Genomic DNA, 57,671 nt, shown 5'->3' with positions numbered 1-57,671 from the left:
TTGCCTGATTCGTTACCTGAAAGATAGACGGCAACAGTTTGCTTGCCATTCGCTTGCAAGCGGTAACCATTGGCTAGCCTGCTTTTCGAACCGAGCCCTGCAAAGGCGTCATCAATCAATCTTTCGATAGTTGAACTCATTTTTCTCTCCTGAATTCACGCAATCGCTTTTGAAAACTTGCCCCAGGTATCCAATGACACCTCGGTTCCTCTCACAAATTTCACGGCATGGCCGAATGGGTCACTATCGTCCCGAGGGAAGAGTGCCAGATTCACGCTACCCGGGGATATCGCGCTGGGGTACACGATGCCGTCTAATTGCTCACCGTCAGTAGTCTTGAAAACCTGCGCAAAAAACTCCGAGACGACCTGCGAAGGGACGTAACTGACGTGTTCCCGGCCATCCTTCTGAACTGGCTGGCAAATATCCGCCACAAAATCATCGAGGAAGAGAATCGCTTCCCGGTTCCGTCGTTGCGACTCATCGAACACCGATGGTGGTGGCGGCAGACGAGTCAAATCGAGTACCGTCAGCGGGCGCACCGTATCAAAATCCCCCACCACGGCGTGGCACGGCGGTCCGCGAAGCACCTCCGCTAGCGCACCTTTCTCCGTTTTAGCCAAATACAGGTAGGAAATGCCCGCAGGATTCATTCGCCCGGCATTTGCCATATGATTGGGCGGTGCGCCCAGTTGTTCTCCGCAAACAGGCCAATCCGAGTTGCCAACCCGCTCCCGGACTCTGTGCAGCTTGGTCCGTTCAGGAATTGAGACCAATAGGCCCAACTGACCAGCCATCTCGCCAACAAGTCCCAAAACATCGAGCGGTGCATACGGGTAGGGTGCATTCGTATCTCTCGTTGAGGACATGAAGAAGTAACGACTTTGGTGTCTGACCTTTTGAACGAAATCTTGCCATGCCCAGGACCATTCCTCATTGCGATGAGAGGCCATCCAATAGCCTTCAGCTGCCGAAACCCATCCTGAATTCGAAAATGCGTTCACCACATCCTCGAAAAGGTCATCGTTTGCATCAAAGGGTATCCCCATCAACGCATCGGATGTGTATATCGGGTCAATCACAAGGCCTTCGTCGTAAGGCACCCCCGCCTGATTTGGCTCGGCATAAAAATAATTCAGTGCCGATGCCACCGCTGGCATGATGGCCTCGACTGGCGCAGCGTGAGGGTTGTCCGCAGCTGTGCCACAGTAATCACATTGGCATACGCTAGCACTCTGCCAAATGAGGTCCTTGAGGAAATCATCCTCCACGCAGTCCGGGCAAACCATCTTGTCGGGAGGCGACCAGCCCCTTTCGGTGTACTCCTCCCACTCACGCTTGCTTTGTCCCATTCAGCTTCTCTGCTTACCTTAAGATTCCAGCGCTAGCCGCAGCTGGGAAAAAATTACCAAACTCGTATGTGACGCAGTTTCGAGTACCTTGAAGGTAATCACGCGCCCCCCGTCCCAGTCAGTTTTTCATACCCCTGACGAATCACCTTCGCAATCAACGGACGCCGTGCAACCAGAAATTCCTGGTAGCTCATTTCTTGCCAGCCTTCCAGCAGCCCATGCCAATGCATCATTTCCTTGAGCTCCACATCCGAAAAACGACTGGCGTACTTAGGCCAGTAGTCCTTCGGCGGGATGTCGGAGATGGCAATGTTGTCGTCCCACTCGACCAGGGCGTAGTTTGCAATCTGGTTGGTGTCCCGCAACTGGGTGGTGCCGATTTTGTGTAAATAGCGCTTCGGAAACAGGTGATGGCGCTCCAGCGGCTTCTTGTTGCCGATAGCGGGCGGGTCGAGCAGGTCGGCGACCTTGCCCTTGGAGAACAGCGCCTTGGCGTCGCATAACACTAAGGCCGCGTAGTAGGCAAACAGGCTGGGGCCGCGGCTGGCTGACGTTGAAAGCTCCAGCGGTAGCGTCTTGGCCCAGTAATCATCAGTCAATGTTGCCAGCTCGACGCCCTGCAACGCTTTGACGAAAGCCACGGGGTCATTGCCATCGGGCAGCAGCTTGAGGTCGGTCTCATAACGTGATTCAGGCGAGCTGGTGTAGCGCCCAGTCAGCAGTGACATGAACAACCATCTTGCGACCGTCTGCTTGAGGGCAAACGGCTCGACACCAAACTCGGTACGGCCAATAAGGTAAAGCTGGTAAGCGAAAATGAGCGCCCCCTCTGAACTCACGTACCGTAAGTGGCGGTAGCCAGCCGCCCGGACCACGTTCAGAAAATCGGCCCAGTGGGTCAGGTTCAGGACTCGGCCCTGGGCTTCCTTGAGCTCGGCAAATTGGGCTTCGCGGCGTGCCGAGCTAAACTCCCCTGTGCGGAGGTCCTTGCCGCGGAGGATGGAATAGACATGCTCCAGACGCCCTCGACGGAAGGCGACGCCCACGTTGACCCGCAACAACTGGTCAGGCTCGGGCTGGAAGATTGGATTGAACGGGCTGGCACCGTTGCCCTGTATCGGCTTACGCGTGCCAATGCTGAAATGCTCCAGGTCAGTTCGCCCCTGGTCCCAAAAGACCGACATCAGGGTCAGAATGAAGTCTGATTGGTTGAGTTTCTTCCCCTCGCTGTTGATGCGGACAAAGACATCGGCCACCTGTTCTTCATTTGCGCTCTGGGTCAACTCTAGCGCCACGAACGGATAGTTGGTCAGCCCCGCCAGCCGGCCGATGGCCTTGGCGATGAGGTGCTCTTCGTCCTTCGACACATCACGGGCCAGACGAAGCCGGCTCAGATAATCTGAAATCGTCTCGTATGTATCCTTGAGGAACACCTCTGAAATATCGGGAATGAATTCCGCTTGCTTGTCGGTAGCCGCGTCCGGAACAACAAATTCGCCCTTCAATGGATTGAAGGAGATGCGGATGAACTCGTGCTCGACGTTGTCCCGCAATACCGCCACCTTGTGCACGACGGCGTAGAGCGAGGTGAGTCGTTGCTGGCCATCCACGATTAACAAGGACGCTGCTTTTTGCTTGGTTTCGGCGCCAATTACCTTGCTGCCGATACCATCGGCTCCAGTTTCCCAGAACAGGAAATAGCCGACCGGGTAGCCTTTGTACATCGAGTCAAACAAGTCACGTACTTTGGCGTTGGGCCAAACGAAAGGTCGCTGGATGTCGGGCAGCCCAAGGCTTCCTATGGCAATGTCCTGTATTAACTTGCCAAGGCTGTAATCGACCTTTTTGAAAAGTGTGCTGCTCATCTTTGTTATCCCCCTGAAATCATCGGTACTAAATGCCGGTCAGTCTTGTTGCAAGCCGTCTCTTGAACAAGGAGTCCTCTTCATTACCTGGGCGTAATTCAAGGACGAGATATGGCTCTTTGCTCAGCGAGTCTGGCGGCGGGGAAGTCGTTGTCACGATATATTGGAAAGGAACTTCGTCTCCCGTGCGCAGCTGTGCCTCAGCCTCGCCAACCAGCAACAGGAATTCTCGATAGAGACGTTCGCTCATATCTGCCTCTCGAGGACAGTCGTGCACTATCAAGCCCGGGTGTAGGCCGACATCCGACAAAGCTGAATCCAGCAAGGTCGTGATGTCCCCAAGGAGAACTTCGAGAACTTGGTAGGCCTCTCCTCCGACACTGAGCTCGAACGGTTGCGTGTCCGATTCGGGTTTGAACACGCCGAACCCATCCTCGCCCAACATCCGATAAGCCACGGTCTTGGTCAGCACCTTCAGGAATTCACTGCGCGAAGAACTCTGCTGCCGTGCGATAAAGAGCTCAGCTTGCTTCTTTTCCAAGTCTTTTTCGACCCACTCCTTACGGTTCTTCGCCGTTTCCAGCTCCGTTGAACAGACCCCGCTCTGCAAGCGTTTCCAAAGTTTGACGAATTCGTCCCACTGGCTGCGTATGGACTCAGCATCGCTCTGGTTTGTAGCCAGCTGCATTTGAAATTTGCGTGCTGCCTGACGACACCTGGTCACTTCCACCCCTTGGGCGACGACGTCACTTCTGGCCGAGGCTGCTATCGACCTTGCTTTGCGAAGCTCTTCCGAATGCTTCGCCAAATTTGCCGCTGCCGCCTGCTTTCTAAGGTGCCAGGAGAGACTCTGCGTGGACCGTCGCTGAATAACATGCGTACAACTCGAGAAGTCGATGTCTCCATGCCGGCAGTGCCCCGCCAGGCGCTCGAGCTCATCTACTTCCTGGGAAAGTCGATTGAATACGGCCTCGTTGTTATCCAGAACCGACTGCGCAATCCCCGCTTCGAGTTCGAGAAAACGGGCTGCCTGGTCCAGTTCGTTGTAGCTTGCCAATGCCCGCCCAAGTGTCAGTTCAGCTTCTTCTGCTTCGGACTCGGCTTGCCGACACTGCCGTTCCAACTGAGCAATCCGAAGCTCCAGCAATTGCTCCAATGAGGCGTCGACCAAATCCTTGAAGACAGCGACATCGTCCGTTGCCCCCAGCCGCATCCTCAACCGACGTTCAGCCAGCGTCAGTTCCAGTGCCGGCAGGCGCTCCAACTCTGGAAGCTCCTCCTCAAGCTTGGACAGGCCGGATTGCAGCACGTCCACCTCGCGCATCAAACGGTCCACTTGGGCGTCGTGTAGGCCGAGCACAGAGCGAACGAATAACGGTGGGTCCTGACGTGACCGCCGAAAACCCAAGCCATCACCATCCCGCCAGTGGAAAAAAGCATCGAACCGCGTCTTCTGGTCCCTGATGCACCAGGCAAGCAGATGGCGCCATTCAAGCGGTTGGGCACTACCGGGCAAAGTCGAGTTGGGGAGCTTTCCAAGGAACGCAGCCTGGAGCTCGTCCTGGTACTCCGCAAAACCACCTGCCAACTGCCCGGAAAATAACGCCTCCAAGCTTTCACCTACCCCGGCAAGCGAGCGGCCAAAACGAGCATAGGGCCGGAATACCACCCATGTTGTGCCATCAAGGTGCACCTTGGCCGCCACGCCACCTTTTGGGAAGGCTCCCGATGCCATATCGCAAAGGACCGTAATCGAAGGGGCCTCGTCACCCAGACAATGCCTTAGCAGGTAGCACAGCGATGTCTTCCCTACGCCATGCCCTGCACTGGCCAATCCGGAAGCATCGTCCGTTTCTGGCTCACGCGCCCAAACAACATTCAAACCTTGGCGAAACTTCAGGTTGCGAGTAACCAGCAATGGTTCAACCGACTCAAGCAGCCAAACATCTTCAACCCACAGCCTTGGCGACCGCCGAGTCGCCTGATACCCAGACAGCCAGCTCGCCATGACGCCTCCTTAAGCAGCACCTCGTTGTACGGTGGGGTTTTTTATCTGCGCCAGGTCTGCTCGAGCGATAGCCTTACGCTTCGCATCTAGCGCCAAGAGCAGCCCCCCCAGTTCGGCATGCTCCTGGGTACAACGCACATCGGCAGGAAGGATGTCCGTGCTGCCCACATACACATCTACGTCGCCACGCTTAGTCAAGCGGCAGACACCATTCGTCTGAAGCCGATGCAGGACGCTGGGTATCAGTTGAATGGCCGTACCGACGTCAATCCGGCATACCCAATTCATAAGCGTAGTCAGCCTTGCCGCAGATGGCTGGTCGACTAATTGCGTCACCATCTGGGGCTGCATCGCGTAGGCAACCAGGGTCTGGAGGTCTCCGGCAGAAACTCCCTCCGAATGCTGCCTGATAAGCTCGACGACGATGCCCGCAAAATCAGCCTCTTCAGCACTGCGAATCAACCCTTGCTCGCTAAGCACGGACACACTGGGCTGGCAGCTCTCGGCTTCAAGCCTGTCCCATGCCTCCAACACCAGCCGTCGAGTACGGTATTCACCGAACTCGCGCATCTCGTTGTTCTTGAGCACGCGGAAGGTTTCGGAAGGATAGTCCTCGCCCATCACATCGGCGGGGTCGAGGATGTAGCGGAGTTCGTCGCGGGTCAGGCCGTAGAGGCGGGCATAGTAGGCGTCAAGTTCCGCACGCAATTGGGCGCGGCGCTCTGGGTTCCAGGAGAATGGTTCGCCTGTGTAGCCAAGGTCAGCCGCCCAAGGAGCGAGGTCGTGGGCGGTGTAGGTCAGCTCGAGAACGCGAGGGACGATGAAGGCGAGGTTGGCACTGTCATAATTTGCGTTGGGAAGAATCGCTAGAGAACGAATATCGGAGTTTGAAACCGAGAAACAGTCCTTCTGCCGCAACTGATAGTCAGTGACAAGAGTATTAAAATTTGCCAACACCAAAGCTGTACAAACGGCCCCACAGCCCCCCCCCAGTGAAACAAGGACTCCGTTCTCGTTTACTGCGCGAGTAGGCACGATTGCAGCAATCAGCGTCCGCTCATCCGTGTTGCGAGAAACTCTGCGGTAAGTAAGCGAATAGGTATCCGTAGCACCTCCTGAACGCATTGCCAGTTGAGGAAGTGGAACTCTGTACCTCGAGGCCACAGTGAAATCCGGAGAGCGTTTACTTTCATCGGTCACAGAGTTCCATTGCGTCCCATTGAACTCTGCGTACCTATGGTCATATTGATGAAACATCCTGGGCTCGTACAACCTCGTAACCCCGCCTGTGCCTGAGCTGCCAAATCCCTCAAACAATCCACTATCGCCGCTACTGTGAAAGGTTCCTTGCATCAAGAAGGAGGCCCAACTCTGGACAAACGGAGCAGAGACCTGAGCAATACGCAGGCTTAACTCCTTGTCCTGACCACTTCGGAATACCGGAGCAGTCCCCGAAACTGGGCTTAGTAACTGCACCTCTCTACTATTAAGGGTGAAGCGGCGGCGCGGGTCGGCCAACTGGTTAGTCTGGGTGGCGAAGCAGACGAACTCGGCGGCCTCGGCGCGGCCCAGGGTCAGCAGGCAGAATTTGTAGCTGCGATGTACCGAAGGAAACACCGCTTCCCGGTTCTCGATGTCGTACAGGCTGGCGAGCCTTCCCGTCTGCGTCAGCCATGCAAAGAAGGCCTTGGTGCTGTCATCAGTGGCAATGCCGGTCGGCACAATGAAGCCCGCCCGGCCATGAGCACCTACAAGTTGGGCGAAGGTTTCAGCAAATAAAGCGTAAGTGTTGACATCTCCGACGCCTGTCAGAGGATAACGTCCGGCATCATGTGCGAACAGGCTAGCGGCTTCTGCGCTGCGCTTAGCCGACAAAAAATCGGCAAATAGCGCTTGTTCGGCTCCATTAGGCGGCACCAGCCCTTGAGCTGCCTCGACCTCCGGGTAAAGCGTGTGCAGCAACGTGCCCTCAGCCAGCAACTGGATGCGCCTGCCGCGCTCAGCTTTGTGCGGCGCTTCGGCCACCAGCGGGCTACGGCTGGCAAAAAATTCTTCCTCCTGCAACTTAATGCGCTCCCAAGGCGGATTGCCGAGCAGCACATTAAAGCTGCCTTTGGCCCGCACTTGCGGAAAGGCCTGCCACCAATGAAAGGCCTGCGCCGTCTCGGCGGCATGCCGCGCAACATCGGCCACACCGGGGCGCGGCGCGCTGCCGTTCTGCACCAGCCAAAGGTCCTGACTGGTCGGCACTTTGGCTTCGTTGTCTGCCGTCTTGGGCAGCACGAAGGCGGCAACGAAAAGGTCAGCCGCCAGCCGGGCGCGGGAATCGGCAAGCGTTTCCTGCAAGGCTGCGAAGGCGGCGCGCTTGGTCTCAATCGCCGCAAGCGTGTCATCGGGCAGATGCTCGAAGGCGTCGGCGTCCTGTTCGGCTTCCAGCCCGAGGCTGAACTGACCACCGGGTGCCTTCGACTTTTCGATGGCTTTCAGGGCATCTCGGTTGGCTTTCTTGAGACGCTTCACCACCTCTTTGTCATCCCCAGAAAGCGCATTAAAAGCTCTGTCGGGAATGCCGGCATCGAGTATTGCCGGGTCGAGCACACCCAGCAGGGCATCTCCGCAACGCAGGTGAGCATCAAGGAAGGTAAGAGGGCGTTCCGGGGTATAGGCTTCGAGCCACAGCGCAGTTTTGGCCAGTTCCACCGCCATCGGGTTTTTATCCACCCCGTAGATGCAGTGTGCTACCACCTCACGCAAGGCAAAGCGGTAGTCGCCAGGCTGCGGGTTACCGTCACTAGCGTTGAGTCGCGCTACTTCTTCCGCAATACGCCGCGCAGCAGCGAGCAGGAAATGACCTGAACCGCAGGCTGGGTCGCAGATGCTTAGCGCCAGCAGGGCCTTTACAGGCTCCTGCGGATTTTCTGCGAGGGTACGTTCAATGACTGGCTCCAGCGCGCTCTTAACGAGTTCCTGTACGAGACTGTCCGGGGTGTAGTAGGAACCGGTCAGCTTGCGCGCATTGCCCTTGGTGGAACCCTCTTCCTCGTCTCCTATGAAGCCAAAGTGGCGGGCACCTGCGGTCAACGCGACCTGAGGCACCAATTCCAGCAGACTTTCATAGACGCTACCCAGTTCTTCGGAATCCATGTCGCGGTAATTGACGCGGGAAAGCGCTGAACCATCTCGGAAGAAGCAGAGGCTGAACAAGGCCGACAGCAGCGCGGCATTGTCTAGCTGGGCAGCATCCAGGTCTGGGCACTGGCCGGCAGCAAACAACCCTCCAAGCGCAGGCAGCCCGAGGGCAGGCTGGCCTTTGCTGAGGCCGGAAAAGGTGATGGTCAATACCTGCCAAAGGTCAGCGTGACGGTCGTAGCTGCGGCGCCGAGCCGCGAGTTGGCGTAGACGGGAGAGGCTGTAGCCGGCAAGGTAGCGGGCCTTGGCTTCGGCACAGGCCTCCGGCGCAAAGACCACTTCCCGGTCCTCAATGGTGGCCAAGAAGATGAAACGATAGATAAGACGCAATAGTTGCTCGAAGTAGGCCTGGGCGGAGAGTTCGCCTGCTTCAATGCGATGGCGCAGTTCGGCGTTGGCTGGATGGGCAAGGAAACCCGTGCCGAGCGAACGCAGTGCTTCGGTGACACCGACACGTAGGCGGTCGCGGGCGCGGATACCGTCTTCTTGGGCGGTATTCCGCCAACGCTCCAGCGGGCAACCGCCCGGCTCGCTGGCCCCCTTGCCGAAACGGGAGGCATGGGCCAGCAGCCAGAGTGCCGTGAAATCCGGGTAGAGTCCTTCGCCGAAAATGGCTTCAAGGTCTGCCTCGATGTACGCCGGGCGGGTCAAGCTAGCGTTGTCCCGCAGGATGCGCAGCTTGAGGCCATTGCCGACCACGGCCCAGAGGGCCCCCTCACTGGCGTTCAGATATTCCTGTGCAAGCAAAAAGGGGGAGCGGCGGCGCACCCCATCGCCAAAGCGGGCATCCGGCTTGTCAAGGCTCTGGTCATGAGCGGCTAGGACCACGGGTACCCGGCCCTCGCCGGCGGCAAAACCAATGGGAAATAGTCGCTCATCCAGCGTAACCTGACTGACGGCCTTGAGGTCACCAAAACACAGCCCATGGCGTAGCAGGGGTTCAAGAAAGTCCTTGACGGTGACCGCGTGCGCGTTGACGTCCGTTCGCGCACGCTTGGCTGCGAAGTCCTGCCAGAGGTTCTGGGCAATCTTCCAGTAGCGGCCAATTTCATCGCGCAGCTTGAGGCCGCGGGGGATGTCGTAATCAGCTTCAGTCTGCTCGGCGGCTTCGAGGTGAGCGACCTTGTTGAGAAAATCCGGCGCGAGCAGGCCACCTTCGATGCTCAGGGCGGGAAAAGCGAGTTCCTGGTTGTTGCGGCGAGCCATGTTGTTCTGAACTCCTGTTTTAGGCCGGGATAAGGACGAAGACACCCATTACATCTACTGGCAGACTGGGTGTAACACGGTATTCACCACGGCCCTGGGCGGCCTCTCGGACTCGCCGGTGGTCATCCAACAGCAGTTGCGCACGCTTGCGGGCCAAGGCTTCAAGCATTGGCTGGTGCGAATCCAGTTGGTCTAGTATGCGCTGGATGTGTTGGTCACGCAGGGGTGTTGGCATGTTACGGGTGGGTTCGGCTGCCATCAGGGCGCGCGCTGCCTCATCCTCCAGCAGCGGCCGACCTTCCTCGGCTGGCAAGCCAACCGTCAGCGTTTCCTCGCACAGCAACAAGCGGGACTGACCTTGGTGCGTGACAGTCAATTGATGGCGCAGGCGAACCAGGAGAACGGTAGTCTTGACCTGGACCGCTTCAGTGAAGATGGCGCCAGCCCGGGCAACGGCATCCAGCACTTTGTCGCTGGCTGCCTCGCCCTCAAGGACTGATTCCAACAGGTGGTCGGCAAGCACCGAGACCAGCGGGTGGGTACGGTGGATGAACTGAGCCCCTGGAGCCGCCGGCTGATGGAAGTCGATGCGCAGGGTGCCGGCCAAACCTTCGCCTTCGAGCCGTTCACGCACCGCGGCAGGGAAACTGTCTACATGGAGTTTCCAGTGATTGGCGCCCGCCTTGCTGGTGGCTTCCAGTGGCGCAGAAAGCTGAATGGCAGCGCGCTTAAGAAAGCGTTCGACGTCTTCCTCCCCACCCAGCACGGCCAGGGTCTTCTGCCATTCCGGCAGGACATCTTCGGGTTTCAGCCGGCGTTGGGCGAACAAGGTACGGTTCTTCGCGGCTTTGTCCCTGGCCGACTGCCAAGCGGTATCGATGGCGATTTCGGGTTCGCCGAAATCGAGCCCCATCTGCGGCATCTTGCTTGCCGGGGTGCCTTTGCGCAGCAGAACGGCCCCCACCAGCGCCTGCGTGAGTTTGCCTTCGTCGTCGGGCATGGGGACGAGCACGCCGAGTTCCTTGCGGATACTCTCCGCCTTCCTAAGAATGACCTGCAGTACAGCGCCATCGACCGGATTGTCCTGGCCGAAGAGCATGGTCGTGCGCACTTCGCGGGCCTTCTGGCCAAAGCGGTCGACTCGGCCTTCTCGCTGTTCGTGACGGGTGGGGTTCCAGGACAGGTCATAGTGAACGACAGCGGTAAAGAGATGCTGCAGATTGACACCTTCGGAGAGGCAGTCGGTGGCCACCAGGATACGCTGCTCGGCCTCGCCCATCGCCTCCACCGTGGCCTCGCGCTCCGCGGCGGCAAATTCGCCGGTGACCGCGGTGACTTGATGGTTACGGAAGGCAGAACGCAGTTGCTCGGTAACGTAGTGGGCGGTGGCGATGTAGCGACAGAACACGACCGGCTGAAAGCCGGCGGCAGTCAGTTCTTTCAAATGCTCGATGAGGCGCTTGAGTTTGGGGTCCTTGGTGCTGCCCATCAGCCCTTCGGCCCGAGCAACAAGGTCCGTCAGCCACTCGCTGTCCTCGGTACGAGCGCCCGGCTCGATGTCCTGGGTAGAGAGGTTATCCTCCAAACCGTCGAGAACGCGTTCGCGGCCCTGTTCGTCGGCTTCTTCCAGGGTCAAGACACCGACCTCTCCAGCTTCCTCGGACAAGGCACTACCATTCAGGCGCGTGCGCAGCGCGTTGACTGCAGCAGCCGGTGACGATGAGATGCAACGCAGCAGAGCCAGCGCGGCCCACCAGCTCATGCGCTGCTGCAAGAGGTCCTGGCCTTCGGCGCGCACAACGAGTTCGCGGGCGTATTCGAGCACATCATCGAAGAGCCGCCCCCAGTCGCCCGTGAGCTTGTAGGTGATTTCGGCCGAGAATCGCTCCGGGAAAATGCTGCTGTCTTGCCACTCCCCGATGTCAGGGCGGCGGCGCTGGACGAAATGATTGGCCAGTTGTTCGCGTAGAGGGCGACGGCTATCTGGAGGGATGTCCTTCAATTCCTTGAACTCTGGTTTGAGCAGACCGAGTAGGTTGTAGAAGGCCTCATCGTCGCCTGAGTGTGGAGTAGCGGTGAGCAGCACCATGTGGCGTTCGGGGTTTTCAGCGAGCCCCTTGAGCAGGGTGTATCGCTGCTGTTTGCCCTGGCCGCTAAAGGTGCAGGTATGCGCCTCATCGACAATGACACACTCCGGGCAGGCGCGCTGAAATTCGTCCCGACGGCGGTCGGACTTGATGTAATCCAGACTCACGACGGTGAATGGATAGGCCTCGAAAACAGACTGGTTGGCTGGCAACCCCCTTTCCAGCCGGTTGGCGGTGGTGCTGCGCACGACCACAGCATTGATGTGAAAGCGCTCTTTGAGTTCGCGCTGCCATTGTTCGCAGAGATGTGGTGGGCAGAGCACGGCCAGGCGGGTTATCTCGCCCCGGTCGAGTAACTCCCGAACGATAAGTGCTGCCTCGATTGTCTTGCCGATACCCACGTCATCAGCAATGAGCAGGCGTACCACTTCATGCTTCAAAGCCATCAGTAGTGGGACGAGCTGGTAGGCGCGAGGCTCGACGGCGATGTTGCCAAAACTACGGAACGGACCGGCACCGGTGCGCAGCTTCAGTTGCAGGGCGTCGCGTAATAGTTGGCCTGCTGCAAAATTGGAGGCCTGCTGTACGGTCGGTTTCGGGAAGGTCGCCGGACCGACGGGGCCAGGCTCGATGGGAAGATATATGAGCGTCGCATCATCTTCGGCGGCGCCCAGTGGTCGTAGATGCAGTGTGTCATCGGAGGATTGCGGCAGGACAATCCATTCCCGACCACGTGCCGAGACCAGACTGCCTGGTTGAAACGTAGTTTGCTGCGTCATTAGTTCGTTCCTGAATTGTTCCCTGCACCAAAGAGGTCTGCATGCGCCTTGAAGATGTCAGGCCATGCGTCAATTTCCTTTGGAAAACGAACAACGTAGTAGCCCGCTGCTTCCAGACAGGCATTGATGGCTTGGTCTTTGCCAGACTGCACAGCCGCGTCATGATGGGGGCCGTCAATGAAGATGGCGGCCTTCCAGTCAGCGTAGAAGAAATCGGCAGAAGTCTGGCAGCGCTCGATAGTGTGCTGACCTCCATCGGGCATACGATAGCCATGGGCCTTGACCTGCGCCAGCCAGGCCTGCTCCAAAGAGCTACCAGCGATGCGTTCCAGTTCACCCTGTTGTTGTGCCGGACTGCGGCCAAAGTTGCCAACCTCACCACGAGAACGGGTGAGCTGACAGAGGATGTCCAGCACCTTGCCTTCGTTGTCGGCGTCTTGACGGTCGATATGAATGTGGTCCGGCTGGTTGTAATACGACAGGAGGCACTTGTAGCAGCCCGCTTCGCAAATGGGCTGGCCTTGAGGGTCAGTGTCCTCCGTGAGCGAAGTGTTTTCCCAACGTCCGTTTGCCGGGTGTCGATAGTGCATCAAAATCAGCGCTTCGGCGGCCACCTGGGCAAGCGCATCAGGTTCTGTGGCGATGCGCGTAAGGACGCCGGCCCCACCCTCCGCCGACTCGTAAAACAGGATGGAACGGCGTAGGTCAGCCTTGGGCAGCGGTTCAGCCATCAGCTCGCTCTCTTCGAGCTGGTAGACGGCCTCCATGCCGCGCTTCAGGGCGTACTGCAACGTGGCCATGGTCTTGATGTCCAGCTCTTCGAGCGGACGGACGATGAGCACATTGCGCCGGTCTTCTACGTAGGGAACGATTCGCTGTGGCAGCGTCTTATCTGGCGGAGTGTCCGGGTCAGGGTCGCCAGCCTCGTCGGCACCTCCCATCCAATGCCCGGTCACCGGGTTAATCATGAAGCCGAGTAGGCTCTTTTCCTTGCGGCGGCGCCAACCAAGGTTCATACGCCAGACAGTAGCCGCTGAGCCGTATTGCAACTCCAGCACCGGCGTGTCGCCATCCTTCAGGACGGCATGCATGACCTGAAGCTTTCCGTCTTGTTGGCCGAACTGGATGGTCGTCTGCATCTCGTAGCCCTGACGCACCCGCTCTTCTTCATTGGCTGTGATGCGCTCAGCCCGCTTGGTGGACACGTTCTCGATGCGATAGAGATTTTGCACGGCCACGGCATCGGCCAATGGTGCGTTGCAGGAGACACAACGGTCCGCATCACGCTGGTTACGGAAATGGCCATAGCCGCACGCTGGGCAGATGCGGGCAACGTCGGTGGTCAGCTTGGCGCCCACCGATACCTGGTCATCAGCGCTCACCGAAAGCATGGCGCGAGTTACCCGATATTGGCTGCCTTCGTGATAGATGAGGCTATAGGGTCCAAACTCCGAAAGCGCGAGGAAACGCGGGCGAGAAAGGAAGTTCTCGCGGCCAATCTTGCCCTTGCGTGCCGGGATGTAAGCCATGAGCGGCAGGCGCGGGAAATTGTAGCCGGGCAGGAAGCCTTGGCTTGCGAGATAGCGATAGGTATAAAAGTCCGAGTTTGCTGAACCGGACTCCTGAAGCAGGAGCGACTGCTGGCGGAAGGCCTCGTCGTGACGCTGCTTGGCATCGCGCCGGTCCCGCTCACTTGCCGCCGGGTTGTTCATAACCTTCTGGTTGATTTCCATCTGACGCTTGGTAGCGGCGAAGAGGTCGCGCCAGCGGTCGAGCGCCTTGTCGAAGGACGCAAAGGCTTGTCGGAAGACCTGGTCGGCGAAGTGTTCGGTATACCAAGGTGCCTTATCTGCAGTGAGCTCACCCGCCAGCATGGACAGAATACGCAGCCCACGAGCATGAGCACGCTTCTGTGGGGCGTCTGCGTCCATCTGCTGTTTGTACTCGTCAGTCAGCGTCGCCTCTGGGTCGTTCATGTCAAGCAGCCCACGCACACTGTTGTCGAGCTTCTTGCCGGTCTCGGCCAGCCAGACTGCATGCAGGTGGCTCTGGATGAGTTCGCGGTTTGCGAGGTCAAGGGTCGGAGGGTTCACTTGTCCATGGACCATGCGCACCGGGTCGCGGAAAAAATACTGGTCGTGGGGCGACTGAGCGGCGCAGTAGGTAATAACGAGCGCCGGTTGCCCCGCCCGGCCTGCTCGACCACTGCGCTGCGCGTAGTTGGCGGGAGTCGGCGGGACGTTGCGCAGATAGACGGTGTTAAGCGAGGAGATGTCGACGCCCAACTCCATCGTTGGTGAGCAGAACAGCACCGGTAGCCATTCCAGCTGTTTGCCCTTGATGGTCAGCCAGTCGTCTTTGTCCTTGTCGGTAAAACGGAAGCGGGCCTCGCGCTCCATGCGGTCATCTTGCTCGACCTGGGCAGTGTGCTCCCGGGCTTCGAAGTCATAGAGGCGATGCACGGGGTTAGACAAAAGGCCGGCGATATTGCCGTAGAGACTGCGGAAGAACGCGTTGTCGTCCGAGCCCCGCTTGCTCTGGCCATCACCTAGCGTCCAGAGCAGACTGGTGCCATTAAGCTGGTAGCCCGTCATGCCGAACTCGGTTTCTTCAGATACGACTAAGCCGTAGGATTTAGCTGCCTTCAGCAGTGCCCGAACGATTTCCTCGTAATGCACATCTTTGATTTTACCGGCATGGGGGTTTTCGCTGCCATCTGCTTCCAACCAGGTGCTGGCCTTCTTGAATTCCTTGCCCAGCTTGGAGCGGGCGCTGCCCGACACAAGATAGTCAACGTTGCGCCGGTCCTCGTCCCGAGGCTTACCAGTGGTGATAAACCAGTTCGATGCAATGGGGGTTTCATCTTCCGTAAATCCCCAGGGCTCGCGCAGATTGGCGTAACTGGATGTCTTGAGGCGGTCGAGTTCGGCGCGGTCAAGGTAGCGCGAGGCCAAGCACAATCCAAGACGCATGGCATCAAAAAGCTTGATGAGCAGGCGCTTGCGGACCTCATGCGAGGCGGCAAGAAGGATTAGCGGCGCTTCGGCCCAGGACTCCTTGTCTGCCACTAGGTCATCGAGGTCCTGATATTCGATATGAACAAGTCCGAGTTGCTCGAGATTCGGATTATTGAAACGCCACCCCCGCCGCAGGTCGAAGTAAACCCGGTAGCCAAGTATGGCCCGCATGATGTCCTGGACCTGACGCCGGGCATTTCCCTTTATATCCGGGTCCTGCATATATTCGGCGCGCACCCCTGGGTCATCCCGGTCAAAACCCAGGGCCTTAAAGACGGCATCGGAAACCTCGGCTTCGGTCAGATTGCCGCCAGCTTTTTGTACTGCGGTGAGCAAGGCAGCCCGTTGCAGCAGCACCTGGAGGAAATCGTTGAAATGTCCGACCTGGAGTGCTGCATCCTGGCGGTTATCGGTGAAACCCAGGACCTTCTTGGCTTCCGCCTTGAGTTGGTCATCCTCCTCATAGAGGTAGCGCAAGGCTGACAAGGTCAGCATGGTTGTTGCCGAGCTCCGACCTTCGCCAGAGAGTCCAGTTAGGCGCAGCGACTCCTTACCAGCGGTATTGTGAACAATTCCGCAGCGAAGACAGAAGCCAAAACTACCTGGAATGTACCAACCCGGCGTGCCATCGGCAGCATGGCCCCCTTCGGCATTCACCCTGACATGATATGGCTGGCGTTTCTTGTAATTCGACTTGAGCTTCAGGTCACCATTCTGGCGTTGTTCCAGCCAAGTCTCAGGATAGCGGTCGAGTATGTCCTCCCAAATGCTAGAGGTGTCCGGCATAAAATAACCGCTCTTGATGTCTTCGTCGTCGTGATTACGCTCTTCGATACTGCGTGGGCTGAAGGTACGACCTCCAGAGGAATTCTCGTCCCAAACGGGAACATACTCCTGCCCGCACTCACGGCAGAAATGCAGGGCGTACAGTCGGCGTGCCCGGTCACCCGGCACGTATTGGCTGCCTTCCAACGTCAGGTAGCGCTTGGACTCCGGCTCTAGGGTGCCGTAAACTTTGCTCCCCCCGGAGATGAACTGGTGCAGCTTGAAGGCAAAGAGGCTCCGGCCTCCAGCTTCGGCGGGTTTGTCGGTCGTGCGATAGGCAAGCAATAGGAAATCAGCCAGCGCCTGCCTTGCCAGCCCAACGTCGACATTACCATCCGCCGCTAGGCGCTCCGCTGCTGCCTCCAGCGTAATGGGTTGCGCGCGCCGCCATTTCCCCTCGTCGCGAGTCAAGCCAAGGGTCAACTCCACCCAAATCGCAAGGGGGTGACGGGCCAACGCCTGGAATGTTGCACCAGTCGGCAAGCCCGCATGTATTGCCTCGCCCAGTTGAGGCTGGACATGGTCAACCAATAGCTCCTCTGGCGTGACCCGCTGCAATGTTTCGGTGATGACGTTAGCTGCGGCCAGAGGGACGCCGAACAAGCGGCTGGCGACTTCGGCAACCTTAGAATTCTTTTCCTGTTCGCTCCCTTCAGTCGCCATCGTAGCCGAGGTGCCAATGCACTGAAGCTTGTCAGCTAGGGATTCGCGCACGCGTCGGACGAGCAGTGCCACATCGGCACCCTGACGGCCCCGGTATGTATGCAACTCGTCGAGCACCAGAAAGCGCAAACCCTTGGCATTGCGAATGACCGCTTTGTCTTTGTCGTCCTGACGTGTCATCAGGAGTTCGAGCATCATGAAGTTAGTCAGCAAGATGTCCGGCGGATTGGCCGCGAGACGTTGACGCTCTTCTTCGCTCTCCTGGCCAGTGTAGCGGCCATAGGTAACCGGTGACTGGTCGCCGTAATCAGCCAGGAATTTTCCCAATTCTTCCAGCTGGCTATTGGCCAGTGCATTCATGGGGTAGATAACGATGGCTCGTGTACGCGGCGTCGGGTCAGCGTCCTTCGCCTTGAGGATGGCATCGATTACTGGGATGAAATAGGCCAGCGACTTGCCGGAGCCGGTACCTGTAGTCAGTACATAGCTTTCCCCACTCTGGGCAAAGCTTATGGCTTCTTCCTGATGCTTGAAGAGAGTGAGCGAAACGCCGGTACTAGCGGCATTTTTGCCAGCACGAAAGATGTGTGCACATTCGGCATGCAGAGCACCTTGCCCTACCAAAGCTTCTACAGTGCCTCCCGTCTTGAAATTGGGATTGACTTGTATGAGCGGCGCTGGCCAGTAGCGTCCAGAGTCATAGGCCTCGTTGACGAAAGCCTGTATGTCTTGCGCATGAATGCGAGTGAAGCTACGAGTGAACGCAGCGTAGTCGGAAACCAACTTTCCACGAAATTCAAAAACATCCATTGGAATCCCTGAATTCTGACATTTACTAGACCATCTGGATTATCACAGAGGACGCGAAAAGCTTCGAGATAAAACTCCGCACCTATCTACGATTTTTGCTTTCCGCTAGGTAGCAAATGGCGCCAAACCGTTCGGCTCAGACTGACCGAGGACAACTCGGTCCAATGCTTGAAGCTTATCCAACCTGACAGGGGATGCCCCCATGTATTGGGCCAAGAGTTTATTTCAGTCGCGAAGCAGTTACGCTCAACCAACAGGGCCGGCGAACTGCTCCCATGAACTGTAGCTTGGTGGCCTTTGGGCTATGGATTTGCCGAAGTTAAGTGTCGTCGTCATCAGACGTGCGGATAGGTGCATCTACTGATAATTTTGTAACCTTTACGAGTAGCCTGGCACGACTATCCTTGAATGTCACGAATACTGACTCTTCGCTCGCGACAAGCTCAACTTTGTCGATAAGCCTCCGCAGCACTAGATTTGCCTTCGCTCGTTGCTCCTTTGCAATTTCGCTCCGTTCGTAAAGTACTGGGAGCAGAGTCTCAGCGAAGCTCGAGTCAAACATACTCCCTGAGTGTTCGGCGATTAGTTTGCGTAGCCGCTCGATTTCGCTTGTTATCTTTGCACGCTGAATAGATAAAGCTGAAGCTTTTTCTACTAGCGCCGGCAGATTGACACCTTTGGCAATGACTTCGGCCAAGTTCGCAGCTGCAGCATCCACTTCTGCGAGCCTGGATGAGTCAGCATCGAGCTTGGCGAGGTTCGTATCCATGTCACTTAACTGTGCACTGGCAAACTGCGCAATATGGAATAACAACGGTGCGTCAACCTGCTTAATAGAAATACTCGGCTCGTCGCAAAGGCTGGCTGCCGAATTGCGGCAGCGCAGTTGTCCGAGCGTTTTGGTCGCGAAGTCTGTCTTACGCCAAACTCCTCCGCCACATTTCCCGCAGCAAATTAGGCCACTCCATATATTGAAGTACCACTGGTCGCGCCCTTCCGGCTTGTGACGGCGGTCTATTGCAGCTTGTACCTTGTAAAAAAGCTCTTCGTCGACCACTGCTGGGTAATAGTTTTTAACCACAACGCCCCGACTCTCGCCATGCCAGTTTTTTTTGTTTGCTTCGCGTGTTCGATTACGGTGTTCGTGCTCTCCAATTGCAGAACGACTACGAACTATTTTGCTCGCCATCGATGCTGTCCAGCCTTTTGCCCGCTTTTCGCCTAAGCGGGTTGGCACAATCCAGCCTTCCGCATTCGCTTTTTTTGCGATTTCTACTGAGCCCCATCCTTCCGCCATTAGTTCAAAAGCTTTGCGTACCACCTTTGATTTTTCGGGATGAAGCCTCCAAGGCGAAAATTTATCGTCGCGTATTAACCAACCCGGTGCTGAGCCAAAAATTTGAGCCGAACCACGTTTTCGGTGTGACTCGTAGGCGTCACGCACTCTTTCGGACTTGATTTCGGACTCTCGATTGCCACCAGATAGCAAGATGATGGCAGTGATGAATTTTGCTAAATCTTTTAGAGATTCCTTGGTGTAGTGCTGGTTGTCCTGCAAGGTGACCAGTTCGATGCCACTCTTAAGCAGGTCGATAAATAGGGGAATTGAATCCTCCAGGCACTGACGAGTTAAACGGTCCATGGCCTCGATGACGAGTATCGTGCCAGGTTCAATTTCTCTCTCCTTTGCCATCTTGAGCAGGACAGCCAGAGCACCAGTTTCTACATTTGCCCCAGACCAAGCCGAAACCCCAAGGTCTCGCAACCGCAGACTCTCATCAAGCTTTAGGCCTCGTGCTACTGCCCAAGTCTCGGCTTTCTCTTCCTGACGACGTAGCGACTGGCCCTTGGCCTGAGCAAGCGTGGAAAAGCGCGTGTACGATATGACTTTGGCCTGCATGCTGCCCCCGCAATGATGGATATTTGGCAGGCTATCAAAATCCGCAACTAATTTCTACTTATCTAGATCAGCGGCAATTCGAGGATGCTGCGCTCGACGAAAACCGGCATCGCCTTCTTCGTGCCGAACGGACTGGTGCCGCCGACCAGGAAACCGGTGTGGCGATTGGCGACTTCCGGTTTGCACGGCTCGACCTTCTTGCACGGAATCTGCCGCGCCAGTTCCTTGGTCGATACCTTGCAATCGCCGTGCATCAGCACGATCAGCGGCTTGGCGTTCTCGTCTTCGAAGACCAGTGTCTTGACCACGGCATGTTCGTCGACGCCGAGTTCGCGCGCCGAGACGCGGGTGCCGCCGTGTTCCTCGTAGGCGTAGAGATGCGGGGTGAAACTGACCTTGTTCGCTTTCAGGAACTTGGTCGCCGGGGTTTCGGGGGCGTGTTCTGGCTTGCTCATGGAGGCATTTTAACCGCGCGGATGATGCATCGCATGCAGCGACTTCAGCCGTTCGCGGGCAACGTGGGTGTAGATCTGCGTGGTCGAGATGTCGGCGTGGCCGAGCAGTAACTGGACGACGCGCAGGTCGGCGCCGTGGTTGAGCAGATGCGTGGCGAAGGCGTGGCGCAGCACGTGTGGCGACAGTTTCGCCGGGTCGATCCCGGCCACCAGCGCGTAGCGCTTGACCAGATGCCAGAAGGCATGACGAGTCATGGCGCCGCCGCGGGCGGTGACGAACAGGGCGTCGCTGACCTGGTCGTGCAGGATGGCGGCGCGCGCTGTCTTCAGGTAGTCGGCAATCCAGTCGATGGCCTGCTCACCGAGCGGCACCAGCCTTTCCTTGCTGCCCTTGCCAAAGGCGCGCAGCACGCCATCGGCCAGGCTGACCTCGTGCAATTTCAGATTGACCAGCTCGGAAACACGTAGCCCGGTCGCGTACAGGGTCTCGAGCATGGCCCGGTCGCGCCGACCGAGTGGCGTGTCGAGGTCGGGCGCGGCGAGCAGGTTGGCGACCTGCTGTTCCGACATGACCTTGGGCAGGCGCGACGGCAGGCTGGGGTTGGAGAGTTTCAGCGTCGGATCGCTGACGATGCGACCGCGCCCGACCTGCCAGCGGAAGAAGCGGCGCAATGTGGACAGATAGCGCGCCTGCGAGCTGGCGCGCGTGCTACGCGACAGGTGGGCGACGAAGGCGGTCAGCGTCGTTTCGCGCAGGTCGAGCAGCGGCTCATGAGCGTGTTCGGCGAGCCAGCCGGCCAGCCGGCCGAGGTCGGAACGGTAGCTGTCGAGCGTTGCCTTGGCCAGGCCGTCTTCCAGCCAGAGTGCGTCGCAGAACTGGTCGATCTCGGCGAGGTCAGTGGGTCTTGATGGCAAGTTCGGCGTTTTCATGCTGCAGCAGCCAGCGCTTGACCTCAAGCAGGAAGCCGCCGCGTTCGCGGGCGAAACCGCCCAGCCCGCCGTGGCTGGCGACCACCCGGTGGCAGGGAACGACCACCGGGTAGGGATTGGCGCCGCAGGCCTGGCCGATAGCACGCGGCGCGTTGTGCAGGGCTTTGGCCAGTTGGCCGTAGGTTTCGGTCCGGCCGCCGGGAATGGCTGCAATCTGTTCCCAGACGCGGCGCTGGAAGCTTGTCCCGGCGGGTTTGAGCGGCAGGCTGAACGGACTGGCCGGGTCGCGCAGGTAGGCCTGCAACTGGCGGGCGGCTTCGGCAGCGAGCGGGGTGGTCGGTGCCAGGGCGGGACGGGGCTCAAGGAAGTCGATGCCGGTGATTTCATCGGCGTCGCAGCAGATGCCGAGGCAGAAACCCGGGGCGACGACGATGGCCTGGTAGTCCGTCATGGTCGTTCAGAAAGCGGAAATGCCGGTTTGTGCCCGGCCGAGGATCAGCGCATGGATGTCGTGCGTGCCCTCGTAGGTATTGACCACTTCCAGATTGACGACATGGCGGATGACGCTGTATTCGTCGGAAATGCCGTTGCCGCCGAGCATGTCGCGTGCCGTACGGGCGATGTCGAGCGCCTTGCCGCAGGAGTTGCGCTTCATCAGCGAAACGATTTCCGGCGTCGCGCTGCCGTCGTCCATCATCCGGCCCAGGCGCAGCGCGCCCTGGATGCCGAGGGTGATTTCGGTCTGCATGTCGGCGAGTTTCTTCTGCACCAATTGGTTCGCTGCCAGCGGCCGGTCGAACTGCTTCCTGTCCAGCGTGTATTGCCGCGCCGTATGCCAGCAGGCTTCGGCGGCACCCAGCGCGCCCCAGGCGATGCCGTAACGGGCGGCATTCAGGCAGGTGAACGGACCTTTCAGGCCGGCGACGTCGAGGCGGTTTTCCGTCGGGACGAAGACCTCGTCCATGACGATCTCGCCGGTGATCGAGGCGCGCAGGCCGACCTTGCCGTGGATCGCCGGCGCACTCAGGCCGGGCATGCCTTTGTCGAGGATGAAGCCGCGAATGACATTTTCGTCGTCCTTGGCCCAGACGACGAAAACGTCGGCCAGCGGTGCATTGGTGATCCACATCTTGCTGCCGGACAATTTCCAGCCGCCGGGCACGGCGCGGGCGCGGGTGGCCAGGCTGCCGGGGTCGGAGCCGGAATCCGGCTCGGTCAGCCCGAAGCAGCCGATCAGCTCGCCGCGACCGAGGCCGGGCAGGTATTTCTGTTTCTGCGCCTCGCTGCCGAAGGCGAAGATCGGCAGCATGACCAGCGAGGACTGCACGCTGAGCATCGAGCGGTAGCCGGAATCGACGTATTCCACCTCGCGGGCAATCAGCCCGTAGGAAACGTAATTCAGCCCGGCGCCGCCGTACTGTGGCGGCAGCGTGGCGCCGAGCAACCCCATTTCGCCCATCTCGCGGAAGATCGCCGGGTCGGTGTGCTCGTTGCGAAAGGCGTCGCGTACCCGAGGTGCCAGCGCCTTCTGCGCGAAGGTCCGCGCCGCGTTGCGCACCTGGCGTTCGTCCGCCGCCAACTGTGAATCCAGTAGCAGCGGGTCTTCCCAGTTGAAGCTGGGCTTAGCCACGGACGTGCCCGTCGCCGAGGACGATCCATTTCTGGCTGGTCAGGCCTTCCAGACCCACCGGGCCACGGGCGTGGATCTTGTCGGTCGAGATGCCGATTTCGGCGCCCAGGCCGTATTCGAAGCCGTCGGCGAAGCGCGTCGAGGCATTGATCATGACCGAGGCCGAATCGACTTCGCGCAGGAAGCGCATGGCCTTCGGGTGGTTGTCGGTGACGATGCTTTCGGTGTGCTTGGACGAATACTGGTTGATGTGGGCGATGGCCTCATCAATGTCGGCCACGACCTTGACCGAGATGATCGGCGCCAGGAATTCGGTGTAGTAGTCCTCTTCCGTGGCCGCGACGGCGTTCGGGACGATGGCGCAGGTCTCCGCACAGCCACGGATCTCGACGCCCTTGGCGGTCAGCATGTGGGCGATCGGCGGCAGCAGCATGGTGGCCACCGCGCGGTCGACGAGCAGCGATTCGGCGGTGTTGCAGGTGCCGTAGCGCTGGGTCTTGGCGTTCTCGACGATCTTCAGCGCCTTGTTCGGGTCGGCTTCCTCTTCGAGGTAGACGTGGCAGTTGCCGTCCAGGTGCTGGATCATCGGCACCCGGGATTCGGCCAGGAGCCGCGCGATCAGGCCCTTGCCGCCGCGCGGCACGATGACGTCGACGAACTCGCGCATGGTGATCAGTTCGCCGACGGCAGCACGGTCGGTGGTGTCGACGACCTGGACGCAGTCGGCCGGTAGGCCGGCGGTGCGCAGGCCTTCCTGGACCAGGGCGGCGATGGCGCGGTTGCAGCGGATCGCTTCCGAGCCGCCGCGCAGTATGGCGGCGTTGCCGGATTTCAGGCACAGGGCGGCGGCGTCGGCGGTGACGTTCGGGCGGGCTTCATAGATGATGCCGATGACACCGAGCGGCACGCGCATCTTGCCGACCTGGATGCCGGACGGGCGGAACTTGAATTCGCCCATTTCGCCGATCGGATCGGGCAGTTTGGCGACTTGTTCGACGCCTTCGGCCATGTTGTCCACGCCCTTGTCGGTCAGCGTCAGGCGGTCGAGCATGGCCGGCTCCAGACCGGCGGCGCGGGCGGCGGCGACATCCTCGGCGTTGGCGGCGAGCAGCGCCGCTTTTTCACGGCGGATGGCGTCGGCAATCGCCTGCAGGGCGGCGTTCTTTTCGGCGGTCGTGGCCGTGGCTAGGCGGCGCGACGCGGCGCGGGCCTGGCGGCCGATCGTCTGCATGTAGTCCTTGATGTCCATGGTGTTCTTTGTTTTGGGCAAAAGAACATTATAGCCAGACAAATTACAGGGAACTTCCGGAAGCAGGTAAACTCTTATCCGCAACGACAACAGGGCTTTCCGTCGAGGACAAGATGGCCGAAAAACTGATATTGCCGACCGAGGTCAAGGTCTGCGCAACCTGCAGCTACTGGGATGGCGACCGCCAGGTGGATGCTGAAATGAAACTGGTCGTGGTTTCCGAGGAGTGCCAAGGCGAGTGCCTGGTGCAGGAAACCAGCAAACCCGGGCTGCACGACGTGCGCCGGGAGTGCGACTGCATCTGGGAAGATCTCGATCCGGACGAACCGTCCGCGCCGCCGGCCGCTTAAGCCGGCCGCGAACTCCTGCACAGCGAGATGCCCAGTTGCAGGAACTCATCCCACAGATTGCCGCGGCCGATCCCCTTGATCAAGGCATCGATCCGCCCCGCATGCTTGAGTGCCGCTTCCAGTCGGGGCTGGCTGAGACGCTGCAAGGCCCGTTTGACCTGAACCTGACGAGGCCCCCAGACTTTGGCATCCTTCAACAGCAGGTCGAGCGGGCGACCGCTGTCCAGCCCGCCGCGGATCGTTGCCAGGGCACGGATTTCCTCGCACATGGCCCACAGTACCAGCGGCGGCGCTTCGCCTTCCTGCATCAATCCATCGAGCGTGCGGGCCAGGCGGGCAACGTCGCCGACCAGCAGGGCTTCGCGTAACCCCTCGATATCGTAGCGGGCGACATTGAGCACGGCGTCGCGGATCTGCTCGTGCGACAGCTTGCCGGCTGGGTAAAGCAGGGCCAGTTTCTGGATTTCCTGATGGGCGGCGAGCAGATTGCCTTCAACGCGCTCGGCGATGAACTTCAGGCTTTCCGGATCGGCGCTTTGCTGCTGGCGGCGCAGACGGCCGGCGATCCAGCCGGGCAGTTCGGCCAGTGGCGGTGCATTCAGCTTGATGACGACGCCGGCATTGGCCAGCGTGGTGAACCAGGCTGCCTTTTCCTCGCGCCAGTCGAGTTCGGGCAGGGTGATCAGCAGCAGATTGTCGGACGACAGGTTCTGGCACCACTGCTGCAAGGCTGCGCTGCCTTCCTTGCCCGGTTTGCCGCCGGGAATGCGCAGGTCGATCAGCTTGCGGTCGCCGAACAGCGACAGGTTGCCGCCGGCGGCGAGTAATTGTCCCCAGTCGAATTGCGCCAGCACGGTCAGCACTTCGCGTTCGTTGTAACCGGCGCTACGCGCGCGGGCACGGATCGCATCGGCCGCTTCCAGCACCAGCAACGGCTCGTCGCCGTAGAGTACGTAGAGCGGGCGCAGCTCGCGTTCGAGGTGCGTCGCCAGTTGCTCGGCCTTGAGCAGCATCAGTCTTCGGCCGCCGTCGAGGGATCCTTGGGTTTGATCAGGCTCAGGCGGCGCATGATCTGGTTGACCAGGTCATTGTTCATGTCGCGCCAGAGCAGATTTTCCTCGATGTCCTTGGCCAGTACCTGTGAGTCATTGAAGCTGATGTCACGGGTCATGACGATATCGACTGGACTGACGATTTCCCGGCCTTCGGCATTGACCAGGCGGAAACTGTAGTTCAACTGCAGGCGATATTCACGAACGCGGCCCTGAGCATTGACGCTGAGGATGCTCTTTTGCCTGTTGTCGTCCAGCTGAACGAAAACCGCCTCGGCCGCTTTCGGGTCGGTGAGCAGGCGCGTACTGGCGCTGCTGCCCTGAATGTAGCGTTCCAGCCAGATGCGCACCTCGGATGTCTCAGGCAGAGCGATATGCAGGGTCCGGTAGGGTAGTGTGCTGCTGCCGTTCGCTCCGCGCAACTGGAAGCCGCAGCCGGCGACCAGAAGGGCGAGCAGCAGGGCGAACAGGGCGCGGAGCGGGTAGGGCATGCGAGTTTCCTCAGACGACGATATTGACCAGGCGGCCCGGAACGACGATGACCTTCTTCGCCGGCTTGCCTTCCATGAATTTCTGGGCGTCGGGATTGGCCAGTGCGGCGGCTTCGATGCTCGCCTTGTCGGCTTCGGCGGCGACGCGGATGGCACCGCGCAGTTTGCCGTTGACCTGGACGACCAGCTCGATTTCATCCTGCTTCAAGGCAGCCGGGTCGGCCTTCGGGAAGGCGGCGAGGCCGGCATCCGAGCCCGGCTTCAGCTCGGCGTAGAGCGCCTGGCCGATGTGCGGGACGATGGGGAAGAGCAGCAGCGCGGCGCTTTCCAGAACTTCCTGGGCGAGCGCGCGGCCGGCGGCATCGGCGAGGTCGCACTTGTCGTAGGCGTTGAGCAGCTCCATGACGGCGGCGATGGCGGTGTTGAACTGCTTGCGCCGGCCGTAGTCGTCGGCGACTTTGCCCATGGTCTGGTGCAGCTTGCGGCGCAGGTCGGCCTGGGCCGAGCTCAAACCGTCGTTGCTCGCGCAGGCGGCGACCAGGCCACCCTGAACGTGGTCGTAAGTCGTTTTCCACAGGCGGCGCAGGAAACGGAAAGCGCCTTCGACGCCGGCATCCGACCATTCCAGCGACTGGTCCGGCGGCGAGGCGAACATGATGAACAGACGGGCGGTGTCGGCGCCGTACTGGTCGATCAAGGCTTGCGGGTCGACGCCGTTGTTTTTCGACTTCGACATCTTCTCGGTACCGCCGATGACCACCGGCAGGCCGTCGGCACGCAAGGTGGCGCCGGTCGGGCGACCGCGCTCGTCGGTGACGACGTCCACGTCGGCCGGGTTGATCCACTGCTTCTTGCCGCCGTCGAGTTCGCGGTAGAAAGTCGGCGCAACGACCATGCCCTGGGTCAGCAGGTTGGCGAAGGGCTCGCCCAAATCGCCGATCAGGCCGACATCGCGCATCAGCTTGGTGAAGAAGCGCGAATATAGGAGGTGAAGGATGGCGTGCTCGATGCCGCCGATGTACTGGTCGATGCCGCCTTTACACCAGTACTGGACGCGCTCGTCGACCATGGCCGTGGTGTTGTCCGGGCAGGCGTAGCGCAGGAAGTACCAGGACGACTCGAAGAAGGTGTCCATGGTGTCGGTTTCACGGCGTGCGTCGCCACCGCACTTCGGACACTTGCACTCATAGAACTCGGGCATTTTCGCCAGCGGCGAACCGGCGCCGGTGATCTCGACGTTTTCCGGCAGGACGACCGGCAACTGCTCGTCCGGCACCGGCACGTCGCCGCAGCTGGGGCAGTGGATGATCGGGATCGGGCAGCCCCAGTAACGCTGGCGGCTGATACCCCAGTCGCGCAGGCGGAACTGGGTTTTCTTCTCGCCCAGGCCCTTGGCGGCGAGGTCGGCGGCGATGGCGTCGACGGCGGCTTCATAACCGAGGCCGTCGTACTTGCCGGAATTGACCAGCTTGCCCTTGACCTTGTCAGCGTAGGACTCGGCCCAGGCCTGGTCGCTGAAGGATTCACCGTCGACGGCGACGACCTGCTTGATCGGCAAGTTGTACTTCAGCGCAAAGGCGAAATCGCGTTCGTCGTGCGCCGGCACGGCCATCACGGCGCCGTCGCCGTAGCTCATCAGCACGTAGTTGCCGACCCAGACTTCAACTTTTTCTCCGGTCAGCGGGTGGCTGACGTAGATGCCGGTCGGCATGCCCTTCTTTTCCATCGTCGCAATGTCGGCTTCGGCAACGCCGCCCTTCTTGCATTCCTCGATGAAGGCGGCAAGTTCCGGATTGTTGGCGGCCGCGCGGGTGGCCAGCGGGTGTTCGGCGGCGACAGCGACGAAGGTGACGCCCATGATGGTGTCGGCGCGGGTGGTGAATACCCACAGCTTTTCATCGGCGTTGTCGGCCAGCGGGAAGGCGAAGCGCACGCCGGTGCTCTTGCCGATCCAGTTCTTCTGCATCAGGCGGACCTGCTCGGGCCAGCCCGGCAGGTTGTCGAGCTCGCTCAGCAGTTCCTCGGCGTAAGCGGTGATCTTCATGTAGTACATGGGGATCTCGCGCTTTTCGATCAGCGCGCCGGAACGCCAGCCGCGACCGTCGATGACCTGCTCGTTGGCGAGCACGGTATGGTCGACCGGGTCCCAGTTCACGGTGCCGAGCTTCTTGTACACCAGGCCCTTTTCGTAGAGGCGGGTGAACAGCCACTGCTCCCAGCGGTAGTACTCGGGCGTGCAGGTGGCGAATTCGCGCTGCCAGTCGATGGCGAAACCGAGCGACTTGAGCTGTTGCTTCATGTACTCGATGTTCGAGTAGGTCCAGCCGGCCGGCGCCACGTTGTTGGCCAATGCAGCGTTTTCGGCCGGCATGCCGAAGGCGTCCCAGCCCATCGGCTGCAGCACGTTGTAGCCCTGCATCTTGTGGAAGCGCGAGAGCACGTCGCCGATGGTGTAGTTGCGCACGTGGCCCATGTGCAGCTTGCCCGACGGATACGGGAACATCGACAGGCAGTAGTACTTGGGTTTGCTGGCGTCTTCGACGGCGCGGGCGGCACCGGTTTCGTCCCAGTGTTGCTGGGCGGCGCGTTCGAGGTCGGCCGGGGTGTATTTTTCCTGCATGGGCATGGGGAGCGTTCTTGCTGAAAGGCGTCGATCAAACCGCGAATTATAGCGGTTGCGCGGCCCGGTTTCTCCCCGGTTTTCAGCGCGTCCTGCGCTCGCCGGCAGGAAGGGGGTGTTTGCCCCGGATTTTCATCACGGTTCCCCGGGGCGGCGTCGGTACGCGGCGCCCCGGGCCGGACATCAATGACGCCCGGTCAGGCGGCTTTTTTTTGGCCGACCATGTCGTTCCAGGTGCTCTGCCAGCAACGGTAGGCGTTCTGAGCCGCCATCAGCGACAGCAGCGACATGCGGGTCTGGTGACGCCACATCCAGGTCAATTGCGGGGCCGGGTTGAGCTTGCTGGTGGACAGCGTGCCGGCTTCGTCTTCGACGATGGACAGGAAACGCTCGATGGCCAGGCCGAAGAATTCGGAACCGTCCGATTTTCCGGTCAGGTACTCGGCTTCGCCGACGGCGCGACGCCACAGCTTGAGCGCCAGTTCTTCACTGATGCCGGCCTTCTTGGCGATCCAAGGGAGGATTTTCGGTGACTTCATGCTGTTCATGGTGCTGCTCCTTCTACGATCGTGGCGGTGACCACTTCTGTATCGACTGCCTTGTGGGCAAAAAGTTTTGTGCACTGCAATATTTATTTGTTGCCAGTATACGTTCGCGTGCCCTAAGGGTCATTAGTGGATAACCCTTAAATGATTGCTGCGTTGCACAAATGCAACAAATTGGTCCGACCATTTGTCCTTTATTGGCGGCGGGCATTGTACACTGGCGGACTGTTTATGTGACCAGTCCAAACCATGTCCGACCTGCTCGCCAACCTCAATCCTCCCCAACTGCAGGCCGTGACGCTGCCGCCTGTGCATGCGCTGATCCTCGCCGGCGCCGGCAGCGGCAAGACGCGGGTCCTGACGACACGGATCGCCTGGCTGATCTCGACCGGCCAGGTCGGGCCGCATGGTGTGATGGCGGTGACTTTCACCAATAAGGCGGCCAAGGAGATGACCGCGCGCTTGTCGGCGCTGGTGCCGATCAACGTGCGCGGGATGTGGATCGGTACTTTCCACGGCCTGTGCAACCGGCTGCTGCGCGCGCACTACCGCGAGGCCGGCCTGCCGCAGACCTTCCAGATCCTCGATTCGGCCGACCAGCTGGCGATGGTCAAGCGCCTGCTGAAGAACCTCAACATCGACGACGAGAAGTACCCGCCGCGCGAGCTGTGCCATTTCATCAACGCGCACAAGGAGCAGGGCGTGCGTGCCGGCCAGGCCGAGGTGTACGACCACTACACGCAGAAACGTGTCGAGATTTACGCCGAGTACGAGGCCCAGTGCAACCGCGAGGGCGTCTGCGATTTCGCCGAGCTGCTGTTGCGCTGCTTCGAGCTGCTGCAGCGCAACGAGCCGCTGCGCACGCATTACCAGCAGCGTTTCCGGCACATCCTGGTCGACGAGTTCCAGGATACCAACAAGCTGCAGTACGCCTGGCTGCAACTGCTCGCCGGCGGCGGCGCCAGGCTCTTTGCGGTCGGCGACGACGACCAGTCGATCTACCGCTTCCGCGGCGCCGAGGTCGGCAACATGCGCGACTTCGAGCGCGACTACTGCGCCGACAACATCATCCGCCTCGAGCAGAACTACCGCTCGCACGGCAACATCCTGGCCGCCGCCAACGCCATCATCAAGTACAACCGCGAGCGCCTGGGCAAGAACCTGTGGACCGACGCCGGCGACGGCGAGCCGATCCGCGCTTTCGAAGCCTATTCGGACATCGACGAGGCGCGCTTCATCGTCGACGAGATCCGCGAACTGGTCCGTGACGGCGTGCCGGCGACGCAATGCGCCATCCTCTACCGCTCGAATGCGCAGTCGCGCGTGCTCGAACACGAGCTGTTCACCAAGGGCGTGCCCTACAAGGTCTATGGTGGCCTGCGCTTCTTCGAGCGCCAGGAGGTCAAGCACGCGCTCGCCTACCTGCGCCTGCTGGGCAATCCGGATGACGACACCGCGTTTCTGCGCGTGGTCAATTTCCCGACGCGCGGGATCGGCGCCCGTTCGCTGGAAAACCTGCAGGCCGCCGCGCACCAGATGAATTCCAGCCTCTACAACGCCGCCGCCTCGCTGACCGGCAAGGCTGGCCAGACCGTCGGCGCCTTCATCCGGCTGGTCGAGACGCTGCGTCAGGAGACCGAAAAGCTGCCGCTGCCCGAGATCATCGAGCATGTCGTCGAGAAGTCCGGCCTCGCCCAGCATTACCGGCTGGAAAAGGAAGGTCAGGAACGCCTGGAGAACCTTGACGAACTGATCAACGCCGCCGCCACCTTTGTCGACGACGAAGGCGCGATCGGCGAAGGCGGTGCACTGGCGTCCTTCCTCGCTCACGCCTCGCTCGAATCCGGCGAGCACCAGGCCGGCGAAGGCCAGGAAGCGGTCCAGCTGATGTCGGTGCACGCGGCGAAGGGCCTGGAATTTGACATCGTCTTCATCAGCGGCCTGGAGCAGGGGCTGTTCCCGCACGAGAACGCGGTCAGCGAGGGGCGCGACGGCCTGGAGGAAGAGCGCCGGCTGATGTACGTCGCGGTCACCCGTGCCCGCCAGCGGCTCTACCTGTCCTGCGCGCAGACGCGGATGCTGCACGGGCAGACGCGTTATTGCACGGCCTCGTCCTTCTTCGACGAGATACCGGAGGAGCTGTTGCTCAAGCTCAACAAGAAGGCTGCGGCCCCGGCGCCGACCTGGGGCGGTTACGCCGCCGCCAGCAGCGAGCCGGTGGCTGGCGGGCTGCGCGTCGGTCAGAGCGTTGAGCACGCCAAGTTCGGTCTCGGCGTCATCGTCGCCACCGAGGGGCGCGGCGCCGATGCGCGGGTGCAGGTCAATTTCGGCGGCGGTGCCGGCATGAAATGGCTGGCGCTGGAGTACGCCAAGCTGACGCCGGTGTGATTTCCCGCCGGCTGCGGTAGATTGGCAGGCGGCTCGGTGATACCCTCGGCATTTTGAAGCTGACCGGAACGTTTTCCGCGACCAAGGCATGATGGCGAAAATCAAGGCTGGACTCGTTTCCCTGCGCGACCTCGTGGCGACGGCGTGGTGGATATTCCTGATCGCCGGGCTCGGTTTCGTCGTTGCCTACCAGTTCGTCGAGCCGGCGCCACCGAAGCATGTGGTCATGACTGCCGGCGGCGAGAGTGGCGCGTATTACCAGTTCGCCAAACGCTACGCGGCGATCCTGGCGCGCGACGGGATCACCCTGGAGGTTCTGCCTTCGGAAGGTTCCCTGCAGAACCTGGAACGCCTGAAGAATGGCGAAGCGCAGATCGGCTTCGTCCAGGGGGGCGTCATCGAACCGTCGCCGGAGGCCGAGATCGACCAGGAGCCCGAGAGTCACGGCCTGCTTTCGCTGGGCAGCATGTTCTACGAGCCGGTCTGGGTCTTCTACCGCGGCAAGACCATCGACCGCCTGACCGATCTGCAGGGCAAGCGCATCGCCATCGGTCAGGAAGGTTCCGGCATCCGCCATCTGGCGCAACGTCTGCTCGACGACAACGAGGTCGATTTCCGCAGCAACACGGTACCGATTTCCGGCCTGGATGCCGCCGAGGAATTACAGCAGGGGCGTATCGACGCCGCCTTCATCATCGCCGCCGAGCATGCGCCGGTGGTCCAGGTGCTGCTGCGCTCGCCCGACGTCAAGCTGATGAGTTTCTCGCAGTCCTTTGCCTACGAGCGCCGCTATCCCTTCCTGACCCGGTTGACCATGCCCAAGGGCGTCGCCGACCTGGTCCGCGATTTCCCGCCCGAGGATACGCGAGTGCTGGCGCCGACGGCCAGTCTGGTGGTCAGCGAGGACCTGCATCCGGCACTGCAGAACCTGCTGTTGCAGGCAGCGCGTCAGGTCCATGGCAAACCCGGCTTCTTCCAGACCGCCAACGAGTTTCCGGCCTACATGGACGGCATGCTGCCGCTGTCGTCGGAAGCCGAGCGTTTCTTCAAGTCGGGCCCGCCCTTCCTGCAGCGCTACCTGCCGTTCTGGCTGGCGGTGCTGGTCGATCGCCTGTTCGTCCTGCTATTACCGGTGATCGCCCTGCTGATTCCGCTGATGCGGGTGGCGCCGGCACTGTATAGCTGGCGGGTGCGTTCCAAGGTGTTCCGTTGCTACGGCGAGCTGAAATTTCTCGAGGACGACCTGAAAAACCATTTCGACCGCGAGCGCCTGCCGGAATACCGCAGCCGGCTCGATGCGCTCGACGAAGAGGCGGCCGAGTTGCATGTGCCGCTGGGCTTCACCGATCTGGTCTACACCTTGCGCGAGCACGTCAATCTGGTGCGGCGCATTCTCGACAAGAAGGAGCGCGGTGCATGAAGGGCTTTCTCGTTGCCAATCCCAAGGGCGGTTCCGGCAAGAGCACGCTGGCGACCAATCTGGCCGGTTACTTTGCCAGTCGCGGCCACGAGGTGATGCTGGGCGACATCGACCGCCAGCTTTCGTCGCGCGAATGGCTGGCGACCCGGCCCTTTGAGTTGCCGACCATCGATACCTGGGCGATCGGGCCGGACAACATCGCCCGCCCGCCCAAGGGCACCTCGCACGTCGTGCTCGATACGCCGGCCGGACTGAACGGCAAGCTGCTCGACAAGGTGCTCAAGCTGTCGACCCGGGTCATCGTTCCGGTGCAGCCGTCGATGTTCGACATGCGCGCAACCCGCCATTTCCTCGAGGCCCTGCTCGACGAGAAGGCCGTGCGCAAAGGCCGCGCCGACGTCGCCGTGATCGGCATGCGGGTCGATGCGCGGACGCGTGCGGCAGCCGAACTGGAACGTTTCTTTGCCGGCTTCGATCTGCCGGTGCTCGCCTACCTGCGCGACACCCAGGTCTATGTCCAGGCCGCAGCGGCCGGCATGACCCTGTTCGACCTGCCGCGCTCGCGCGCCGAGCGGGACATCGAGCAGTGGCAGGCGATCATCGAATGGGTCGAGCGCCCACTGTGACGAGACGCACATGCTGAAATATCTCCTCTTGCTGGTCCTGCTGCTGATCGTCTGGTGGGCGTGGAAAAAGCGCACCGGGGATGACAGCGGCGGCAATGACGCGCCACCGCGGACACCGGAACGGATGGTGCGTTGCGCCCATTGCGGCGTGCATCTGCCGGAGAGCGACGCTGTCGTCGACGGTGATGTGCACTTCTGCAACGAGGCGCACCGCCGGGCCGGGCGCCACAGCGGCGACTGATCGTGCAGGGCTGGCTGACCACCACCTGGGAGCCCAACTGGCGCTCCTTCCGCTACTTCGTGCTGTATCGCCTGTTGCTCGGCGGCCTGTGCCTGCTCGGCCTGGTGTTTCCGGGCGAATGGAACGTCCGTCTCAACCTGTTGCCTTCGGTCTTGCTGTATACGCTGGTCGGGGCCTATTTCGCCGCCATGGTTTCCGGGTATTTCCTGGCCCGCTTCTGGCAGCAGCATTTCAATTTCCAGCTATCGTTCCAGGTCCTCGCCGACGTCCTGGTGATCAGCGTCCTGATGTTCATCGCCGGCGGCGTCAGCAGCGGGCTTGGACTGGTCCTGCTGATCTCGCTGGCGGCGGCCAGCCTGGTCGGCCAGGGGCGGCTGGTGCTCTTCTACGCGGCGTTGGCGACCTTGGCGGCGCTGATGTCGCAGAGTTTCGGCATCCTCTATCGCGGCTTCGACCCGGGTAGCATCGTCCAGGCCGGCTTCCTGTCGGCGGGGTACTTCGCGACCGCCATCCTGGCCCGCCTGCTCGGCCAGCGCATCATGATCAACGAGGATCTGGCGCGTCGCCGCGGCATCGCGCTGGACAACCAGATCCGCATCAATCAGCGGGTGGTCGAACGCATGCAGGATGGGGTGCTGATCGTCGCACCCGATGGCCAGGTCGTTCGCTACAACCCGATGGCTGCGCGCCTGCTCGGCTTGCCGTCGGTGGCCGGGCAACTGGTCGACAATGCGCCGACGCTGGCCGCCGGGCTAGCGCACTGGCTGGCCGGCGGTGATGATAGCGTGCTGTTTTTCGGCGCCGGCAACAGCGAGCTGGGGGCGCGCTTCGAGTCCACCGCCAGTTCCGACGGCGATGTCCTGATCTTTGTCGAGGATGTCGGCCGGATCAAGGAGCAGGCCAAACAATTGAAGCTAGCCGCGCTCGGGCGATTGACGGCGAGCATTGCGCACGAAATCCGTAATCCGCTGTCGGCCATCAGCCATGCCTCGGAATTGTTGCAGGAAGAGCGGCGCGGCGAGATTTTCGAGCGGCTGCTGCGCATCATTGGCGACAACACGGCCCGGTTGGACCGGATCGTCAGCGACGTGCTCGAACTTGGCCGGCAGAATCAAGCCCAGGTGGAAATCATCGCCCTGCGCGAGTTTCTCGGCAATTTTGCCGTCGAACTGCTGGCCAACGAGAACCTGCCGGCATCCACCATAGCGCTGGATGTTCCGCCGGGCAAGATGATCTGCTTTGACCGCTCGCATCTGCACCAGGTGCTCTGGAACCTGGTCGGCAATGCCTTGCGGCATGCCTCGCGCGGGCCGGGGTCGGTCCGGATCGTGTTTGCCGGGGAAGACGTGCCGGGGCGGGTAGAATTGCATGTGATCGACGACGGCCCCGGGGTCCCCGAAGCCTTGCGCGACCAGATTTTTGAGCCGTTCTTCACCACCCATACGCTCGGTACCGGGCTCGGCCTGTTCATCGCGCGCGAATTGTGCGTGGCCAACGGCGGTGCGCTGGTCCTCAGGGCGGGGGGCGGGGGTGGCCATTTCATTGTTTCCGGGAGAAGCGATACGTGTCAGTCAGCCGTAGCGAACGACGCCCTCGCGGCGAGTTGAACCGTGTCCTCGTCATTGACGACGAGGCCGACATCCGCGAATTGATCGACCTGACCCTGGCCCGCATGGGGCTGGCGGCGGAATGCGCCGGCTCGGTTGCCGAGGCCAAGGCATTGCTGGCAGCGTCCTCCTTCCAGTTGTGCCTGACCGACATGCGCCTGCCGGACGGCGAGGGGCTGGAGATTGTCCGTTACATCGGCGAGCATCATCCCAGCCTGCCGGTGGCGGTGATCACCGCCTGGGGCAGCGCCGAAAATGCCGTCGCCGCACTCAAGGCCGGTGCCTTCGATTACCTGGCCAAGCCGGTCGGCCTGGAGCAGTTGCGGGCCCTGGTCCGCTCGGCTTTGCGGCTGCCCAGCGAAAGCGGTCAGAGCGACGAATTGCGGGCGCTGACCGGCGATTCGCCGAGCATGCAGCAGGTCCGCGAGATGATCGAGAAAATGGCGCGTAGCCAGGCGCCGATCTATATTTCTGGCGAGTCCGGCTCCGGCAAGGAACTGGCGGCGCGCCTGATCCACGCCCGCAGTGCGCGCAGCAGCGGGCCTTTCGTCCCGGTCAACTGCGGGGCGATTCCCGAAAACCTGATGGAGAGCGAGTTCTTCGGTTACCGCAAGGGTGCCTTTACCGGTGCCGACGGCGATCGCGACGGCTTTTTCCAGGCGGCCAACGGCGGCACCCTGTTCCTCGACGAAGTCGCCGACCTGCCGCTGGCGATGCAGGTCAAGCTGCTGCGTGCCATTCAGGAGAAGCGTGTGCGCAAGGTCGGCAACGTCACCGAAGAGCCGGTCGATCTGCGCATCATCTGCGCCACCCATCGCAATCTGCGCGAATGCGTCGACCAGGGCAAGTTCCGCCAGGATCTCTACTACCGGCTCAACGTCATCGAATTGCGCATGCCACCCTTGCGTGAGCGGATGGAAGATATCGCGCCACTGGTCGACAGCATTCTCAACAAGCTGTGCGGCGCAGCGCATCCGCGGCTGTCAGCATCGGCGATCAAGGCGCTGCAGTTGTATTCCTTCCCCGGCAACGTGCGCGAACTGGAGAACATTCTTGAGCGGGCGACGGCGCTCTGCGGCGGCGACGAAATCGGTCCCGAGGACCTGCACCTCGAACCCGAGGAGGTTGGCGGAGGCGGGGGCGATGGTCAGGGACGCGGCAGCGAAAGCCTGGACGAATACCTGAACCGCCTGGAGCGCCACGCCATCCTGGAAGCCCTGCAGCAAACCGAGGGCAACCGCACGGCGGCGGCGCGCTTGCTCGGCGTGACTTTTCGCTCCCTGCGTTATCGGCTGGAACGGCTGGGTATCGAATGAGCTGGTGCGACGGCGGCTGGTGGCTTGCGGCTGAACGGCTGGACTCGCCCAACTTTGGCGAGCGGCCACCGGCCGCTGAAGTCTCGCTGGTCGTCGTCCATAACATCAGCCTGCCGCCCGGCGAATTTGGCGGCAACTGGGTCGAGGATTTCTTCCTCAACCGCCTTGATGCCGGCGCCCATCCTTACTTTGCCGAGATTGCCGGGCTGCAGGTATCGGCGCATTTCTATGTCCGCCGCGACGGTCGTGTCGTCCAGTTCGTCGGCTGCGACCAGCGTGCCTGGCACGCCGGCCGCTCGGCCTGGTGCGGACGGGACAACTGCAACGACTACTCGGTCGGTATCGAACTGGAAGGTTGCGACGAACTGCCGTTCACCGATGCCCAGTACGCCGCCTTGTGGCCCTTGCTCGATGCCTTGCGCCAGCGTTATCCGATTGCCGCCGTCGCCGGTCACAGCGATATCGCGCCGGGACGCAAGAGCGATCCCGGGCCGCATTTCGACTGGGCGGCGCTGGCCGCCCGTCATCCCGACCTCGACTTACCGCCCGAAGTAACGGCGTAGGCGCTCGACCGCCTCGGCCAGTCGGTCAACGCCGGTGGTGTAGGCGAAGCGGATGTGTTTCTCCGGCGCGTTGGCGCCGAAATCCAGCCCCGGTGTGGCGGCGACGCCGGTTTTTTCCAGCAGGTCGCGAGCCAGCGCAAAACTGTCGGCGGCCAGCGCCGAGCTGTCGCAATACAGGTAGAAAGCGCCTTCCGGGCGGGCGGTGATGCGAAAGCCAAGTGCTTCCAGCGCCGGTGCCAGGAAATCGCGGCGACGGCGGAATTCGGCCCGACGTTCTTCCAGGATGGCGATGGTTTCCGGCCGGAAAGCCGCCAGTGCGGCGTGCTGTGCCGGCGTCGACGGGCACAGGACCAGGTTCTGCGCCAGCTTCTCGACGTCGCGCAGGTAGGGCTCGGGAATCACCATCCAGCCCAGGCGCCAGCCGGTCATCTGGAAATACTTGGAGAAGCTGTTGATCACCCAGATGTCGTCGCCGGCGGTGCAGGCGGTCGGCGCGTCGGTCTCGTAGGTGAGGCCGTGGTAGATCTCGTCGACCATGAAGTGGCCCTTGCGGGCGCGGCAGACCTCGGCCAGCGCGGCGATTTCGGGCAGCGTCAGCAGCGTGCCGGTCGGGTTGGCCGGCGAGGCAACGAGTAGACCGGTGGTTTTCTCGCTCCAGGCGGCGCCGACTTGTGCCGGGGTCGGCTGGAAGTTGCTCTGCGGGCCGACAGCAATGGCTTGCGGCCGACCTTCGTAAGTGCGCACGATATGGCGGTTACACGGGTAGCCGGGGTCGGCCAGCAGCCATTCATCGCCGGGGTTGGTCAGGCAGGCGAAGGCCAGGTTGAGCGCGCCGGAGGCGCCGTTGGTCACGGCGATGCGGCGGGCCGGTACGTCGACGCCGTAACGTTGGCGGTAGAAATCGCTGATTGCCTGGCGCAGCTCGGGTAGGCCGAAGGCTTGCGTGTACATCGTCTTGCCGCTGGCGATGGCAGCCATGGCGGCATGGGCGATCGGTTCCGGCGTCGGAAAATCGGGCTCGCCAACTTCCATGTGAATGATGTCGCGGCCCTCGGCCTGCAGTTGATGGGCGCGGGTGAATAGTTCGACGACGTGGAAGGGTTCGATGTCGGTGAGACGGGCGGCGGGACGGTACATGGGCTCTCCAAAGAAAAACGGCCACCCGCGGGTGGCCGTTCGATTATCGCTCAGACGATATTCAAGCAGCGTCCTTGAAGATGCCCATTTCGAACAGTTCGCGCTTGAGCACGAGTTCGCGCGGCATCTTCTCGCCCATCTTGTCGAACCACTCCTTGTGGCCGGCCAGTTCCGCCTTCCAGGCGTCGGCGTCGATGGTGGTCAGGGCCTCGAAATCATCCTTGTTGATGTCCAGGCCGGTCCAGTCGATGTCTTCGAACTTCGGCATCCAGCCGAGCACGGTTTCCTTGGCGGCAACCTTGCCCTTGCAGCGGTCGACGATCCACTTCAGCACGCGCATGTTGTCGCCGAAGCCCGGCCACATGAACTCGCCCTTCTCGTTCATGCGGAACCAGTTCACGCAGAAGATCTTCGGCGTGGCATCGACGGTCTTGCCCATCTTCAGCCAGTGGTTGAAGTAGTCACCCATGTGGTAACCGCAGAACGGCAGCATGGCGAACGGGTCGCGGCGGACGACACCTTGCTGGCCGAAGGCGGCAGCGGTGGTTTCGGAGCCGAGGGTGGCCGCCATGTAGACGCCGTAGTTCCAGTTGAAAGCCTGGTACACCAGCGGCACGGTGGTGGCGCGGCGGCCGCCGAAGATGAAGGCCGAGATCGGCACGCCGGCGGGGTCTTCCCAGGCGGCGTCGACCGAGGGACACTGGTTGGCCGGTGCAGTGAAGCGCGAGTTGGCGTGGGCTGCCTTGCGGCCGGCCTTGCCGTCTTCCGGCGTCCAGTCCTTGCCCTGCCAGTCGATCAGGTGGGCCGGGGCTTCCTTGGTCAGGCCTTCCCACCACACGTCGCCATCGTCGGTCAGCGCGACGTTGGTGAAAATGATGTTTTCCTTGAGCGTGGCCAGGGCGTTGTAGTTGGTCTTGGCCGAGGTGCCCGGGGCAACGCCGAAGAAGCCGGCTTCCGGGTTGATCGCGTAGAAACGGGTGACGCCATCTGCATCGAGACGCGGCTTGATCCAGGCGATGTCGTCGCCGATGGTGGTGATCTTCCAGCCGTTCATCGGCTCGGGCGGGATCAGCATGGCGAAGTTGGTCTTGCCGCAGGCCGACGGGAAGGCGGCAGCGACGTAGGTCTTTTCACCTTCCGGCGATTCGACGCCGAGGATGAGCATGTGTTCGGCCAGCCAGCCCTGGTCGCGGGCCATGTTGGAGGCGATGCGCAGCGCGAAGCACTTCTTGCCGAGCAGGGCGTTGCCGCCGTAGCCGGAGCCGTAGGACCAGATTTCACGGGTTTCCGGGTAGTGCACGATGTACTTGACGGTCGGGTTGCACGGCCAGGCCACATCCTTCTGACCGGCTTCGAGCGGGGCGCCGACGGTATGCACGCAGGGGACGAATTCGCCGTTGGTGCCGAGCACGTCAAACACCTTGGCGCCCATGCGGGTCATCGTGCGCATGTTGGTGACGACGTAGGCCGAATCGGTGATTTCCACGCCGATGTGGGCGATCGGCGAACCGAGCGGGCCCATCGAGAACGGGATGACGTACATCGTGCGGCCCTTCATGCAGCCCTTGAACAGGCCGTTCAGGGTTTCGCGCATCTTGGCCGGTTCTTCCCAGTTGTTGGTCGGGCCGGCGTCTTCCTTGTTTGCGGAGCAGATGTAGGTGCGGTCTTCGACGCGGGCAACGTCGGACGGGTCGGAGAAGGCCAGGTAGGAGTTCGGGCGCTTTTCCGGGTTCAGCTTGATCAGGGTGCCGGCTTCAACCATTTCCGCACACAGACGGTCATACTCTGCCTGCGAACCATCGGCCCAGTAGATGCTGTCGGGCTGGGTCAGCGCAGCAATCTCGGCGACCCATTGTTTCAGGCCTTCGTGTTTGACGTAATCTGGTGCATTCAGCGGTGCGGTCATGGCGATGTCTCTCTCTAAGTTACTGAAATAGCTAGGTTTCACGCCAGTCGCCGGGAGCTGCCACCAAGACTGCGAGCGGCTGGAGGCCGTCGGCTGGGAAGCCCGTAATTATGCATCAAGTCAGGGTAAATAGCTACTTGACTTTTCGTGTCTAAGTGATGTCCGAAATGAATAAAATTCGTCAAGCTGCTATAATTTATCGCATCACAAAACCGTATTTCACGATATAAAACGGAGGAAGACATGGATCCCAGGCAACTGCGCGAAGCCGCGCTTTACTATCACCGTCATCCTAAGCCGGGCAAGATTGCGGTCACGCCGATCAAGCAGCTGACCAATCAGTACGATCTGTCGATGGCTTATTCGCCGGGCGTCGCCTTCGCCTGCGAAGAAATCGTCGCCGATCCGGCCGAAGCCAGCACCCTGACCGCCCGCGCCAATCTGGTTGGTGTCATCACCAACGGCACCGCCGTCCTCGGCCTCGGCCCGATCGGCCCGCTCGCCGCCAAGCCGGTGATGGAAGGCAAGGGCGTACTGTTCAAGAAATTCGCCAACATCGACGTTTTCGACCTTGAAATCGACGAGCGCGATCCGGACAAGCTGATCGAGACTATTGCCTCGCTGGAGCCGACCTTCGGTGGCATCAACCTTGAGGACATCAAGGCGCCCGAGTGTTTCTATATCGAGAAAAAGCTGCGCGAGCGGATGAAGATTCCGGTCTTTCACGACGACCAGCACGGTACGGCGATCGTCGTCGGCGCGGCCATCCTCAACGGCTTGCACCTGATCGGCAAGGACCTGTCCAAGGTCAAGATCGTCACGTCCGGTGCCGGCGCTGCGGCGCTCGCCTGTCTTGACCTGTTGGTCATGCTGGGGGCGCCGGTCGAGAACATCTGGGTCACCGACATCAAGGGCGTGGTCTACGAAGGTCGCGTCGAGGAAATGGATGAGATCAAGGCGCGCTACGCCAAGAAGACCGACGCCCGGTCGCTGGGTGAGGTGATCGCTGACGCCGACGTCTTCCTCGGTCTGTCGGCCGGCGGCGTGCTCAAGCCGGAAATGGTCGCGAAAATGGCACCCCGGCCGGTGATCATGGCGCTCGCCAACCCGACGCCGGAAATCCTGCCCGAGCAGGTCAAGGCCGTGCGCGACGACGCGATCATGTGTACCGGCCGGTCGGACTACCCGAACCAGGTCAATAACGTCCTCTGCTTCCCGTTCATTTTCCGCGGTGCGCTCGACGTCGGTGCGACGACGATCACCGAGGAAATGAAGATGGCGGCGGTCAAGGCGATTGCTGAACTCGCCCGTGCCGAGCAGTCGGATGTGGTCGCTTCGGCCTACGGCGAGAAGATTTCCGGCTTCGGCCCGGAATACCTGATTCCCAAGCCCTTCGATCCGCGCCTGATCGTCAAGATCGCGCCGGCGGTGGCTCAGGCCGGCATGGACTCGGGCGTGGCGACGCGGCCGATCCAGGATTGGGACGCCTACCTGCAGGGCTTGAACGAATTCGTTTATCACTCCGGTCTGATCATGAAGCCGGTGTTCGCCCAGGCCCGCCTGGCGCCCAAGCGCATCGTCTTTGCCGAGGGCGAGGACGAGCGCGTGCTGCGCGCGATCCAGGTCATCCGTGACGAGGGAATCGCCCGTCCGGTGCTGATCGGCCGTCCGGCCGAAATCCTGCGGCGGATCGAGGCTGCCGGCCTGCGCATCCGCGAAGGCGAGGATTTCGAGATCATCCACTCGGAGAACAATGCCTTCTTCGACGCCCACTTCGACGAGTTCTGGCAGACCTACTACGGCATCATGCAGCGCAAGGGCGTCTCGCCCGACTACGCGCGCCGGGAAGTGCGCCGCCGCAACACGCTCTACGGCGCCTTGATGGTCCGCCTTGGTTACGCCGATGGCCTGATCTGCGGTACTTTCGGTCGTCACGACACGCATCGCGAATATGTCGAGAATGTCATCGGCACCCGCGCCGAGCACGATCGCTACTACACGATGAACCTGCTGCTGCTGCCCGGTCGTACCGTGTTCATTGCCGATACCTATGTGAATTACGATCCGAATGCCGAGCAACTGGTCGATATGACCTTGATGGCGGCCGAGGAAATCCGCAATTTCGGTATCGTTCCCAAGGTGGCACTGTTGTCGCATTCCTCTTTCGGTACCGAGAACACGCCGACTGCGGTGAAGATGCGCGAAGTGCTGGGCGAGCTCAATCGTCGGGCGCCGGAACTCGAAGTCGAAGGCGAAATGCACGGCGATGCTGCACTCGACGAGCAGATCCGTCAGGTGACCTTCCCCAATTCGCGCCTCAAGGGGCAGGCCAATCTGCTGGTGATGCCGACGCTGGACGCGGCGAACATCTCGTTCAACCTGCTCAAGGTGGCGGCCGGCGACAACCTGACCGTCGGGCCCATCCTGCTCGGGGCAGCACGGCCGGTAAACATCCTGACGCCGACGGCCACCGTCCGCCGCATCGTCAACATGACGGCGTTGACCGTGGTTGACGCCTCCTGAGTAAGTGCCTCAGTTTTCGCCGCTATCTCGATGGTTTGATTGAAATTTTGTTCCGTGCGCTTAAACTCGGATAAAATCGCAGCCAAATCTTGGAGAGTTTTTACATGCGGCGAAAACTGTGGCTTCTGCTGACATCCCTGGCGCTGGTTCTGGCGCCATTGCCGGTTATCGTGGGCAAAGCTGAAGCTCAGACGAACAAGCCCAAGCAGTCGGCTGCCAAGAAAGCACCGGCGGCCGCCAAGCAAGCCAAGAAAACGAACAAGAAAACCGTCGCCAAGCATCAAGGTGCGGTGCGCCACGTTGCGGTCAGCGACGATCCGACCCGCCTGGCCATCCAGTCCTCGGCTGCCCTGGTTCTGGATCAGAGCAGCGGTCGGGTGCTGGTCGAGAAGCATCCGGATGCGGTGGTGCCCATCGCCTCGATCACCAAGCTGATGACGGCGATGGTCGTGCTCGATGCCGGTCTCGACATGGAAGAAGTGATTTCCATCAGCAATGCCGACATCGACGATCTCAAGGGTACCCGCTCGCGTCTGCCGGTCGGTACGACGATGACGCGCGAAACGGCGATGCTGCTGGCGCTGATGTCGTCGGAAAATCGCGCGGCCAATGCGCTCGGCCGCCACTATCCCGGCGGTTTGCGGGCTTTCGTTGACGCCATGAACCGCAAGTCGCGCTCGCTGGGCATGTTCGACACGCGCTTCGAGGAACCGACCGGCCTCTCCAGCAATAACGTGTCTACCGCTCACGATCTGGCGCGCATGGTGGCCGCCGCCGCGCGCTACCCGCACATCCGCATGTATTCGACCACGGCCGAGGCCAAGCTGGAACTGAGCGGGCGCATCCAGACCTTCGGCAATACCAATGCGCTGGTCCGCAGCGACAACTGGCAGATCGGCCTGTCGAAGACCGGTTACATTTCCGAAGCCGGACGTTGCCTGGTGATGCAGGCCTGGGTCGCCGACAAGCCAGTGGTCATCGTGCTGCTCGATTCGCAGGGCAAGATGACCCGCGTTGGCGACGCCAACCGGATCAAGCGCTGGATGGAAAGTGCCGGCCTGAAGCCGGTCGCCACGCCGGCCTGACCCGCCTGCCGGCGGCAGGCATCAATTGCGGTGGTGTACGTAGCCCAGGGCTTGTGAGACGGCGTTGGCCGTTTCCTGGACCTGGCGCGCCCATTCCGGGTTGTGACGATCGGCAGGGGCCGATACCGACAGCGCGGCAACGACCTGGCCTTCATCGTCGTGGATCGGTGCGGCAACGCACTTGAGGCCCAGTTCGGCCTCTTCGTCGTCGTAGGCGATGCCGTGGCGGCGGACCTTGTCCAGTTCCTTTTCCAGCGCTTCGAGCGTGGTCAGCGAATGCGGCGTCTTGCCCGGCAGGCCGGTGCGGCGGGCGTAGTCACGGACCTTCTGGGTGCCGTCGGCAGCCAGGAAAAGCTTGCCCAGCGAAGTCAGGTGCAGCGGCGCACGACCACCGACCAGATAAACGACACGCACCAGCGAACGTCCCGACGAGGTGCGTTCGAGATAGACGATCTCGTCGTCGTGACGGGCGCCGAGGTTGATTGCCTCGCCGATTTTTTCATGCAGTTCCTGCATGAAGGGCAGGGCGACTTCGCGGACGTTGATCCGCGATTTGACGATGTTGCCGAGCTCGAGCAGGCGAATGCCCAGGCGGTAGGTGCCGGCATCCTGGCGTTCGACGAAACGGGCGTTGCACATCGCCGCGAGGATGCGGTGGGCGGTCGACGGATGGAGTTCGGTGGCGGTTGCCAGTTGCTTGAGGCTGGCCGCATCCTGCACCTGGGCAAGCGCGTCGAGCAGCGACATCATGCGCTCGATGACCTGGATAGAACCTGGCGTTCTGGTGGCGCCGTCGGCAACTTCTGACAACTGGATTCCTTTATTCGCGGGGTTTGAGTAGCATTAGCCACTTTGCCTTCTTGTGCGGCGCAATATTAGCATGCGGATTGCCTTATACGTTACCTGTCTCGTCGACCTGATGCGCCCCGCCGTGGGCTTTGCCGCCCTGCGTTTGCTGGCGGCGACGGGTAATGACGTGGTTGTGCCGCCAGCGCAGACTTGCTGCGGTCAACCGGCCTGGAGCGCCGGCAACCGGCCGCTGGCCAAAACCCTGGCGCAGAAGGCGATTGCCGAGCTGGAAAATTACGATGCGGTGGTGGTTCCTTCCGGCTCCTGTGCCGAGCAGATCCGCCTGACCTATCCCAAACTGTTCGCCGACGATGCCGTCTGGGGGCCGCGCGCCCGGGCGCTGGCAGCGCGCACTCAGGAACTGAGCGAGTTTCTCGCCAGCCTGGGCGAGCCGCTTGAGCCGCCCGGCGAATTCGCCGGCAGCGTCACCTACCACGATTCCTGCAAGGGCCTGCGCGGTCTCGGCATCAAGGCGCAGCCGCGTGCCTTGCTCGGCCGCGTACGCGGGCTGAGCCTGAAGGAAATGGCCGACTGCGAGGAATGTTGCGGCTTCGGTGGTGCCTTCGCCGAGAACTATGCCGATGTCTCGGCGCGCATCGTCGACCGCAAGTGCGAGTCGGTTGCCGCTGCCGGGGCTGACGCCGTCGTTGGCGGTGATCTCGGTTGCCTGCTCAACATCGAGGGGCGCTTGCGCCGGCGCGGCGACGAGACGACGCGGGTGCTGCACTTTGCCGAAGTGCTGGCCGGGGAAACCAAGCCATGAACGCCAACGCGCGTCACTCGCAGGCGATGCATTTCACCGCCCGCGCTGCCGACAAGGTGCGCAACCCGGTGCTGCAGCAAGCGCTGCAGAAAGCCAAGCCGCTGTTTTCCGGCAAGCGCGCCAAGGCCATGGCGGCGTTGCCCGATGACGGTCTCGAATTCGAAGCCTTGCGCGAGGCCTGCGCCGGCATCCGCGATCGGGCGCTCAACGACCTCGACGTGTGGCTGGAAATCTTCGAGGAAAATGCCCGCGCGCGCGGTGCCGAAGTGCTGTGGGCGCGTGATGGCGGCGAAATCTGCGATCTGGTGATCGACGTCGCCCGCCGTCATGGCGTCAAGAAGGTGACCAAGTCGAAGTCGATGCTGTCCGAAGAGGCGCATCTCAACGACGCGCTGGCCGCCGCCGGCATCGAGCCGGTCGAGACCGATCTCGGCGAATACATCATTCAGCTGGCCGGCGAGGCGCCGTCGCACATCATCGCGCCGGCGGTGCACAAGACCTTGCAGGAAGTCGAGGCGCTGTTCGCCGAGAAGCACGGCCGGCCGCAAGCGGCGCGGACTTCCGCCGACATCCCGGCGCTGGCCAAGGAGGCGCGTGGTGTGCTGCGCCAGCACTTCCTGTCGGCCGACATGGGGATTTCCGGTGCCAATTTCCTGATCGCCGAGACCGGAACCGCGACGCTGGTCACCAACGAAGGCAACGGCCGCATGGTGACCACGCTGCCGCGTGTGCATGTGGTGATCACCGGCATCGAGAAAGTGGTGCCGACGCTGCAGGATTTCGCGACCTTGATGCGCCTGCTGCCGCGTTCGGCGACCGGCCAGACGATTTCCAACTACGTCTCGCTGCTGACCGGCACCCGCGCTGACGACGAAAGCGAAGGACCGACCAAGACAGTCTTCATCCTGGTCGATAACGGCCGCGCCGACGTCGTCGGATCGCACTACCAGGACATCCTGCGCTGCATCCGTTGCGGCGCCTGCATGAATCACTGCCCGGTGTATTTCTCGCTCGGCGGTCACGCCTACGGCTGGGTTTATCCCGGGCCGATGGGTTCGGTGCTGACGCCGCTGTACACCGGCATCGAGAACGCACTCGACCTGCCGCATGCGTCGACCGGCTGTCGCCAGTGTTCCAGCGTCTGCCCGGTGCGCATTCCGCTGCCCGAGCTGATGCACGGCCTGCGCCAGGAGCAGCAGCGGCGCGGTCTGCGCCCCTGGGGCGAGCGTTTTGGCCTGCGTGCCTGGGCCTGGATCGCCGGGCGGCCGACGCTGTACCGGGCGCTGACCCGGATCGCCGCCCGCTACCTGAACTGGCTGGCCGACGGCGAGGGGCGCATCCGCCTCTTCGGTTTTGCGCCGGGTTGGACGACGGCGCGCGATCTGCCGGTCGCCGGCGGTGGCAAGACCTTTTTCGAACAATACGCAGCAAGCAAGAGAGACTGACAATGGAATTCGCACCCGAAGGCCCGATGGCCATTCCCCTCTGGATCAACGGCCGCCCCTATCTCACGGTAGGCGACAGTTTCTTCGACGTGATCAATCCGGCGACCGGGCAGGCCCGCCACCGGGTGCCGATGTGCGGTGCCGACGAAGCGGCGCAGGCCGTCGCCGCCGCCCGCGATGCCCAGGGCGCCTGGGCGGACATGGGGCCGTCGGCGCGCCAGCTCTGCCTTGGCCGATTGGCCGATGCCCTGGAGCGCTACGCCGGTCATTTCGCCAAAATGCTCAGTCAGGAAAGCGGTCGTGCCGAAGAAATGGCGAGTGCCGAAGTGACGGCTGCCGTCGCCGGTTTGCGCGCGATGTCGGTGGGTGAGACCGGGGTGGCGGCGTTGGTCGTCGACGACAGCCAGCCGCTCGCCGGTCTGGTCGCCGCCGCCGTGCCGGCCCTGCTGGCTGGTGCGACTCTGGTCGTCAAACCGAGCCCGAAAGCCCCGTCGGCGGCTTTCGCCCTGTGCGAACTGGCGACCCGCAATGACTGGCCGGCCGGCGTGCTCAACCTTGTCCACGGCGACGGCCCGGCCATCGAAGGCTTGTGCGCGGCCGGCGTCGATTACCTGGTGTTCGCCGGCGCCGAGGCGCTGGGCGCCCAGGTCGGCGAACTGGCGGCACAGCACGGAACGGCGTTTGCCACGGTCGGCTGATGGAACGCATCGTCTATCTCGAACAGGAATCGATGATCGCCACCGTCCGGCGACCGGCGTTCGCCCATGCGTGGGTCGAGTACCCGGCGACGACCGCCGATCAGGTGGCCGAGCGCTTGCGCGGGGCGAGTATTGCCATCGTCAACAAGGCGCCGCTGCCGGGCGCGGTGATCGACAGCCTGCCAGAGCTGAAGATGATTGCGGTGGCGGCGACTGGTACCAATGTCGTCGATCTCGACGCCTGTCGTCGGCGCGGCATTGTCGTCAGCAATATTCGCGGCTACGCCGAGCAGACCGTGCCCGAGCATGTCTTCGCGCTGCTGCTGGGCTTGTCGCGCAACCTGTTTGCCTGGCGCGAAACGGTGCAGGCCGGGCGCTGGCAGCAGGCGACGCAATTCTGCCTGTTCGATCACCCGATCCGCGACCTGCACGGGGCGACTCTTGGCGTGGTTGGTACCGGCAGTCTCGGCAACGGCGTCGTCCGGCTTGGCGAAGCTTTCGGCATGCGCGTCCTGCGCGCCGAACGCAAGGGGGCGGCTAGCGTCCGTCCCGGCTATACCGCTTTCGCCGAGGTGCTGGCTCAGGCCGACGCGATCAGCCTGCATTGTCCGCTGAGCGAGGCGACCCGCCACCTGATCGGCGAGCCGGAACTGCGCGCGATGAAGCGCTCGGCCCTGTTGGTTAACACCGCGCGCGGCGGCATCGTCGACGAAGCGGCGCTGATACGTGCGCTGCACGAAGGCTGGATCGCCGGTGCCGGTTTCGACGTGGTCAGCGCCGAACCGCCGCCGGTCGGTCACCCCATGCTCGATCCGGCCCTGCTCGCCTTGCCCAACTTCATCCTCACCCCGCATGTCGCCTGGGCCAGTCGGCCGGCGATGCAGGCGCTGGCCGATCAGTTGATCGACAACATCGAGGCTTTCGTCGCCGGTCAGCCGAGGAACGTGGTCACATGAGCGCGCGCGACGACATCCTCGCCCGCGTTCGCGCCGGCGTCGGCAAGGGCGATGCCGACGCGCGTCGCGCCGCAGCCCTGGCACGCCTGCAGGCCGGACAGTCGGGGCCGCAGCCGACCCTGACCGGCGATCTGGTCGAGCGCTTCTGTGCCAAGGCAGAATCGCTGGCCAGCACGGTTGCCCGTGTCGACGACTATGCCGCCGTGCCGGCGCATGTCGCCGAGTGGCTGTCCGCCCGGCAACTGCCCCTGCAGGCGGTGACCGCGCTCGATGTCGCCGGGCTCGACTGGGCCGAGGCGGGCCTCTCCTGCCGCAGCGGTGTGGCGGTCGATGCCGACCCGGTCGGGATCTCCGGCTGTTTTTGCGCCATCGCCGAAACCGGTACGCTGATGCTGCTGTCCGGCCCGGCGACGCCGGCGTCGGTCAGCCTGCTGCCGGAAACCCATATCGCGCTGGTGCCGGCGGCGCGCGTCGTCGCCAGCATGGAAGACGCCTTCGCCCTGCTCAAGGCCGAGCGCGGCGCCTTGCCGCGGGCAGTCAATTTCGTTTCCGGGCCATCGCGCACCGGCGACATCGAACAAACCATCGTCCTCGGCGCCCATGGGCCGTGCCGGGTCCATCTGATCGTGATCGGGGAAAATTCATGAGTATTCAATTTGCCGTGCGCGGCGACCACATCCAGCTCGACCAGCTGCTCAAGGCTACCGGTCTGTGCGAATCCGGCGGTGCCGCGCATGCGGCGATCGCCGATGGTCAGGTGACGGTCGACGGCCAGGTCGACACCCGCAAGCGGGCCAAGCTGCGGCCCGGTCAGCGCGTCGTTTTTGCCGGCGAGGAAGTCGAGTTGCTGGCCGAGTAGCCCAGCTTCAATCCAGCCAGCGGATCGGCGAGGCGAGTTCGGGGTGTTTGCCGCAGTGCTCGCGGTAATGCCCGGCTATCGTCGCCATGTCCTGCGCCGGATCGCCACTCAGGGTGATGTAGGCGAGGATGCCGACCCGGCGCCTGGCGTAATCGATGAAACCTAGCCCGACCGGCACCTGAGCCGCCAGTGCGATGCGGTAGAAACCGCTCTTCCAGCCAGCGGTCAGGCTGCGTGTGCCTTCCGGCGCCAGGACCAGCATGAAGCGCTGGCGGCGGGCGAATTCGGCGGCCATCTGGTCGACGAAACCGGTGCGCTGGCGCCGGTTCACCGCGACCCCGCCGAGGCGGCGCAGCAGGCCACCGAAAGGCCAGCGGAAAAGAACGTCCTTGGCTGCCCAGTGCGCTTCCAGTGCCAGCCCCTGGCGCGCCAGCAGCGCGTAGAGCGCGTCCCAGTTCGAGGTGTGCGGATAGGCAATCAGTACCGTCCGGGGTGGGCGTTCCGCTGGCTCGACCAGGGTCCAGCCGAGACGTTTCACCAGCCAGCGGGCAAAGGTCTGCATCATCGATTCAGCACATCTTGACCACGATGTCGTGCAGGGTGTTGGCGCAGTGGGCCATGCGGTCGGCAGCGTTGGCCAGGTGGCGGTAGATTTCGCGCTGCTTGAACATGTGGATGTAGTTGTCGCCCTGGAATAGATCGGCGATGGCGCGCCGGTAGGCTTTTTCCACCCGGCGTTCGGCCTTGCGTGCGGCGTCGGCGTCGTTGGCCGCTTCCGCCGGGGCTGTCGCCAGGCGGCTGAAGCCCTGTAACAGCGCGTCGGTGCCGAGTTTGATGTGCATCGCCATCTCCAGGCAATGCTTGTCGGGCTGCAGGCCGAGCACTTCCATTTCGCTGACCGTGGTCTTGCAGTAATTGACCACCTCGTCGAGGTCCATGATCGCGCGGTAGAGATCCTCGCGATCGATCGGCGTCGAGAAGGCCTCGTTCAACGTGTGCAGGTTGTGGATCTTGACCCGGTCGGCTTCGTGCTCGTCCTTGCGGATCTGCTTGCCGATGTCGTGATCGGCGTTTTCCATGAATTCGACCAGCAGCCCGGTGGTCTTGCCGACCTGCCGGCATTGCTCGACGAGCATGCCGAAGAAGTCGGGCATTTTCGGGAAGAACCGGCCGAGCAGGCGGGACAGCAGCGAGGGCGAGGCGGTAGCGTTGCTCATGGCTTGGCTCCGAGGAAAAGATTGACCAGCGCATAGGCCAGGATGGCGACCAGGGCGGCGCCGGGAATGGTGATCAGCCAGGTGGTGGCGATGTCCTTGGCCTTGGCCCAGCGCACCGCGCGCGGGCGTTCGGAGGCGCCGATGCCCATGATCGAGGTGGCGACGATGTGCGTCGTCGATACCGGTGCGCCACCCAGGGAGGCACTCATGATCACCAGGCCCGAGGTCAGTTGTGAGCCGAGGGCATGGATCGGGCGGACGCGGTAGATGGCGAAACCGAGTGTGCGCACGATGCGCCAGCCGCCGGAGAGGATGCCCAGGGTCATCGCCGTGGCGCAGGCGAGCATGACCCAGAACGGCACGGCAAAGTGCGGGATGAACCCGCCGAGCAGCAGCACCAGGGTCAGGATGCCCATGCTTTTTTGCGCATCGTTGGCGCCGTGGGCGAAGGCCAGTCCGGCGGCGGTGAAGAACTGGGCAAAACGCAGGTGACGGTTGGCTGCCGGCGTGGCTGCCCGGAGCAGCACGCTGAGGATGCGGTGAATGGCGAAACCGACCCAGAAACCGATCAGCGGCGACAGGATCAGGGCCGCCAGTACTTTCACGATGCCGGTCAGCCGGCCGCTGGCCAGTTCGTGAAAGCCCCAGACGACATGATCGACGCCGACACCGACGACGACCGCGCCAATCAGGCCGCCGACCAGGGCGTGCGACGACGACGAGGGTATGCCGAAATACCAGGTGCCGAGATTCCACACGATGGCGCCGATCAGGCCGCACAGCAGCATGGCCAGCGACAGCAGCGGCAGGATGCCGCCGAGTTCGACGAACTTGCCGATGGTGTTGGCCACCGCCGTGCCGCCGAGTAGGGGGCCGAGGAATTCGAAGACGCCGACAACGATGACCGCCTGGACCGGCGTCATCGCCCGTGAGGCAATGACCGTGGCGACGATGTTGGCAGCATCATGGAAGCCGTTGGTGTAGTCGAACACCAGGACGACGATGACGGTCGCCAGCGCGAGCAGGAACAGGGTGTCCATGCGAGTTGCCCGGTATCGGGTCCCCCTCCGGATTGGTATATGTTGTTTTGGCCAGTATAGCGCGCGCTCTTGCTGGTGTGTGTCGGGTTAAAATAAGTGAACTCTAATAATCTGGCGCATGCCGGGAACAGCCATGTCCTACCCCCATTTTTCCTCGATTTCCCGCAGTTTTGCCCCCGGCTGGTTCGCCGCCGTCATGGGCACCGGTGTGCTGTCCATGAGCACCCTGGCCCTGTCGGCCAGGTGGCCGCTGCTGGCCGGTCCGGCGGAAGTGCTGCACTGGTTCAACGTGCTCCTTTTCGCGCTGCTCGCCGTGCCCTGGCTGACCCGCTGGCTGCGTTTCCCGCAGGCGGCGATGCAGACCCTGCAGCATCCGGTGCAGGCCAATTTCTATCCGACCTTTTCGATTGCCCTGCTGGTACTGGCAGCGCAGTGGGTGCAGTTCGGTCCCTATGTCGGTGCGGCGCTCTTCTTCTGGTGGGCAGGAGTCATTCTGCATTTCGTGTTCAGCTTTGCCGTGCTCTTCTTCATGTTTCGCGGCGAGCATGTGGCGCTCGATCACGTGACGCCGGCCAAATTCATCCCGGCGGTCGGTCTGGTGGTCATGCCGCTGGCCGGTGGTCCGTTGCTCGCGCACATGGACGGGGCGCTACGCGAATGGGCCTTGACGGCCAATATTGTCGGGCTCGGCGCGGGCAGCATGATGTACCTCGGTCTGCTCGGCCTGACCCTGCAGCGCAAGTACCTGCACAAGCCGGCGCAGGGCATCCTGACGCCAACGGTGTGGATTCATCTGGCGCCGATTGGCGTCATCCCGGTCAGTTTCATGAATTTGGCCGAACATTTTCCTTTCCCGGTTGTGCGCGAGATCGCGGCGGTGCTGATGGCGCTGGTCTGGGGCTTTGGTGTCTGGTGGCTGGTGATGGCCAGCCTGTTGACCTGGTCGGCCAAGGCTGCGGGGCAATTGCCGTTTGCGCTTTCCTGGTGGGGGTTCACCTTCCCGCTGGGCGCGTTTGCCGTGGAGAGCCTGCGGTTGTACAAGATTTTCGGCTGGAACAGCATGCTGGTGATCGGCGTGCTGGCCTGGCTGATGTTGTGTGGTTTCTGGTCGCTGACTCTGTGGCGAACCGCGCGCGGGGTGCTGAGCGGCGGTATCTTTCAGCCGCACCCGTGACGGCCTGGGGCTGGCTGGCGCTGCCGCCAGTGCTGATCTGGCTGCTCAATCGCGGCATCCGGCATGGCTTGCGGGCGCCGCGTCTGCCCCGCCAGGAAACGCCCGAAGGTCTGCCCTGGCAGGCCGTCGCCATCGCCAGCCAGAATGGCAAGATGCTGCGCGCCTGGTATATCCCGGGCGGCAGACGGGCGTTGTTGCTGATGCACGGCTGGGGCGGCAACGCAGCCACCCTGCTGCCACTGGCCAAGCATCTGCACCTGGCCGGCTACAGCCTGCTGCTGCCCGATGCGCGCTGTCATGGCGAGAGTGACGATGACAGTTTCGCCTCGCTGCCGCGTTTTGCCGAAGATATCGAATCCTGTCTGGACTGGTTGGCGAAGCAAACCGAGGTCGATCCCCAAGCCATCGGTCTGGTCGGCCACTCGGTCGGCGCCGGCGCGGCCCTGCTGGTCGCCAGTCGGCGTTGCGATATCCGGGGGGTGCTGAGTATTTCCGCATTCGCTCACCCGGCGGCAATGATGCGTCGCTGGCTGAGCACCATGCACATTCCCTACTGGCCGCTGGGGGCCTACATCCTGTGGTACGTGCAGCGGGTGATTGGGCATCGGTTCGACGATATCGCGCCTTGCCGGACGATTGCGCAGATTGCGTGTCCGGTCTTGCTGGTGCACGGCTGCGCCGACCTTACCGTGCCGCTTGAGGAGGCCCGCCAGATAGCGGCGGCCTCGTCTGCCGCACAGTTGCTTGAGGTGCCTGGGTGCCACGAGGACTTTGGCGATATCGAGGCGCATTTGCCCAAGGTGCTCGACTTCCTCGATGGCGCCTTTGGCTCCCGACATCAAGATGAAAAAAAGGCGGGCGACTAGCGCCCGCCCAAGCGGAGTCTGCCCTGTTTGGCGTCAGGGCAGGAGGAAAGAGGCTTTCTCCCGCAGGGTGATGTCGGCATTGCCCTCGGCGGTGATGGTGAAGTGGATCGGGTTGGAGCCGCGCTTGCCGGATTCCGGCGGCGCCGCAACCACGACGTTGAACGAAGTCAGGCCGGCAGCCTTGGCGTCGACCGTGTCTTCGCCGCTGATCTTGAGACCGTCGAGGCCATCGACCGCCAGTTTGTAGCGCTGCGGCAATTCGGTGGTGTTCATGATCTGCAGCATGAAGACGTTCTCGATGCTGCCATCGTCGGCCTCGCGGGCCAGGGTCGAGCGGTCGCGGATGATGTCCATCTTCAGCGGAATGCGGTTGACCAGGAAGTAGCCGGCGATGATCGTGATCAGGATCAGGATGGCGGTATAGACCAGTACCCGGGGACGAACCATGTGGCTGAGGATATCGGCGCTCGATTCCTGCTTGGCCATGGCGTTTTCGGTCGAGTAACGGACCAGACCGCGCGGCAGGCCGACCTTGTCCATGACCTGATCGCAGACGTCGACGCAGGCAGCGCAACCGATGCATTCATATTGCAGACCGTTGCGGATGTCGATGCCGGTCGGACAGACCACTACGCACTGGCCGCAATCCACACAGTCGCCCAGCTTGCTGATGTCGGCGCCTTTCTTGCGGATGCCGCGCGGCTCGCCACGAGCCGGATCGTAGGTGATGATCAACGTATCCGGGTCGAACATCACGCTCTGGAAACGGGCATACGGGCACATGTACTTGCATACCTGTTCGCGCATGAAGCCGGCGAACAGGAAGGTGAAGCCGCCGTAAAGGAAGATCCACAGGGTTTCCCAGGGGCCGAGACTGTTGGTCACGACATTGTTGATCAACTCGTCCATCGGGGTGAAATAACCGACCAGCGTGAACCCGGTCCATAGCGACAGGATGCCCCAGAGCAGGAACTTGGTGCCCTTGATGCGTAGCTTGCGTGCATCAAGTGGTGCCTTGTCCAGTTTCATCCGGGCATTGCGGTCACCCTCGACCCAGTTTTCGATCCACATGAACAGCTGGGTATAGACGGTCTGTGGGCAGGCGTAGCCACAGAACAGCCGCCCGGCGACGGCGGTGACCAGGAACAGCGCGTAGGCCGAAATGATCAGCAGGACGGCGAGATAGATGACGTCCTGCGGCCAGAAGACGAGGCCAAACAGATAGAACTTGCGCTCGACCAGATGGAACAGGATCGCCTGTCGGTCATTCCAGACCAGCCAGGGCGTACCGTAGAAAATGACCTGGGTCAGCAGAACCAGGATGATGCGCCAGTTATCGAAGAAACCGCGTACCCGCTTGGCGTAGATTTTCTTGCGTTTTTCGTAGAGTGAAACTTCGGCTACCGGTTCCTGCTTGTTCTGATTGTCCGCTTGAGTCATTTTTTTTGTGTGCCCGTTGATTGTTATGGTCGGAAACCGGGGGAATGGCATGTCTGCCGACTAATCGCATGAAGCAAGCCTGCGGGGCGAACTAAGGGGGATATGCGACCAGCCGACCGGCACACCAGAAGCTCTAGAACTCCAAGGAAAGCGCATTGAGCAGTGGGAGGTGTCCCCGGTTTCCGGAGCAACTAATATCAAGTTGCGTGCCAGCTTTGTGTTGTTGTTTGGTTTCTTTAAAATCAATGACTTGCTTTTTATTTTGCGTGGCTTGCCTCTGTTTTTTCGAATGCTGTGTCAGAATCGACAGCATCGATTGACCGAGGTGCCAGTTTTGACATCGCATTTTCTGAGTGAGCTGATTTCCTTTCTTGATGGCCTGCCCGAGCCGCGTATCGTAATGAGCGCCGATTACCGGATCATTGCCGCCAATGCCGCCTATACGCGCGAATTTGGCGGTGGGCGCGAGTTGGCCGGTCGGGCCTGCTACGAGGTCTCGCATCGCTTCAATGTGCCGTGCGACCAGGCCGGCGAATCCTGTCCGCTCAAGCTCAGTCTGGAAGCGGGCGAGCCGCAACGGGTCCTGCATCTGCATCACACGCCCCGGGGCGAAGAGCATGTGCTGGTCGAAACCTCGCCGATCCGCGATGAGACCGGCGAAATTGCCTATTTCGTCGAAACCATGCGCTTGGTGCGCCAGGCCAGCAGTCGTGTCGCCACGAGTGGGCTGGTCGGTCGCTCGGCGGCGTTCAGCAGCATGCTGGAAAAGATGATGCGGGTCGCCCCTTCCGATGCGGCCGTGCTGTTGCTGGGCGAGACGGGGACCGGTAAGGAACTGGTGGCGCATGCCATTCACGAGGCCAGCGCCCGGGAAGAAGGGCCGTTTGTTGCGGTCGACTGCGCGGGAATGACGGAAACACTGTTCGAGGCCGAATTGTTCGGTTACGAAAAAGGGGCCTTTACCGGCGCCACCCACCGCAAGCAGGGCCTGGTCGAAGCGGCTTCGGGCGGCACCCTGTTTCTGGATGAAATCGGCGAACTGCCGCTCTCGCTACAGGTCAAGCTGCTGCGCCTGCTGGAAACCGGGACCTATCGCCGGGTCGGTGGTCTTGACTGGTTGCCGGCCGATTTCCGGCTGATCACCGCGACGCACCGCGATCTTGCGGCCATGGTGGCGGCTGAAAGCTTTCGTCGTGACCTGTATTTCCGCATCAATACCTTTCCCATCCGGACGCCGGCATTGCACGAGCGTAGTTCAGACATTCCCCTGCTGGCTGAATCGCTACTGGCCCGGGTTGACCGCAAGCCTGGTCGACACTTCACGGCGGCTGCGCTCGGCTGGCTTGCCGCCCAGCGTTTCAGCGGCAACATCCGCGAATTGCGCAATCTGATCGAGCGCGCCTCCCTGCTTGCAGACGGCGATGCCATCGATGTGACGCATCTTCTCGAGATGACCGATCCGCCGCTTTATCTTCCTGTTGAGCCGGGCGGGGCGGCTGGCTTTCAGGTGGATGCCCTGATCGATCTGGAAACACTGGAAAGGCGCTATCTCAAGTGGTCCAGGCAGATACACGGTGGCGATATGGAGGCGTTGGCCAGGCAACTTGGTATCAGTACCCGGACGCTGTATCGAAAACTGGAGCGAGTGAATTGAAAACCAAATTCACGATTGCGATCCGGTTATGACAATGATATATTCCGTCAGGTTTTTGGTATGGCTGATTCCCTGTCTTTACCAAGTCTTACATTCCCGAATGATTGTTAAACTAGAATCGAGAAAAGCGGTTTTATTTCCAATAGAGGGTCCGTTCGGTCAGAGTGCGCCACAGTGCGTGCGACTGAATGGGTGACGAAGGTTCTTTGCGAGTGATAAATATGAAAATCAGGACTATCCCCTTTTTGCTGGCAGTTGCGGTTTTCCCCGCATCTGTTCTTGCCCAGAATGCTTCTTCCCCGGAGGTGCAACAGGCTCTGCGCGAGATTGCCCAGCAAGCGGTGCTGAAGAGCCCGGAAGTGACGACCAAGTGGCGTAACTACAAGGCGGCCGACGAGGAAATCGGGGTGGCACGCGGTGGCTATTTTCCGCGGGTAGACCTGACTGCGGGCGCTGGCCGCGAGAGTCTGAAGACGCCGCCGACGAATACCAAGGACAACTACACCCGCCAGGGCTACGCGCTGACCCTGAACCAGATGGTGTTCGACGGGTTTGCCACGCGCAGCGAGGTTCGCAAACTCGACAAGGCGCGTCTGGTCCGTTACTACGAATTGCTCGAAGCCTCCGAGAACGTCGCTCTGGAAGCCAGCCGCGCCTATCTCGATGTGCTGCGCTACCGTTTCCTGGTCGATCTCGCCGAAGACAACTACATCCGCCACAAGGCCACGCACGAGCAACTGAAGGTGCGTACGGCATCGGGCGTCGGGCGTCGCGTCGATCTGGAGCAAGCCGGCAGCCGTCTGGCCCTGGCCGAAGTCAATCTGACCACCGAAACCGCCAACCTGCACGACGTGTCGGCACGCTATCAGCGTCTG

General features: G+C 61.7%; 43 protein-coding genes and 1 pseudogene (1 of these 44 running past the window's edge). 20 read left to right on the top strand and 24 right to left on the bottom strand.

The features are described 5' to 3' along the window. The 13 genes and pseudogenes from G471_RS19385 to G471_RS0109370 form a co-directional block, all read right to left on the bottom strand. Positions 1-140 carry the 5' portion of an HNH endonuclease gene (locus G471_RS19385; protein WP_081700196.1) on the bottom strand. The gene continues 1,006 nt to the left of window position 1, outside the view, so 140 of the gene's 1,146 nt are visible here — the first part of the coding sequence; the start codon lies at positions 138-140; its stop codon lies beyond the left edge, outside the window. A 15-nt stretch (positions 141-155) separates the two neighbouring features. Continuing rightward, positions 156-1,352, bottom strand: coding sequence for a HEPN-associated N-terminal domain-containing protein (locus G471_RS0109425; RefSeq protein WP_028995130.1), 1,197 nt, complete (start codon positions 1,350-1,352; stop codon positions 156-158). 98 nt (positions 1,353-1,450) lie between these two features. After that, on the bottom strand, positions 1,451-3,217 hold the full coding sequence (locus G471_RS0109420) for a GmrSD restriction endonuclease domain-containing protein (RefSeq protein WP_028995129.1): 1,767 nt from the start codon (positions 3,215-3,217) through the stop codon (positions 1,451-1,453). Positions 3,218-3,245: 28 nt separating this feature from the next. After that, positions 3,246-5,225, bottom strand: coding sequence for a coiled-coil domain-containing protein (locus tag G471_RS0109415; RefSeq protein WP_028995128.1), 1,980 nt, complete (start codon positions 5,223-5,225; stop codon positions 3,246-3,248). Between the two features lie 9 nt (positions 5,226-5,234). Further along, the gene (locus G471_RS17275; protein ID WP_051295409.1) at positions 5,235-9,620 is read right to left on the bottom strand and encodes an Eco57I restriction-modification methylase domain-containing protein; all 4,386 of its coding nucleotides are present in this window, start codon (positions 9,618-9,620) and stop codon (positions 5,235-5,237) included. A gap of 19 nt (positions 9,621-9,639) precedes the next feature. Continuing rightward, positions 9,640-12,486: a helicase-related protein gene (locus G471_RS0109405; protein WP_028995127.1), complete on the bottom strand. Its 2,847-nt coding sequence runs from the start codon at positions 12,484-12,486 to the stop codon at positions 9,640-9,642. Continuing rightward, positions 12,486-17,801: a DEAD/DEAH box helicase gene (locus G471_RS0109400; protein ID WP_028995126.1), complete on the bottom strand. Its 5,316-nt coding sequence runs from the start codon at positions 17,799-17,801 to the stop codon at positions 12,486-12,488. Before G471_RS0109400 ends, G471_RS0109405 begins: the two co-directional genes overlap by 1 nt. A 319-nt stretch (positions 17,802-18,120) precedes the next feature. Beyond that, the gene (locus G471_RS0109395; protein WP_028995125.1) at positions 18,121-19,701 is read right to left on the bottom strand and encodes a recombinase family protein; all 1,581 of its coding nucleotides are present in this window, start codon (positions 19,699-19,701) and stop codon (positions 18,121-18,123) included. Between the two features lie 65 nt (positions 19,702-19,766). Further along, positions 19,767-20,156 (bottom strand): annotated as a pseudogene (locus G471_RS17270) (YbaK/EbsC family protein); the annotation flags it as partial. Between the two features lie 9 nt (positions 20,157-20,165). Continuing rightward, positions 20,166-21,086 (bottom strand): site-specific tyrosine recombinase XerD, encoded by a 921-nt coding sequence (xerD, locus tag G471_RS0109385; RefSeq protein WP_051295408.1) that lies wholly within the window; start codon positions 21,084-21,086, stop codon positions 20,166-20,168. Continuing rightward, positions 21,052-21,537: a methylated-DNA--[protein]-cysteine S-methyltransferase gene (locus G471_RS0109380; RefSeq protein WP_028995123.1), complete on the bottom strand. Its 486-nt coding sequence runs from the start codon at positions 21,535-21,537 to the stop codon at positions 21,052-21,054. The genes xerD and G471_RS0109380 overlap by 35 nt, the downstream gene beginning before the upstream one ends. A gap of 6 nt (positions 21,538-21,543) precedes the next feature. Beyond that, entirely contained in the window at positions 21,544-22,716 is a 1,173-nt protein-coding gene (locus tag G471_RS0109375; protein ID WP_028995122.1) for an acyl-CoA dehydrogenase, read from the bottom strand. Next, positions 22,709-23,965 carry a glutamate-5-semialdehyde dehydrogenase gene (locus G471_RS0109370; protein ID WP_028995121.1) on the bottom strand — a complete coding sequence of 419 codons (1,257 nt, stop codon included), beginning with the start codon at positions 23,963-23,965 and terminating at the stop codon, positions 22,709-22,711. The genes G471_RS0109375 and G471_RS0109370 overlap by 8 nt, the downstream gene beginning before the upstream one ends. Positions 23,966-24,078: 113 nt before the next feature. On the opposite strand from G471_RS0109370, the gene G471_RS0109365 reads away from it, so the two are divergent. After that, the gene (locus G471_RS0109365; RefSeq protein WP_028995120.1) at positions 24,079-24,315 is read left to right on the top strand and encodes a hypothetical protein; all 237 of its coding nucleotides are present in this window, start codon (positions 24,079-24,081) and stop codon (positions 24,313-24,315) included. Here G471_RS0109365 and holA read toward each other — a convergent pair. The 4 genes from holA to G471_RS0109345 all read right to left on the bottom strand — a co-directional run bounded on the left by holA (position 24,312) and on the right by G471_RS0109345 (position 29,026). Next, the gene (gene holA, locus G471_RS0109360; RefSeq protein ID WP_028995119.1) at positions 24,312-25,328 is read right to left on the bottom strand and encodes a DNA polymerase III subunit delta; all 1,017 of its coding nucleotides are present in this window, start codon (positions 25,326-25,328) and stop codon (positions 24,312-24,314) included. The two genes, G471_RS0109365 and holA, sit on opposite strands and share 4 nt — an antisense overlap. Beyond that, positions 25,328-25,858, bottom strand: a complete 531-nt coding sequence (locus tag G471_RS0109355) for an LPS-assembly lipoprotein LptE (RefSeq protein WP_028995118.1) — start codon at positions 25,856-25,858, stop codon at positions 25,328-25,330. Before G471_RS0109355 ends, holA begins: the two co-directional genes overlap by 1 nt. 10 nt (positions 25,859-25,868) lie before the next feature. Next, positions 25,869-28,478, bottom strand: a complete 2,610-nt coding sequence (leuS, locus tag G471_RS0109350; protein ID WP_028995117.1) for a leucine--tRNA ligase — start codon at positions 28,476-28,478, stop codon at positions 25,869-25,871. A 197-nt stretch (positions 28,479-28,675) separates the two neighbouring features. After that, entirely contained in the window at positions 28,676-29,026 is a 351-nt protein-coding gene (locus tag G471_RS0109345) for a hypothetical protein (RefSeq protein ID WP_028995116.1), read from the bottom strand. 246 nt (positions 29,027-29,272) lie between these two features. Here G471_RS0109345 and G471_RS0109340 point away from each other — a divergent pair, with 246 nt between their 5' ends. The 7 genes from G471_RS0109340 (at position 29,273) to ampD (ending at position 37,184) form a co-directional block, all read left to right on the top strand. After that, entirely contained in the window at positions 29,273-31,411 is a 2,139-nt protein-coding gene (locus G471_RS0109340; RefSeq protein WP_028995115.1) for a UvrD-helicase domain-containing protein, read from the top strand. A gap of 88 nt (positions 31,412-31,499) precedes the next feature. Continuing rightward, positions 31,500-32,831, top strand: coding sequence for a TAXI family TRAP transporter solute-binding subunit (locus tag G471_RS0109335; RefSeq protein ID WP_028995114.1), 1,332 nt, complete (start codon positions 31,500-31,502; stop codon positions 32,829-32,831). Further along, positions 32,828-33,457 carry a ParA family protein gene (locus G471_RS0109330; protein ID WP_028995113.1) on the top strand — a complete coding sequence of 210 codons (630 nt, stop codon included), beginning with the start codon at positions 32,828-32,830 and terminating at the stop codon, positions 33,455-33,457. Before G471_RS0109335 ends, G471_RS0109330 begins: the two co-directional genes overlap by 4 nt. A gap of 10 nt (positions 33,458-33,467) precedes the next feature. Beyond that, on the top strand, positions 33,468-33,698 hold the full coding sequence (locus G471_RS0109325; protein WP_051295407.1) for a PP0621 family protein: 231 nt from the start codon (positions 33,468-33,470) through the stop codon (positions 33,696-33,698). 2 nt (positions 33,699-33,700) lie between these two features. Continuing rightward, positions 33,701-35,305 carry a two-component system sensor histidine kinase NtrB gene (locus G471_RS17265; RefSeq protein ID WP_245580543.1) on the top strand — a complete coding sequence of 535 codons (1,605 nt, stop codon included), beginning with the start codon at positions 33,701-33,703 and terminating at the stop codon, positions 35,303-35,305. Next, positions 35,263-36,621: a sigma-54-dependent transcriptional regulator gene (locus G471_RS0109315; RefSeq protein ID WP_028995111.1), complete on the top strand. Its 1,359-nt coding sequence runs from the start codon at positions 35,263-35,265 to the stop codon at positions 36,619-36,621. Before G471_RS17265 ends, G471_RS0109315 begins: the two co-directional genes overlap by 43 nt. Further along, positions 36,618-37,184 (top strand): 1,6-anhydro-N-acetylmuramyl-L-alanine amidase AmpD, encoded by a 567-nt coding sequence (gene ampD, locus G471_RS0109310; RefSeq protein WP_028995110.1) that lies wholly within the window; start codon positions 36,618-36,620, stop codon positions 37,182-37,184. Before G471_RS0109315 ends, ampD begins: the two co-directional genes overlap by 4 nt. Here ampD and G471_RS0109305 read toward each other — a convergent pair. Then, positions 37,161-38,321: a pyridoxal phosphate-dependent aminotransferase gene (locus G471_RS0109305; protein WP_028995109.1), complete on the bottom strand. Its 1,161-nt coding sequence runs from the start codon at positions 38,319-38,321 to the stop codon at positions 37,161-37,163. The genes ampD and G471_RS0109305 overlap by 24 nt on opposite strands. A 61-nt stretch (positions 38,322-38,382) precedes the next feature. Then, positions 38,383-40,227, bottom strand: a complete 1,845-nt coding sequence (locus G471_RS0109300) for a phosphoenolpyruvate carboxykinase (GTP) (RefSeq protein WP_028995108.1) — start codon at positions 40,225-40,227, stop codon at positions 38,383-38,385. 243 nt (positions 40,228-40,470) lie between these two features. Here G471_RS0109300 and G471_RS0109295 point away from each other — a divergent pair, with 243 nt between their 5' ends. Both G471_RS0109295 and pbpG read left to right on the top strand, forming a co-directional pair. After that, positions 40,471-42,750 carry an NADP-dependent malic enzyme gene (locus G471_RS0109295; RefSeq protein ID WP_028995107.1) on the top strand — a complete coding sequence of 760 codons (2,280 nt, stop codon included), beginning with the start codon at positions 40,471-40,473 and terminating at the stop codon, positions 42,748-42,750. A gap of 104 nt (positions 42,751-42,854) precedes the next feature. Further along, the gene (pbpG, locus tag G471_RS0109290) at positions 42,855-43,835 is read left to right on the top strand and encodes a D-alanyl-D-alanine endopeptidase (RefSeq protein ID WP_043421361.1); all 981 of its coding nucleotides are present in this window, start codon (positions 42,855-42,857) and stop codon (positions 43,833-43,835) included. Positions 43,836-43,856: 21 nt separating this feature from the next. Here pbpG and G471_RS0109285 read toward each other — a convergent pair whose 3' ends face one another. Continuing rightward, positions 43,857-44,585: an IclR family transcriptional regulator gene (locus G471_RS0109285; RefSeq protein WP_081700195.1), complete on the bottom strand. Its 729-nt coding sequence runs from the start codon at positions 44,583-44,585 to the stop codon at positions 43,857-43,859. A 130-nt stretch (positions 44,586-44,715) separates the two neighbouring features. Between G471_RS0109285 and G471_RS0109280 the strand changes: the two genes are divergently transcribed. The 6 genes from G471_RS0109280 to G471_RS0109255 are packed head-to-tail and all read left to right on the top strand — an operon-like array spanning position 44,716 to position 49,405. Then, on the top strand, positions 44,716-45,447 hold the full coding sequence (locus G471_RS0109280; protein ID WP_028995104.1) for a (Fe-S)-binding protein: 732 nt from the start codon (positions 44,716-44,718) through the stop codon (positions 45,445-45,447). Further along, a complete protein-coding gene (locus G471_RS0109275) occupies positions 45,444-46,892 on the top strand; it encodes a lactate utilization protein B (protein WP_043421359.1) in 1,449 nt (482 codons plus the stop codon). Before G471_RS0109280 ends, G471_RS0109275 begins: the two co-directional genes overlap by 4 nt. A gap of 2 nt (positions 46,893-46,894) precedes the next feature. After that, positions 46,895-47,590 carry an aldehyde dehydrogenase family protein gene (locus G471_RS0109270; protein ID WP_028995102.1) on the top strand — a complete coding sequence of 232 codons (696 nt, stop codon included), beginning with the start codon at positions 46,895-46,897 and terminating at the stop codon, positions 47,588-47,590. Further along, positions 47,590-48,546, top strand: coding sequence for a D-2-hydroxyacid dehydrogenase (locus G471_RS0109265; protein WP_028995101.1), 957 nt, complete (start codon positions 47,590-47,592; stop codon positions 48,544-48,546). The genes G471_RS0109270 and G471_RS0109265 overlap by 1 nt, the downstream gene beginning before the upstream one ends. After that, positions 48,543-49,193 carry a LutC/YkgG family protein gene (locus G471_RS0109260; RefSeq protein WP_028995100.1) on the top strand — a complete coding sequence of 217 codons (651 nt, stop codon included), beginning with the start codon at positions 48,543-48,545 and terminating at the stop codon, positions 49,191-49,193. The genes G471_RS0109265 and G471_RS0109260 overlap by 4 nt, the downstream gene beginning before the upstream one ends. Next, positions 49,190-49,405 carry an RNA-binding S4 domain-containing protein gene (locus G471_RS0109255; protein ID WP_028995099.1) on the top strand — a complete coding sequence of 72 codons (216 nt, stop codon included), beginning with the start codon at positions 49,190-49,192 and terminating at the stop codon, positions 49,403-49,405. The genes G471_RS0109260 and G471_RS0109255 overlap by 4 nt, the downstream gene beginning before the upstream one ends. A gap of 7 nt (positions 49,406-49,412) precedes the next feature. On the opposite strand, the gene G471_RS0109250 is transcribed toward G471_RS0109255, so the two are convergent. The 3 genes from G471_RS0109250 to G471_RS0109240 are packed head-to-tail and all read right to left on the bottom strand — an operon-like array spanning position 49,413 to position 51,662. Next, entirely contained in the window at positions 49,413-49,970 is a 558-nt protein-coding gene (locus G471_RS0109250) for a 1-acyl-sn-glycerol-3-phosphate acyltransferase (protein WP_028995098.1), read from the bottom strand. 4 nt (positions 49,971-49,974) lie between these two features. Then, on the bottom strand, positions 49,975-50,622 hold the full coding sequence (locus G471_RS0109245) for a DUF47 domain-containing protein (protein WP_028995097.1): 648 nt from the start codon (positions 50,620-50,622) through the stop codon (positions 49,975-49,977). After that, complete coding sequence (locus tag G471_RS0109240; RefSeq protein ID WP_028995096.1) at positions 50,619-51,662, bottom strand: inorganic phosphate transporter; 1,044 nt, start codon at positions 51,660-51,662, stop codon at positions 50,619-50,621. The genes G471_RS0109245 and G471_RS0109240 overlap by 4 nt, the downstream gene beginning before the upstream one ends. Positions 51,663-51,795: 133 nt before the next feature. Here G471_RS0109240 and G471_RS18940 point away from each other — a divergent pair, with 133 nt between their 5' ends. Next, complete coding sequence (locus tag G471_RS18940) at positions 51,796-52,836, top strand: TDT family transporter (RefSeq protein ID WP_028995095.1); 1,041 nt, start codon at positions 51,796-51,798, stop codon at positions 52,834-52,836. Next, entirely contained in the window at positions 52,833-53,702 is an 870-nt protein-coding gene (locus G471_RS18935) for an alpha/beta hydrolase (protein ID WP_051295405.1), read from the top strand. Before G471_RS18940 ends, G471_RS18935 begins: the two co-directional genes overlap by 4 nt. 33 nt (positions 53,703-53,735) lie before the next feature. On the opposite strand, the gene ccoG is transcribed toward G471_RS18935, so the two are convergent. After that, positions 53,736-55,142: a cytochrome c oxidase accessory protein CcoG gene (ccoG, locus tag G471_RS0109225; RefSeq protein ID WP_028995094.1), complete on the bottom strand. Its 1,407-nt coding sequence runs from the start codon at positions 55,140-55,142 to the stop codon at positions 53,736-53,738. A 169-nt stretch (positions 55,143-55,311) separates the two neighbouring features. On the opposite strand from ccoG, the gene G471_RS0109220 reads away from it, so the two are divergent. Both G471_RS0109220 and G471_RS0109215 read left to right on the top strand, forming a co-directional pair. Beyond that, on the top strand, positions 55,312-56,796 hold the full coding sequence (locus tag G471_RS0109220; RefSeq protein WP_424243834.1) for a sigma-54 interaction domain-containing protein: 1,485 nt from the start codon (positions 55,312-55,314) through the stop codon (positions 56,794-56,796). A gap of 305 nt (positions 56,797-57,101) precedes the next feature. Further along, a partial coding sequence (locus G471_RS0109215; RefSeq protein WP_169720487.1) for a TolC family protein occupies positions 57,102-57,671 on the top strand: 570 nt, incomplete at its 3' end.

The organism is Azonexus hydrophilus DSM 23864, assembly GCF_000429605.1.
GTDB classification, from domain to species: Bacteria; Pseudomonadota; Gammaproteobacteria; order Burkholderiales; family Rhodocyclaceae; genus Azonexus; species Azonexus hydrophilus.
The sequence above is the reverse complement of the archived record's forward strand: the minus strand, read 5'-3'. Positions and strand labels throughout refer to the sequence as shown.

Bases quoted from the DNA above. Each gene is read 5' to 3' on its own strand.
- G471_RS0109425 (WP_028995130.1), bottom strand. From the start codon at position 1,352: ATGGGACAAAGCAAGCGTGAGTGGGAGGAGTACACCGAAAGGGGCTGG.
- G471_RS0109420 (WP_028995129.1), bottom strand. From the start codon at position 3,217: ATGAGCAGCACACTTTTCAAAAAGGTCGATTACAGCCTTGGCAAGTTA.
- G471_RS0109415 (WP_028995128.1), bottom strand. From the start codon at position 5,225: ATGGCGAGCTGGCTGTCTGGGTATCAGGCGACTCGGCGGTCGCCAAGG.
- G471_RS17275 (WP_051295409.1), bottom strand. From the start codon at position 9,620: ATGGCTCGCCGCAACAACCAGGAACTCGCTTTTCCCGCCCTGAGCATC.
- G471_RS0109405 (WP_028995127.1), bottom strand. From the start codon at position 12,486: ATGACGCAGCAAACTACGTTTCAACCAGGCAGTCTGGTCTCGGCACGT.
- G471_RS0109400 (WP_028995126.1), bottom strand. From the start codon at position 17,801: ATGGATGTTTTTGAATTTCGTGGAAAGTTGGTTTCCGACTACGCTGCG.
- G471_RS0109395 (WP_028995125.1), bottom strand. From the start codon at position 19,701: ATGCAGGCCAAAGTCATATCGTACACGCGCTTTTCCACGCTTGCTCAG.
- xerD (WP_051295408.1), bottom strand. From the start codon at position 21,086: ATGAAAACGCCGAACTTGCCATCAAGACCCACTGACCTCGCCGAGATC.
- G471_RS0109380 (WP_028995123.1), bottom strand. From the start codon at position 21,537: ATGACGGACTACCAGGCCATCGTCGTCGCCCCGGGTTTCTGCCTCGGC.
- G471_RS0109370 (WP_028995121.1), bottom strand. From the start codon at position 23,965: ATGGACATCAAGGACTACATGCAGACGATCGGCCGCCAGGCCCGCGCC.
- G471_RS0109365 (WP_028995120.1), top strand. From the start codon at position 24,079: ATGGCCGAAAAACTGATATTGCCGACCGAGGTCAAGGTCTGCGCAACC.
- holA (WP_028995119.1), bottom strand. From the start codon at position 25,328: ATGCTGCTCAAGGCCGAGCAACTGGCGACGCACCTCGAACGCGAGCTG.
- G471_RS0109355 (WP_028995118.1), bottom strand. From the start codon at position 25,858: ATGCCCTACCCGCTCCGCGCCCTGTTCGCCCTGCTGCTCGCCCTTCTG.
- leuS (WP_028995117.1), bottom strand. From the start codon at position 28,478: ATGCAGGAAAAATACACCCCGGCCGACCTCGAACGCGCCGCCCAGCAA.
- G471_RS0109345 (WP_028995116.1), bottom strand. From the start codon at position 29,026: ATGAACAGCATGAAGTCACCGAAAATCCTCCCTTGGATCGCCAAGAAG.
- G471_RS0109340 (WP_028995115.1), top strand. From the start codon at position 29,273: ATGTCCGACCTGCTCGCCAACCTCAATCCTCCCCAACTGCAGGCCGTG.
- G471_RS0109335 (WP_028995114.1), top strand. From the start codon at position 31,500: ATGATGGCGAAAATCAAGGCTGGACTCGTTTCCCTGCGCGACCTCGTG.
- G471_RS0109330 (WP_028995113.1), top strand. From the start codon at position 32,828: ATGAAGGGCTTTCTCGTTGCCAATCCCAAGGGCGGTTCCGGCAAGAGC.
- G471_RS0109325 (WP_051295407.1), top strand. From the start codon at position 33,468: ATGCTGAAATATCTCCTCTTGCTGGTCCTGCTGCTGATCGTCTGGTGG.
- ampD (WP_028995110.1), top strand. From the start codon at position 36,618: ATGAGCTGGTGCGACGGCGGCTGGTGGCTTGCGGCTGAACGGCTGGAC.
- G471_RS0109305 (WP_028995109.1), bottom strand. From the start codon at position 38,321: ATGTACCGTCCCGCCGCCCGTCTCACCGACATCGAACCCTTCCACGTC.
- G471_RS0109300 (WP_028995108.1), bottom strand. From the start codon at position 40,227: ATGACCGCACCGCTGAATGCACCAGATTACGTCAAACACGAAGGCCTG.
- G471_RS0109295 (WP_028995107.1), top strand. From the start codon at position 40,471: ATGGATCCCAGGCAACTGCGCGAAGCCGCGCTTTACTATCACCGTCAT.
- pbpG (WP_043421361.1), top strand. From the start codon at position 42,855: ATGCGGCGAAAACTGTGGCTTCTGCTGACATCCCTGGCGCTGGTTCTG.
- G471_RS0109285 (WP_081700195.1), bottom strand. From the start codon at position 44,585: ATGATGTCGCTGCTCGACGCGCTTGCCCAGGTGCAGGATGCGGCCAGC.
- G471_RS0109280 (WP_028995104.1), top strand. From the start codon at position 44,716: ATGCGGATTGCCTTATACGTTACCTGTCTCGTCGACCTGATGCGCCCC.
- G471_RS0109275 (WP_043421359.1), top strand. From the start codon at position 45,444: ATGAACGCCAACGCGCGTCACTCGCAGGCGATGCATTTCACCGCCCGC.
- G471_RS0109270 (WP_028995102.1), top strand. From the start codon at position 46,895: ATGGAATTCGCACCCGAAGGCCCGATGGCCATTCCCCTCTGGATCAAC.
- G471_RS0109265 (WP_028995101.1), top strand. From the start codon at position 47,590: ATGGAACGCATCGTCTATCTCGAACAGGAATCGATGATCGCCACCGTC.
- G471_RS0109260 (WP_028995100.1), top strand. From the start codon at position 48,543: ATGAGCGCGCGCGACGACATCCTCGCCCGCGTTCGCGCCGGCGTCGGC.
- G471_RS0109255 (WP_028995099.1), top strand. From the start codon at position 49,190: ATGAGTATTCAATTTGCCGTGCGCGGCGACCACATCCAGCTCGACCAG.
- G471_RS0109250 (WP_028995098.1), bottom strand. From the start codon at position 49,970: ATGATGCAGACCTTTGCCCGCTGGCTGGTGAAACGTCTCGGCTGGACC.
- G471_RS0109245 (WP_028995097.1), bottom strand. From the start codon at position 50,622: ATGAGCAACGCTACCGCCTCGCCCTCGCTGCTGTCCCGCCTGCTCGGC.
- G471_RS0109240 (WP_028995096.1), bottom strand. From the start codon at position 51,662: ATGGACACCCTGTTCCTGCTCGCGCTGGCGACCGTCATCGTCGTCCTG.
- G471_RS18940 (WP_028995095.1), top strand. From the start codon at position 51,796: ATGTCCTACCCCCATTTTTCCTCGATTTCCCGCAGTTTTGCCCCCGGC.
- ccoG (WP_028995094.1), bottom strand. From the start codon at position 55,142: ATGACTCAAGCGGACAATCAGAACAAGCAGGAACCGGTAGCCGAAGTT.